The sequence below is a fragment of the Pedobacter borealis DSM 19626 genome, from assembly GCF_000708285.2.
GTDB classification, from domain to species: Bacteria; Bacteroidota; Bacteroidia; order Sphingobacteriales; family Sphingobacteriaceae; genus Pedobacter; species Pedobacter borealis.
Window position 1 is genome coordinate 57,672 of record NZ_JAUG01000006.1, and the last position, 47,643, is coordinate 105,314.

Annotated in this window: 39 protein-coding genes, 1 tRNA gene and 1 pseudogene (1 of these 41 cut by a window edge); 22 read left to right on the forward strand and 19 right to left on the reverse strand. The window is 38.2% G+C overall.

All coding sequences use genetic code 11. The annotated features are described in order from the left end of the window. A protein-coding gene (locus AW17_RS03265; protein WP_083488615.1) for a LacI family DNA-binding transcriptional regulator crosses the window boundary here: on the reverse strand, positions 1–98 show its 5' end (the start). It extends 922 nt beyond the left edge of the window; only the first 98 of its 1,020 coding nucleotides appear in the window; it begins with the start codon at positions 96–98; its stop codon lies beyond the left edge, outside the window. A gap of 348 nt (positions 99–446) precedes the next feature. Here AW17_RS03265 and AW17_RS03270 point away from each other — a divergent pair, with 348 nt between their 5' ends. The 17 genes and pseudogenes from AW17_RS03270 (at position 447) to AW17_RS03345 (ending at position 19,550) form a co-directional block, all read left to right on the forward strand. After that, positions 447–2,276: a glycoside hydrolase family 2 protein gene (locus AW17_RS03270; RefSeq protein WP_029274679.1), complete on the forward strand. Its 1,830-nt coding sequence runs from the start codon at positions 447–449 to the stop codon at positions 2,274–2,276. Between the two features lie 240 nt (positions 2,277–2,516). Beyond that, positions 2,517–4,979 (forward strand): glycoside hydrolase family 2 TIM barrel-domain containing protein, encoded by a 2,463-nt coding sequence (locus AW17_RS03275; protein ID WP_029274680.1) that lies wholly within the window; start codon positions 2,517–2,519, stop codon positions 4,977–4,979. Positions 4,980–5,001: 22 nt separating this feature from the next. Continuing rightward, positions 5,002–6,189: an alginate lyase family protein gene (locus tag AW17_RS03280; RefSeq protein WP_029274681.1), complete on the forward strand. Its 1,188-nt coding sequence runs from the start codon at positions 5,002–5,004 to the stop codon at positions 6,187–6,189. A 1-nt stretch (position 6,190) separates the two neighbouring features. After that, positions 6,191–7,363, forward strand: coding sequence for a glycoside hydrolase family 88 protein (locus AW17_RS03285; protein WP_029274682.1), 1,173 nt, complete (start codon positions 6,191–6,193; stop codon positions 7,361–7,363). A 100-nt stretch (positions 7,364–7,463) separates the two neighbouring features. Further along, positions 7,464–8,288 carry an SDR family oxidoreductase gene (locus AW17_RS03290; protein ID WP_029274683.1) on the forward strand — a complete coding sequence of 275 codons (825 nt, stop codon included), beginning with the start codon at positions 7,464–7,466 and terminating at the stop codon, positions 8,286–8,288. 49 nt (positions 8,289–8,337) lie between these two features. Continuing rightward, positions 8,338–9,507 carry a mannonate dehydratase gene (gene uxuA / locus AW17_RS03295; RefSeq protein ID WP_029274684.1) on the forward strand — a complete coding sequence of 390 codons (1,170 nt, stop codon included), beginning with the start codon at positions 8,338–8,340 and terminating at the stop codon, positions 9,505–9,507. Between the two features lie 240 nt (positions 9,508–9,747). Beyond that, positions 9,748–9,981 carry a hypothetical protein gene (locus AW17_RS03300; RefSeq protein WP_029274685.1) on the forward strand — a complete coding sequence of 78 codons (234 nt, stop codon included), beginning with the start codon at positions 9,748–9,750 and terminating at the stop codon, positions 9,979–9,981. 230 nt (positions 9,982–10,211) lie between these two features. Beyond that, a tRNA-Arg gene (locus AW17_RS03305) sits at positions 10,212–10,285 on the forward strand. Positions 10,286–10,431: 146 nt separating this feature from the next. Further along, a pseudogene (locus AW17_RS03310) lies at positions 10,432–10,795 on the forward strand (ISAon1 family transposase N-terminal region protein). A 28-nt stretch (positions 10,796–10,823) separates the two neighbouring features. Beyond that, complete coding sequence (locus tag AW17_RS03315; protein WP_209444191.1) at positions 10,824–11,759, forward strand: ISAon1 family transposase; 936 nt, start codon at positions 10,824–10,826, stop codon at positions 11,757–11,759. A 224-nt stretch (positions 11,760–11,983) separates the two neighbouring features. Next, the gene (locus tag AW17_RS03320) at positions 11,984–12,295 is read left to right on the forward strand and encodes a hypothetical protein (RefSeq protein ID WP_029274687.1); all 312 of its coding nucleotides are present in this window, start codon (positions 11,984–11,986) and stop codon (positions 12,293–12,295) included. A gap of 24 nt (positions 12,296–12,319) precedes the next feature. Continuing rightward, complete coding sequence (locus AW17_RS03325; protein ID WP_029274688.1) at positions 12,320–12,649, forward strand: hypothetical protein; 330 nt, start codon at positions 12,320–12,322, stop codon at positions 12,647–12,649. Next, positions 12,646–13,044, forward strand: a complete 399-nt coding sequence (locus tag AW17_RS03330; protein WP_029274689.1) for a hypothetical protein — start codon at positions 12,646–12,648, stop codon at positions 13,042–13,044. Before AW17_RS03325 ends, AW17_RS03330 begins: the two co-directional genes overlap by 4 nt. Before the next feature lie 136 nt (positions 13,045–13,180). Then, positions 13,181–13,699 (forward strand): DUF1826 domain-containing protein, encoded by a 519-nt coding sequence (locus AW17_RS03335; protein ID WP_245234997.1) that lies wholly within the window; start codon positions 13,181–13,183, stop codon positions 13,697–13,699. Then, positions 13,699–13,875: a hypothetical protein gene (locus tag AW17_RS24820; RefSeq protein WP_245234998.1), complete on the forward strand. Its 177-nt coding sequence runs from the start codon at positions 13,699–13,701 to the stop codon at positions 13,873–13,875. The genes AW17_RS03335 and AW17_RS24820 overlap by 1 nt, the downstream gene beginning before the upstream one ends. Positions 13,876–14,108: 233 nt before the next feature. Continuing rightward, positions 14,109–16,925 (forward strand): TIM-barrel domain-containing protein, encoded by a 2,817-nt coding sequence (locus AW17_RS03340; RefSeq protein ID WP_083488616.1) that lies wholly within the window; start codon positions 14,109–14,111, stop codon positions 16,923–16,925. A 426-nt stretch (positions 16,926–17,351) separates the two neighbouring features. Further along, complete coding sequence (locus AW17_RS03345; protein WP_029274692.1) at positions 17,352–19,550, forward strand: beta-glucosidase family protein; 2,199 nt, start codon at positions 17,352–17,354, stop codon at positions 19,548–19,550. Positions 19,551–19,988: 438 nt separating this feature from the next. Here the strand turns inward: AW17_RS03345 and AW17_RS03350 are convergent, their stop codons facing one another. From AW17_RS03350 to AW17_RS03365, 4 genes are all read right to left on the reverse strand, one after another. Continuing rightward, positions 19,989–20,597 carry a hypothetical protein gene (locus AW17_RS03350; protein ID WP_029274693.1) on the reverse strand — a complete coding sequence of 203 codons (609 nt, stop codon included), beginning with the start codon at positions 20,595–20,597 and terminating at the stop codon, positions 19,989–19,991. 140 nt (positions 20,598–20,737) lie between these two features. Beyond that, the gene (locus tag AW17_RS03355) at positions 20,738–21,643 is read right to left on the reverse strand and encodes a phytanoyl-CoA dioxygenase family protein (protein ID WP_029274694.1); all 906 of its coding nucleotides are present in this window, start codon (positions 21,641–21,643) and stop codon (positions 20,738–20,740) included. 290 nt (positions 21,644–21,933) lie between these two features. Beyond that, positions 21,934–22,296 carry a nuclear transport factor 2 family protein gene (locus AW17_RS03360; RefSeq protein ID WP_029274696.1) on the reverse strand — a complete coding sequence of 121 codons (363 nt, stop codon included), beginning with the start codon at positions 22,294–22,296 and terminating at the stop codon, positions 21,934–21,936. A 275-nt stretch (positions 22,297–22,571) separates the two neighbouring features. Further along, positions 22,572–23,261: a phosphonatase-like hydrolase gene (locus AW17_RS03365; protein WP_029274698.1), complete on the reverse strand. Its 690-nt coding sequence runs from the start codon at positions 23,259–23,261 to the stop codon at positions 22,572–22,574. A 1,410-nt stretch (positions 23,262–24,671) separates the two neighbouring features. Between AW17_RS03365 and AW17_RS03370 the strand changes: the two genes are divergently transcribed. Next, complete coding sequence (locus tag AW17_RS03370) at positions 24,672–24,977, forward strand: hypothetical protein (protein ID WP_029274700.1); 306 nt, start codon at positions 24,672–24,674, stop codon at positions 24,975–24,977. A gap of 2 nt (positions 24,978–24,979) precedes the next feature. Here the strand turns inward: AW17_RS03370 and AW17_RS03375 are convergent, their stop codons facing one another. Next, positions 24,980–25,438 carry a MaoC family dehydratase gene (locus tag AW17_RS03375; RefSeq protein ID WP_029274701.1) on the reverse strand — a complete coding sequence of 153 codons (459 nt, stop codon included), beginning with the start codon at positions 25,436–25,438 and terminating at the stop codon, positions 24,980–24,982. A gap of 692 nt (positions 25,439–26,130) precedes the next feature. On the opposite strand from AW17_RS03375, the gene AW17_RS03380 reads away from it, so the two are divergent. The 3 genes from AW17_RS03380 to AW17_RS03390 all read left to right on the forward strand — a co-directional run bounded on the left by AW17_RS03380 (position 26,131) and on the right by AW17_RS03390 (position 29,622). Then, a complete protein-coding gene (locus tag AW17_RS03380; RefSeq protein ID WP_245234999.1) occupies positions 26,131–28,521 on the forward strand; it encodes a TonB-dependent receptor in 2,391 nt (796 codons plus the stop codon). A 224-nt stretch (positions 28,522–28,745) separates the two neighbouring features. Continuing rightward, positions 28,746–29,279 (forward strand): PaaI family thioesterase, encoded by a 534-nt coding sequence (locus tag AW17_RS03385; protein WP_245235000.1) that lies wholly within the window; start codon positions 28,746–28,748, stop codon positions 29,277–29,279. A 100-nt stretch (positions 29,280–29,379) separates the two neighbouring features. Further along, positions 29,380–29,622, forward strand: coding sequence for a hypothetical protein (locus AW17_RS03390; protein WP_029274704.1), 243 nt, complete (start codon positions 29,380–29,382; stop codon positions 29,620–29,622). Between the two features lie 102 nt (positions 29,623–29,724). Here the strand turns inward: AW17_RS03390 and AW17_RS03395 are convergent, their stop codons facing one another. The 13 genes from AW17_RS03395 to trpS form a co-directional block, all read right to left on the reverse strand. After that, positions 29,725–30,996: a nucleoside recognition domain-containing protein gene (locus AW17_RS03395; protein ID WP_029274705.1), complete on the reverse strand. Its 1,272-nt coding sequence runs from the start codon at positions 30,994–30,996 to the stop codon at positions 29,725–29,727. Positions 30,997–31,272: 276 nt separating this feature from the next. Continuing rightward, positions 31,273–34,131, reverse strand: a complete 2,859-nt coding sequence (locus AW17_RS03400; protein WP_029274706.1) for a S9 family peptidase — start codon at positions 34,129–34,131, stop codon at positions 31,273–31,275. 248 nt (positions 34,132–34,379) lie between these two features. Continuing rightward, on the reverse strand, positions 34,380–36,173 hold the full coding sequence (gene yidC, locus AW17_RS03405) for a membrane protein insertase YidC (RefSeq protein WP_029274707.1): 1,794 nt from the start codon (positions 36,171–36,173) through the stop codon (positions 34,380–34,382). Between the two features lie 20 nt (positions 36,174–36,193). Beyond that, positions 36,194–37,810 (reverse strand): CTP synthase, encoded by a 1,617-nt coding sequence (locus AW17_RS03410; RefSeq protein WP_029274708.1) that lies wholly within the window; start codon positions 37,808–37,810, stop codon positions 36,194–36,196. Positions 37,811–37,971: 161 nt separating this feature from the next. Beyond that, a complete protein-coding gene (locus AW17_RS03415) occupies positions 37,972–38,733 on the reverse strand; it encodes a GLPGLI family protein (protein WP_029274709.1) in 762 nt (253 codons plus the stop codon). 6 nt (positions 38,734–38,739) lie between these two features. Further along, a complete protein-coding gene (locus AW17_RS03420; protein ID WP_029274710.1) occupies positions 38,740–41,517 on the reverse strand; it encodes an outer membrane beta-barrel protein in 2,778 nt (925 codons plus the stop codon). 198 nt (positions 41,518–41,715) lie between these two features. Further along, a complete protein-coding gene (locus AW17_RS25335) occupies positions 41,716–42,042 on the reverse strand; it encodes an HAD domain-containing protein (protein WP_209444194.1) in 327 nt (108 codons plus the stop codon). A 181-nt stretch (positions 42,043–42,223) separates the two neighbouring features. Then, positions 42,224–42,766 carry a hypothetical protein gene (locus AW17_RS03425; RefSeq protein ID WP_029274711.1) on the reverse strand — a complete coding sequence of 181 codons (543 nt, stop codon included), beginning with the start codon at positions 42,764–42,766 and terminating at the stop codon, positions 42,224–42,226. 60 nt (positions 42,767–42,826) lie between these two features. Further along, positions 42,827–43,396 (reverse strand): hypothetical protein, encoded by a 570-nt coding sequence (locus tag AW17_RS03430; protein WP_029274712.1) that lies wholly within the window; start codon positions 43,394–43,396, stop codon positions 42,827–42,829. A gap of 78 nt (positions 43,397–43,474) precedes the next feature. After that, on the reverse strand, positions 43,475–44,263 hold the full coding sequence (gene kdsB, locus AW17_RS03435) for a 3-deoxy-manno-octulosonate cytidylyltransferase (RefSeq protein WP_051691611.1): 789 nt from the start codon (positions 44,261–44,263) through the stop codon (positions 43,475–43,477). Continuing rightward, on the reverse strand, positions 44,260–44,463 hold the full coding sequence (locus AW17_RS03440; protein WP_029274714.1) for a DUF5808 domain-containing protein: 204 nt from the start codon (positions 44,461–44,463) through the stop codon (positions 44,260–44,262). Before AW17_RS03440 ends, kdsB begins: the two co-directional genes overlap by 4 nt. Positions 44,464–44,526: 63 nt before the next feature. After that, positions 44,527–45,141: a deoxynucleoside kinase gene (locus AW17_RS03445; RefSeq protein WP_029274715.1), complete on the reverse strand. Its 615-nt coding sequence runs from the start codon at positions 45,139–45,141 to the stop codon at positions 44,527–44,529. Between the two features lie 78 nt (positions 45,142–45,219). After that, a complete protein-coding gene (trpS, locus tag AW17_RS03450; protein WP_029274716.1) occupies positions 45,220–46,218 on the reverse strand; it encodes a tryptophan--tRNA ligase in 999 nt (332 codons plus the stop codon). Between the two features lie 333 nt (positions 46,219–46,551). Between trpS and AW17_RS03455 the strand changes: the two genes are divergently transcribed. After that, complete coding sequence (locus AW17_RS03455; protein ID WP_051691612.1) at positions 46,552–47,574, forward strand: IS110 family RNA-guided transposase; 1,023 nt, start codon at positions 46,552–46,554, stop codon at positions 47,572–47,574. The last annotated feature ends 69 nt before the right edge of the window (positions 47,575–47,643 follow it).

Consider the following 47,643-nt stretch of genomic DNA (forward strand, 5'->3'; position numbering starts at 1 on the left):
ATGGTTGGGTAGTTATTAAGGGCTTTTGATACTGTTGATACTGACATCTTTAACTTCTCAGCCAAGAATTTTAGTGTAACAGGGGTATTATTCATCATCTTTTCCAATCTGAGTGCATAGTTAAGAAAAAAAACGCAATTATTTCAAACGTTTGAAATGTAGTTTCATTGGATTTTATTGCGTTTTGGCCTATTTTAAAACGTTTTAATCTTTCGAGCTTTTCTAAATTCGTGATCACTAGCACAAACTACCCAAATAAACACGATGAAATCATTACCTGCTCCCGGCAAATGCTGTCAAAAATCTAACTTATGCTTTTGGGGCAAATCCCTCGTTATTAATGAAAAACTAAATTTTGCTCAAATTTAGGAAGGCAGTGGAAACACCGTCTGTTAATTAATTGTTAGTTTTGAAACGATCAATTAATTAATATTAAAACTTAAGTTATGCTAAAAACAACCTATAGCGTATTTTTAATCTGCTTTTCGCTCCTTTCATCAATCAGTTACGGTCAGGTTACCGCTATACAGAACATTCAGGCCCGGAAAATCCAGAGCCTTAATGGTAAATGGAATTATATTGTTGATCCTTACGAAAACGGTTATTATGATTATCGTCACGATCCATTCGATCAGTCGAAAACCGGAACCGGAGGTTATTTCGATGATAAAATTCAGAAAGACAAGTCAGAACTGATCGAGTATGATTTCGATCATTCGCCACAAATGAATGTTCCTGGCGATTGGAACTCGCAATCGGAAAAATTAGAGCTTTACGAAGGCAATGTGTGGCTGCGCAAAAAGTTTGATGCAAAACCAGAAAAAGGGAAAAAATACTTCGTTTATTTTGGTGCAGTAAATTACGAGGCCCATGTTTACCTCAACGGTAAAAAACTGGGTGTACACAAAGGTGGTTTTACGCCTTTCCAGTTCGATGTAACCAACAACTTAAAAGTTGGCGAAAACTCCATTGTGCTTAAAGTTGATAATATCCGTAAACAGGATGAAATTCCAACCGTAAATACCGATTGGTGGAACTATGGCGGCATTACACGCGATGTTTACTTAGCTGAATTTCCTGAACATTTTATCAGCGATTATAAACTTCAGCTTGTTAAAGGAAGCAATAACCTGTTAAATTTTTCGGTAAAATTGGCTGACGCAACAGCAGGGCAGGAAATTACCCTTTCTATTCCAGAACTTAAGCTCGAAAAGAAATACAAAACAGATGGCGAAGGTAAAATTGTAGATGAGTTTATCTGGAATAATTTAAGCTTATGGTCGCCTGAAACGCCGAAATTATATGCGGTAAATATTAAAACCGATAAAGAAAATATTAACGATAAAATTGGTTTCAGAACCATTCAGGTTGATGGCGATAGTATCCTGTTAAACGGTAAATCTGTTTTCTTAAGAGGAATATCACTTCATGATGAAAATCCACTTTTAGCTGGCCGTTTACGCTCAGAAGGCGATATGCGCATGATGTTGCAATGGGCAAAAGATATGAACTGTAATTACGTTCGCCTGGCGCATTACCCGCATAACGAAGAAATGATCCGCCTGGCTGATGAAATGGGCTTATTGGTTTGGGCTGAAGTTCCCGTTTATTGGACCATCAGCTGGACCAACCCGGCAACCTATGCCAATGCAAAAAAACAATTGACTGATTTAATCGTACGCGATAAAAACAGGGCTAGTGTAATCGTTTGGTCTATCGGTAACGAAACCCCGTTAAGCGATGCCCGTTTGAGTTTTATGAGCAATTTGGCAGAAACTGCCCGCTCTTTGGATGATACCCGTTTAGTAGCTGCTGCTTTAGAAGTACACCGCGAAGGAGATAATATCATTTTAAACGATCCCTTGGGCGAAAAAATCGATCTAGTTAGCTTTAATGAATACGCCGGCTGGTACTGGGGAGGTAATCCATCAGAAATTACCAAATACAATTTCGATATTAAATATAAAAAACCTGTGGTGATTACCGAGTTTGGTGGCGATGCATTGGGTGGCTTCCACGCTGATGAAAATACACGTTGGAGCGAAGAATACCAGGAGGCGTTATATAAAAACCAGATCGCTATGTTGAGCAAAATTGGTGCTTTACGTGGAATGACACCATGGATATTAACCGATTTCAGATCACCAAGAAGACAACATCCTATTTATCAGAATTTCTGGAACCGTAAAGGTTTGATCAGCGAAACAGGCAAGAAAAAGAAAGCCTTCTTCGTGCTGAAAGATTTTTACGACCAGATGCAGGTCAAATACAAATAAATATGAACAGATTACTGAAAATTAGTTTCGCTTCTAAAATCATGCTTTCGATGTCGCTGTTAACCCTCTCTTGTGCGAAATACAAGAGCATCAGCATTAATCCTGGGACCTTAATACAGCCACAAAAAACAGATGCAGTTACGTCATCAGGTTGTTTTTGATGGCATTTTTAGTGATCGGTATCGTATATACTTTTTAGAAAAGAAAAAATTGCGTTTAAAAGTTTAATTTTCAAAATTTATGTTGAAGTTATTTAGATATATAATCTTATTTATCATATTGTTTAACAGCCAGTTATTGCTTGCGCAACAATCGATTCGCTTAAATAATAATTGGGAGTTTTTAAAGCAAGATTTAGGAGGGGCTTGGGAGGCCGTTCGCCCGGTTGGCGTGGGTAATCCAGAGGCAGTACCGCTATGGCAGAAGGTGAGTTTACCACATTGCGTTAACGCTGAAGATGCGGTTGATCCTGATGTAAATTATTATCAGGGGCCAGCCTGGTACCGCACGCAGCTTAAAATCGAAAATCCTTATCAAAACGGCAGAACGATCTTGCATTTCGAAGGGGCAGGACAAAAAACGGAAGTTTATGTCTACACCACCAAGGTTGCAACACATGTGGGAGGTTATGACGAGTGGACGGTTGATATTACCGATGCAGTTGCTACTTTCCAAAAAACAGATGTTTACCAAAAACAGTTTAAGGGTAAAGTTCCGGTTTCAGTAAGGACAGATAATTCAAGAGATCTCGAAATGATCCCTTCCGATTTATCAGATTTTAATGTATATGGTGGTATCTATCGTTACTTGAATCTGGTTTATACGCCACAACTTTCAGTTGATAAGATGTTTGCCAAAGCTGAGGTTGATGCGCAAGGCAAATTGGGTAAATTGTCTGTCAAGGCACGATTATATAACCCTAAGGGAATTACTGAAGCTACGGTTCAGTTAAAATTGGTTGATCCTGCAGGAAAAATCGTTGGTAAAACAGAGGGAAAGCTTAATAATTTATCTGCTGATATTGATTTATGGTCGCTGGAGATTAAAAAACCTCAGTTATGGTCTACAGATAAACCGTTGCAATATCGTTTGCAGTACGAAGTAATATCTTCATCAGGCAATTATAAAGGAGAAGAAAAAATTGGCTTCCGTAATATCGAATTTGTAGAGAAAGGACCTTTTAATTTGAACGGAAAACGCTTATTGCTGCGCGGGACGCACCGCCACGAAGACCATGCAGGCGTAGCAGCTGCAATGACCGAAGGGATGATTAGGGAGGAAATGCAGATGATGAAAGATATGGGGGTTAACTTTATCCGCTTAGGCCATTATCAGCAATCGCGTATTGTTTTAAATCTCTGCGATAGTTTGGGGATTATGGTTTGGGAGGAAATTCCATGGTGCCGTGGAGGTTTAGGCGGTGAGGTATACAAACAACAGGCTCGTAGAATGCTCACCAACATGGTTGAACAGCATTTTAACCATCCGGCCATTATCATTTGGGGAATGGGAAACGAAAACGATTGGCCAGGTGATTTTCCTGAATTTGATAAGGAAAAGATCAGGACTTTCATGAAAGAGCTGAACGATCTCTCGCATAAACTGGATAAATCGCGTTATACAGCGATCCGCCGATGCGATTTTTGCAGTGATATTGTAGATGTGTATTCTCCTTCTATTTGGGCCGGCTGGTACCGTGGTGCTTACACTGATTATAAAAAGGCATCCGAAGATGAATTTGCGAAGGTAAAACGCTTTTTGCACGTAGAATGGGGAGGAGATAGTCATGCGCTACGTCATTCAGAAAATCCGGATAAAGCCTTGAGTAAGATTAAAAGCGGAGGCAGTGCCGATGAAAGGGCTGGCGATGCTTCATTATACGGTGGTGCAGCTAGAATTTCTAAAGATGGCGACTGGAGCGAATCGTACATCACCAACTTAATCGATTGGCATTTAAAAGAGCAGGAAACCATGCCTTGGTTAAGTGGTACGGCTTACTGGCCATTCAAAGATTTTTCAACCCCCGTTCGTCCCGATAATCCAGTGCCTTATATGAACCAGAAAGGGGTAGTAGAAAGAGATTTTACCAAAAAAGAAGCTTATTACGTTTTTCAATCTTACTGGACAGAAAAACCGATGGCACATATTTATGGACATACCTGGCCAATCCGTTGGGGTGACGAAGGTGAAGAAAAAATGGTCAAAGTTTATTCGAACTGTGGAGAAGCTGAAATTTTCTTAAATGGTAAAAGTTTTGGTAGTAAAAAGCGCAATAGTCAGGATTATCCTGCAGCGGGTTTGCGTTGGAATCTTCCTTTTGTAAAGGGCGAAAACACGGTTAAGGTAATTGCCAAAAAGGGGAAAGAGATCATAACCGATGAAATTAAATTTAATTATCAGACTGAAAAATGGACAAAGCCCGCTAAAATGCAGCTGAAAAAAATCAGTCAACAAGATGATGTGGCCACCATGGAAGTAAGGCTTTTTGATGATAAAGGCGTAGCATGTTTAGACGCTATTAATTTGATAAGTTTTGGTTTAACTGGAGATGGCAAATTAATTGATAATCAAGGCACTTCATCGGGTTCTCGTAAAGTACAGGCTTACAACGGCAGGGCCATTATTAAAGTGAAATTAAACAAAGGGCAAAGTGCAGTATCAGTGAGTGCTGAAGGTCTGAAAACGGTTTTTACAACTTTATAATAGCTAACCAAATATATAACCAATGAAAAAAATTATCCCCTGTGCATTATTAGTGCTGCTCTGTTTTACCTGGACAGCATTTGCTTCCCTGAAACCTGATCCGAAAGATGTGGGTTTAAAAAAACAGGCAGAGGTCTTGTTAAAAAAACAGATTTTGGCCGAGGCGGCCTGGGCCATGCAGCAAAAACCGATTACGGTTACGACTTCATCTTCTCCAAGAAGTGCAGGTGGAAAGCATGATTTCTTCTCGGAAGCTGATTATTTCTGGCCAGATCCACAAAACCCGGATGGACCATATATCAATAGAGATGGATTGACTAATCCCGACAACTTCCTCGATCACCGTAAATACATGGTGCGTTTTAGTAAAATCATTGGTGCGTTGGCCTCAGCTTATAAAATTACGGGTGACGAAAAGTATGTTAAACAAGCTGTTAAACATTTTCAAGCCTGGTTTATCAATGCCGAAACCTTGATGAATCCTAATCTTAATTTTGCTCAAGCAGTTAAAGGTAGGTTTACCGGACGTAGCTATGGTATTATCGATACCATTCATTTAATGGAGGTCGCTCAAGGTGTACTGGTGATGGAAAAAGCTAAAGCGTTTGATAAAGAAACGATTAAAGGCATTAAACAGTGGTTTAGTGATTACATCATATGGTTAAACACGAGTAAGCCAGGTGTTGAAGAAAAAATGGCAAAGAACAATCATGCCACTTGTTGGGCCATGCAGGTGGCTTCCTTTGCTAAACTTTGTGGTGATGAAAATATGCTCGATTCGTTGCGAACGATTTATAAAACTATTCTGTTGCCAAAGCAGATGGGAGTAGATGGTAGTTTTCCCTTAGAAATGGCCAGAACAAAACCTTATGGCTATTCGATCTTTAATCTTGATGCGATGACCACGCTCTGCCAAATCTTATCTACTCCAAAAAATAACCTCTGGAATTTTGAAACTGCTGATGGTAAATCTATTAAAAAAGGATTAGGTTATTTATATCCTTTTATTGCCGATAAAAGCAAGTGGACCTTAAAGCCCGATGTAATGTACTGGGGAAATTGGCCTGTGGCTCAGCCTTTTTTGCTGTTTGGTGCAGTGCAATACAACCAAACCAATTGGTACCAAACCTGGGCAAAATTAGATCACCAGCCTCAAGTAGAAGAAGTAATTAGAAATTTACCTATCCGTAACCCATTAATCTGGTTGTAATATGAACTTAAAAGTAATAATAACAGTACTAAGTGTATTGTCTGTCAGTATAGTAAAGGCGCAAAAAACAGATGTGAAAAAAGCATTTGCTTCAGCAGCGCAACAAACAGATGTATTGGTTAAAAATGTAGATTCAGCCAGAAAAGTAAAACCTAATTTGGTTTCACCACGAACTGTAGAAAACGGCCAGTTTAAAATGGTGATATCGAGAGATTGGACCAGCGGCTTCTTTCCGGCCGAACTTTGGTATTTCTATCAATACACCAACGATAAGAAATGGCTGACACTTGCTCAGAAGTATACTGAGGATATTAAAAAAGAGCAATTTAACAAAGGGACCCACGATTTGGGTTTTATGATTTACTGTCCCTTTGGAAACGGATACAGTTTAACAAACGATCCGGCCTACAAAGCCGTAATTATTCAGGCGGCAAAATCATTGTCTACAAGGTTCAATGTTAAAGCAGGCGTTTTAAAATCTTGGGATCATAGTAGCGATAAGTGGAAATATCCGGTAATTATTGATAACATGATGAACCTTGAGCTGTTATTCGAAACGACCAAACTAACAGGCGATTCATCTTTCTATAAAATTGCGGTAACGCATGCCAATACCACGATGAAAAACCATTTCAGACCCGATTTTAGTTCATATCACGTCATCGATTATGATACTTTAACCGGCAATGTGCGTCAAAAAACAACCGCTCAAGGTTACGCGAATGAATCGGCCTGGGCACGTGGACAAGCCTGGGCGTTATACGGTTATACCATGTGTTATCGTGAAACTAAAAATAAAGCATATTTAGCTCAGGCTGATGGTGTTGCAGGTTTTATCTTAAATAATAAAATTACACCTGCTGACGGAATTCCGTATTGGGATTATAATGATCCTAAAATCCCAGAAGCATCTAGAGATGCATCTGCAGCATCAATTACAGCTTCTGCACTTTACGAATTGGCAAAGTACAGTACCAATGGTAAAAAATATAAAACCGCTGCCGATAAAATTTTAAACTCACTCAGTACTAAGTATACCAGTAAAATTGGCGCAAACTATGGCTTTATCTTAGAGCACAGTACAGGGCATCGTCCGAATAATTCCGAAATTGATGTGCCGATCAATTATGCCGATTATTATTATCTGGAGGCTTTGCTAAGAAGTAAAAATTAAAATACAGTTTGTGGATTAAAGGTGAGGCTGCAACAATAACCAGTTTGCCACACTCCATCACGACATTAGTAGTAGAATAAACTTAAAAAGAACTAAACAAATGGTAAAAGAAGTAGAAAGCCCTTTTTCGCTAAAAAACAAGGTTGTAGTAGTTACAGGAGCTACAGGTGTTTTAGGCGAGGCTTTTATTAACGGTTTGTGCGCCGCGGGTGCTACAATCGTTGTAATTGGAAGAAACGAAGAAATAGCTAAACAAAGGGCTGCAGATGTAATTGAGGCTGGTGGTAAAGCAATTTACATTATTGCCGATGTACTGAATGAGCGGAATTTAATCGACGCAAATGCAACTATCATTAAAACATTTGGACGTATTGATGCACTGGTGAATGCAGCAGGTGGTAACGTAGCTGAAGCCGTAATTCAACCTGGTAGTGATGTTTTTGACCTTAATATTCCGGCCTTAAAACAGGCTTTCGATTTAAACCTGTTCGGAACGATTATGCCAACACAGATTTTTGGTAAGGAAATAGCCAGGAACGGCGGTAGCATCGTAAATATATCGTCTGTTTCGGCAACCCAGGCGCTTACCCGGGTGTTAGGTTATTCGCTGGCTAAAGCATCTATTGATAGTTATACCAAATGGATGGCTGTAGAACTGGCCAACCGTTATCAGGATAAAATCAGGATGAATGCCATTGTACCTGGCTTTTTTATTACCAACCAGAACAGGGCATTGTTAACCAAAGAAGATGGTTCTTTAACTGCAAGGGGACAGGCCATCATTTCTAAAACACCATTTAAACGTTTCGGAGCCCCGGAAGAATTGATTGGCGCCTTAGTATATTTGCTAAGTGATGCCTCTAAATTTGTAAATGGAGAGAATGTTAAAGTGGATGGTGGATTTACTGCTTTTTCTGGCGTTTAAATAATATAGGTAATCTGTGTAATCATTAAAATCTGTGCAATCAAATACAATGAAGTATAAAAAATTAGAACAAACCTGGCGTTGGTATGGTCCGAACGATCCAGTTAGCCTACAAGACGTTAAACAGGCAGGCGCTACGGGCGTTGTAACCGCACTGCATCATATTCCACATGGTGAAGTTTGGCCATTACATGATATTCAGGAAAGAAAAGCCATTATCGAGGCAGCAGGTTTAACCTGGTCGGTAGTAGAAAGTGTTCCCGTGCACGAAGCGATTAAAACACGTAGGGCAGATGCCGGGCAGTATATCGAAAACTATAAAGCCTCTTTGCGTAACCTATCGGCCTGCGGGATTAAGATTGTGTGCTATAACTTTATGCCAGTTTTAGATTGGACACGTACACAATTGGACCTGGAAATGACCGATGGATCGAAAGCCCTTTATTTTAACTGGATCGATCTGGCCATTTTTGATCTCTATATTTTAAAGAGAGAGGGTGCAGAAGCAGATTATTCGCAATCTATTTTAGATAGGGCTGCAGCTAAATATGCAACTTTAACAGCGCAGGATTTAGTTGATCTTCGTATCAATGTATTAATGGGTATCCCGAACGAAAAAGAAATCGAGCTGGAGACTTTGCGTAATAGCATTAATGAATATAAAGCCATTGGAACACAAGGCTTAAAAGAAAATTTGAAATTTTTCTTGTCATCTATTGCTGAGGTTTGTACAGAAGAAGGTATTAAAATGACCATCCATCCTGACGATCCTCCTTATGCTATTTTAGGTTTGCCAAGAATTGCGAGTACGCTCGAAGATTTTAATTATATTATTAAAGAAGTAGATCAGGCTTTTAACGGTGTTTGTTTCTGTACAGGCTCTTTAGGTGCCGGAATGGGGAATAATGCTTTAGAGATCTTCAATGCGGTTAAAGAACGTGTTTATTTTGCGCATTTGCGTAACGTTAAAAAAGATGAGGACGGTAGTTTTTACGAAGCAGATCATTTAGGTGGTGATGTGAACATGTACGAAATTATGAAAGCCTTATCAGAAGAAAATGCATTACGCGATAAATCAATTCCTTTCCGCCCAGATCATGGCCACCAAATGTTGGATGATTTGGCCAAAGAAACTAACCCAGGTTATTCTGCTATAGGCAGATTAAAAGGACTTGCTGAATTAAGAGGCTTGGAAATAGGCGTTACAGGGAATTATTAACCCAACGGATCGACATTAAATAAGCGGCCGTCACCCTGAATTCATTTTAGGGTCTTTCCAGAATGCGCACAAATAAAAACTGATTTATTTGTGCGCATTTTTGTATTGGCTGGGCTTGTATCCGCCTTTCGCCAACCGACAAACACTTATCGCCGATCCTTATTATCTATAAATACACACCAACTCCCGAAATTTTAACTCACCTTTGCTTGTGGCTTGAAATTTGAGTCTCTTAAAATTATGGAAAACAGCAATAACCCCAAGAAGAAGATCTTAACGCCTTCTGTTGTACATGATGATTTACCTGAGGTTAAGAAGCCTGAGCATTTACGGAAGGTGCCGCTAAATCACGACAGTGGATTGCCAGAAAATCCTGAAAGAAATTATCACCATGAAGAATTAAAGAGTGTAACCGCGGCTCACGACAAAATTCGGCATGCCGATGATGATATTTGGAACGGAGAAGACGCGTAATTTAGATTTGATCATGTTTTTTGAGTGCTCGCTCTGTACTTTTGGTACAGAATAGGATGAAAAACAAGGTTTTTTATGGGGCAAAGTCAAATTTATTCCGCCCAAATTTAATTTTAATTGCTTCGTTCTTAAATACTTATTTGAAATAGAAAAAGTACCTTCTAAATAGTTTAAAATATATTTTTACATATTAAATAGAACTTCTATATTTGCAGCTCATTAAAAAATGAGCCTCGGTAGCTCAGCTGGATAGAGCGTCGGTTTTCTAAACCGAGGGTCAGGGGTTCGAGTCCCTTCCGGGGTACATTTAAAGGCTTCCAGTTAAAAACTGGGAGCTTTTTTGTTATTATCAATACTATTTTGTTTCGCAGTTGGTGTTAGTGGATCAATACCAAAAGTTGTGGAGGACGGTAAAAACAAATAGCTTTGCATTTTACTATTTCACTTTATATGACTTCCCCTGCAGCCTCTTTACTTAAATTGTTCTTACCAGATTTTATACTAGCAAACTTTACTATTACCGGTGTCATTGAAGATCCAGATACCTTCCATATCCACTTAGAGGAAATTAATAACCTACAGTCAGAACTTGAGTTTATAAAAGTGTATTCAAAAGGCTTCTTTCCAGAGATTACCGTTCAGGATTTTCCAATACGCGGCCAAAGTTTTTTATCATATCAAGCGTCGCCGATGGATCAATACCAAAAGCAATGAGTTGATTTACCGTAATTGGACTTTAATAGAAAAAGGAACGCGAATGACAGGGGAATTCGCGGCTTTTTTAAAAGAAATCAATCAATACCCAGCCGAATGATATTCATACAATTAGTAAGTTCTACGGTGTGGACGGAAGAAAGCTACTCCGACATTACCGTGATTATCTAAGCGAATTTAAGTCCTGGGATCAAAAGAGCCACGCAGATAAATGGCTTCTGTATCCGGAGAACCTCGGTAGGCATCTATCCATTGATGAAACCAGCCTATCCCATGGCGAACTTTACACCATCCTCACCAACAAAGCAGCCAAGGGTAAAAAAGGGTCAATTGTGGCTATTGTTGCGGGCACCAAAGCTGAAGCAGTTATTTCAGTACTTCACAAAATACCAGAAAAAGAGCGCAGAAAAGTTTCTGAAATCACACTGGATATGGCTGGAAACATGGAACTCATTGCTAAAAAATGTTTTCCTAAGGCCATAAGGGTCACCGATCGTTTCCATGTTCAGAAACTAGCTACAGAAGCTGTGCAGGAAATTAGGATCAAGCATCGCTGGGATGCAATTGATAGGGAAAACGATGCAATTGAAATCGCTAGAAAAACCAATAAAGTATTTCGGGCTGAAGTATTTAGTAATGGCGATACCCTGAAACAGCTTCTGGCAAGGAGCAGATATGTACTGTATAAAAAAGCTTTTGACTGGACGACAAGTCAAAAAGAGCGGGCGGATTTGCTATTTGAAAGATATCCGGACCTCAAGGTAGCTTATTCCTTGAGTATGGAGCTCAGCCATATATTTGATAAGACGACCGAAAAAGTATTTGGCCTGGCAAAATTAGCTAAATGGCATGAAAAGGTAAGGCAGTCCGCCTTTAAAGCTTTTAATACCATTGCCAGGTCGATTCAGAATCACTATCCGACTATTCTAAATTATTTTGATAACAGATCGACCAATGCTTCTGCCGAATCATTCAATGCAAAGATTAAAGCGTTTAGATCCCAATTTCGTGGCGTGAAATGCGTAAAGTTTTTCCTATACAGGCTAACTCAATTGTATGCTTAAAAATGACTACTCCACAACTTTTGGTATTGATCCGTGTTAGTTTTATTAATTGTTAATTAATCAAATCTAGATTCTTTGTATTTAGTATCCAAATTGTAAGATCATCCCATCATCAACAAAGCTAGGAAAAGTATTTTTACTTGCATAAAGTTTGCATATGCAATTATTTTATGTGTATATTGCTATTGACAATCAGATGTCTGACTGCTCTCAAATTAATTAATATGAAAAAGATTATTTTAGCGCTTTTCTTAATGTTTAGTGTGACCGTTTCATTTGCTTCAAATCCCAAAGCAAAAAACGAAACAGAAAAAAAACAACCAAATCAACAATCAAAAACTTCTAGTATTCGGCAGGTCAATTTTTATTACATATTATTTGAAGATGGGTGTTTTCACTTAGGATATGAACAGGCCGAGGCTGATGGTACTTGGTGGTATCCTTGTGAAAATGATCCTTCATCACAAACTAATTTTAAAGGGATGACATTTGTTGTTTGCCCTTATACCAGTGAGGATATGGGAGCCATTTGTTAGTTAAAGTTTTATCACTATACTTATATGAAAAATTACCTACTGATATTGTGTTTCTTCTATCTGCCAATATCTGGTTTGTCTGCCCAATCAATACCCGATAAAAGAAAAATGGGCAACGATATAAATCCAGCATTGATCAAATCCTCCGGTCATGTTAATACTGTCCAGCTATCTCAATATAAAGTTAATGATGGTGATTTAGTAATTATTGATGATAAAATATATAAAGGTGGAACTGGCAGAGCCTTGAAGTTAAATAAAGACTCGGTGGTTTTTATCCGCGCAATTGTTGATGAAGAATCTAAATCAGGAATAAATCGAATATTTTTTTACGAAAGCCGGAAGAAACCATGAAGTATGTATTGAGTTTATTACTTTTAGTTGTGTTGTTTAATGCATCTTATTCACAGAAACTTCCTAAAGAATACGTTTCAAGTGCTAGTGAAGCAGAGACACTTTATAGAAAACGAAATTTTAAAGAAGCCATCCCACTTTTTCAAAAGGCATTTACTTTCAATAAGGGAATGGCTACTGTGCTCCATAGATATGAACTAGCATCTTGTTGGGCCGTTTTAAACCAGCCCGATAGTGCTTTCGTACAGCTGAAGAGGATTACCGACAAAGGAAATTTTGCTGGTTATAGCCTTATTTCAAAGGATATAAATTTTATTAACCTGCATAATGATTCCAGATGGCCAGTTTTACTTGAAAAAATTCAAGAGAATGCTGACAGGACGGGTAAATTCTAAGTTGAGATAGATGGATATTTTTTAATTCTAAGCCATGCACCCGCATGGCTTTTGGAAAATAGATTTCATTTTCAATTATCCGCTCAGCTATTCCTTACTTTTGCAGGGAGTAACAGCTAAATAGCTTAATTAATCAATGGATAATAGATTTTCTAACAGCAAGCAGGTTGCGGTGGTTTCTACCTTCTCTCATCTTTTAAATACGAATTTTAAGGGAGATATAAACGCAGTTTGCTGGCAGAGAGACCTGATTGGGGATTTTAAGGAAATTGTATCCAAACTTGAACTTAAAGCTGACCTCACGGAAGTTTCTATGGAAGACCTCCATACGCTTAAGCTATCGGAACAAGGTAGTGTGGCAAGGGAAGTTATCTTAAGCGATTTTCAGTTGTTGGCAGATTCCGGAGCGTCGCCTTCGCTCAATTTAATCAAAAGTTATCAGCGGGATGAGGAACTCGGTTTCATTTCAACAGATGTATATTCATTCCATGTAGACCGTTCGCCTATCGGTACGGATACTTTTTTATGTACCTATTATGGTGCGGCCAGTGAAATCATCGCTAATCATCAGGCTGAACAAAAAATCCTGATCCCTGAAATCCGGCAAAAGCAGAGTTGCATAACGGTCCGGAATCGGAATTTGAAAACTTTTTGATGGAACATTATTTTGACCTGCATTACCAGGCCAAAGCTGATGCAAGGCCCATCAATTTGGGATTGGGTCATTTATGGAGGTTGGCAGTAGATTATCCTGGTAAACAGGTTTTACCATGCGTGCACCGCGCACCCAACGAAAAAGATGGTGAGTATAGATTGCTTCTGATCTGCTAAAATCAAATTTTCTAATCTAATCCCCTTTATTAGCTGTTAATCAGATAGGTTACATCAGTTTAATTATCTGCAGGGCGATCTGTCTGTTTAAAAAATACCCCTCGAAAAGTTTCGTAGTTAACATTTCTGCTTACTAATTTAACATTACTACTCTGTGGTCATGATATGGCGTTGTAGTTTTGCATCATAAAAACATACCACCATATTCTAACCAATTAATTCTTTGTTCCGTTATGAAACGATTCTCTTTCTTTATTATATTGTTATTTGTTGCTGGGAGACTGCTTGCCACTGAAGCTGTTGAGACGCTGCAGAATGGAATGAAGGTACACCCAAAGGGGGGAGTTGCCAAAACGATTGAAATAAATGTGATCAACAGCCGTATTGTTAGGGTTCAGGCTTCACCCGAAAGCACTATTCCCCAGGTTACAAGCCTTTGCGTAATAGCTAGATTGACTCCGACAGTACCTTTCAAAGTAACAGAAAATACAGAATTTGCCCAACTTTCTACCCAGGAACTTACCGTGAAGGTTTCCCTTGTTACTGGTAAGGTTTCATTTACCGATAAATTTGGGAAAGTAGTGCTGCAGGAGGCAAAAAGAAGTTTTAGTCCTATCAATGTCGAAAACGATAAAGGATATACCATGCAACAGGTCTTCTCGGGTACCCCAGGAGAGGCCATCTATGGGTTAGGGCAGCATCAGTCTGACGATTTTAACTATAAACATAAAAGCGAAGACCTCTTCCAGTACAACACGAAAGTAGCTGTGCCATTCATCATGTCTACAAACAATTATGGTGTATTGTGGGATAACTATTCGCAGAGCAAATACGGCGATCCCCGAGATTATAAAGACCTGAACCAGTTTACTCTCTTTGATAAACAAGGTAAAAAAGGTTTTCTTACCGCTACGTATAATCAAAAAAATAACAAGCCAATTATCCGTCAGGAGTTGGCAATCGATTATGAAAACCTCACCACTGTTAAGAAATTTCCTGCAGATTTTAATTTTAATAATGGTTCTGTAGTCTGGGAAGGAGAAATCCTTGCCAACCAAACTGATATTTACAAATTTAGCCTCTATTACGCTGGTTATACCAAAGTATGGCTTGACGGAAAATTGGTAGTACCAGAACGTTGGAGAACGTCCTGGAATCCGAATACTTATCGGTTTCCTTTCTCGCTGACAAAGGGAAAACGCACCAAAATAAGACTGGAGTGGAAACCCGATGGGGGCGTTTCGTATGTTGGTCTTAAAGCACTTTCTTCATCTCCGATAGAAAAAAATGGCAATATATCCTTTTGGTCAGAAATGGGCGATAAGATGGATTATTATTTCGTGGCCGGCAAAGACATGGACGATGTAATCAGTGGTTACCGCACGCTGACTGGCAAGGCGAGCATTATGCCCAAATGGGCAATGGGTTTTTGGCAGAGCCGTGAGCGTTACAAAACCCAGGATGAACTATTAAGTGTAGTAAGTGAGTACCGGAAGCGTAAGATTCCGCTTGATAATATTGTGCTTGATTGGAATTATTGGCCAGAAAATGCCTGGGGAAGCCACCAGTTTGACCTGAAACGGTTTCCAGATGCCAAAGGAATGGTAGACTCCGTGCATAAAGAAAATGCAAATATCATGATATCGGTATGGCCAAAATTCTATGCTACAACAGATCATTTTAAACAATTTAGCGAAAAAGGATGGATGTATATGCAGGCAGTGCAGGATAGTGTGCGCGATTGGATAGGGCCGGGTTATGTGGGATCTTTCTACGATGCCTATAGCCCCGATGCGCAAAAACTTTTTTGGAAACAGATGAAAGAAAACCTTTACGTAAAGGGATTCGATGCCTGGTGGATGGATGCTTCTGAGCCCAACATTCGTGATTGTACCGATATGGACTACCGCAAGAAACTGTGTGGGCCTACTGCGCTGGGTTCTTCTACAAAATATTTCAATGCATATGCGCTGATGAATGCCAACGCTATTTATAACGGGCAGCGTGAGGCGGATAATAACAAGCGGGTATTTCTGTTAACACGGTCTGGTTTTGCGGGTTTACAAAGGTATTCTACCGCTACCTGGAGTGGCGATATCGCATCAAGATGGGAAGACCTAAAAGCACAGATTCCTGCCGGGCTTAATTTTGCGATGTCGGGTATTCCGTTCTGGACAATGGATATTGGTGGCTTCTGTGTAGAGAAACGTTATGGAGATGGCCAGCTTATTTTTGACGAGACAGGCAATGAGAATGCAGACCTGAAAGAATGGCGTGAATTAAATTTGCGATGGTTCCAGTTTGGGGCATTTTGTCCGTTGTTTCGCAGTCATGGCCAGTTTCCTTACCGCGAAATCTATAACCTTGCTCCAGAAGGCCATCCGGTTTACAAAAGTCTGGTTTATTACGATCAACTACGCTACCGCTTAATGCCTTACATCTATTCGTTGGCAGGAATGGCATATCATAAAGATTATACCCTGATGAGATCGCTCGCAATGGATTATACCGCCGATAAACAAACTTACGGCGTGAGTGATCAGTTCCTTTTGGGTTCAGGCTTGATGGTTTGTCCAGTTTATAGTTACAAAGCGCGTAGCCGCGAAGTTTATTTCCCATCAGGAAACCGTTGGTATGATTTCTATACAGGCAAGCAGATTGAAGGCGGCCAAAAGTTGAATATAGAAGCACCACTTGAGCGTATTCCTCTTTTTGTTCCTGCAGGTACTATTTTGCCTGTTGGTGATGTGATGCAATATACTTCAGAAAAGAAAGCTGATGATATAGAGATCAGGGTTTACAAAGGTAAAGATGGAAAGTTCAGTTTATACGAAGATGAAGGAAACAACTATAATTACGAAAAGGGTGCATTTTCAACGATCAATTTTGAGTACAACCATGCCGATGGTACGTTAACAATCGGCAATCGCGAGGGGACTTACGAAGGAATGTTAAGCAAGCGGATTTTTCGTGTGGTTGCCATCGGTAATTCAACAGCACCGGCTAAAGTTGTTCAATACAATGGTGCTAAAACAGTGGTGAAACTCTGAAGACTTGATTAATAAGCAAATGCGTTGCCATAATTTTGTTTTTTTGTTTAAATCCATGTTCAAACCTAGCAGATTAGCAGCATTGGCACCTCATTTTGAGCTAAATTGAGCTAAAATGGGCCGTCATAATCGGGGCAGGCAGTGCAAGTGCTGTGCCGCTTGTGGCGCACTGCTCAAGGGCAGCATAACCGTAAGCGGTGGCGCTATTCTGCGAATACAAGCTCTGGCTTTACCTTTTAGGTAAAGAAAAGGTAACCCCGGGGTAACCCCAGGGTAAGCTTGGGGTTAACCTGGTAGCAACAAAGGGTAAAGAACAGGTAAAGCAGGGGTAATCAAAAACAGCCCTTTTGCTGGCTTTCCAGGTAGGCAGCTAGTAAATCTTTCAGGCAAAAACGATAAAAACTAAACACAAAAGAATATAATTTAATGAAATCAATATTTTTAACTATAGTAGCAACAGGAGCCTGGTTAATGGTTAATGCGCAACAAAAGTTGCCAGTTTACCTTGATATAAATAAACCCATAGAAGAGCGGGTTGAAAATGCGCTTTCAGCAATGACCACCGAAGAAAAAGTGTCGCTTTGTTATGCCCAGTCTAAGTTTAGTTCAAAAGGCGTACCCCGCTTAGGAATTCCTGAAGTTTGGACCGATGACGGCCCTCACGGCATTCGTGAGGAAGTTTTATGGGATGAATGGGGCGGAGCCAACTGGACAAACGATTCTTGTACAGCCTTTCCGGCACTTACCTGTCTGTCAGCTTCCTTTAATCCTAAATTATCGCTGCTTTATGGCAAGTCAATAGGAGAAGAGGCGCGTTACCGCAATAAAACCGTGTTATTAGGCCCTGGAATAAACATTTATCGCACACCATTAAACGGGCGTAATTTTGAATATCTGGGTGAAGATCCCTATCTCAGTTCACGTATGGTGGTGCCTTATATCCAGGGTGTTCAATCCATAGGCGTAGCGGCATGCGTAAAACATTTTGCACTGAATAACCAGGAAGAATGGCGCGGGCATATCAATGTTGATCTGAGTGATCGTTCATTATATGAAATTTATTTACCTGCTTTTAAGGCAGCTGTGCAAGAAGGGAAAGCCTGGTCGATTATGGGTTCTTACAATCAATTTAGAGGCGAGCATTGTTGCCACAATGACCTGCTTTTGAATAAAATCTTAAAAAAAGACTGGAAATTCGATGGTGTGGTGATTAGTGACTGGGGAGGTGTGCATAGTACCGATCAGGCGGTTAACAACGGGCTGGACCTCGAAATGGGTACCTATACCGATGGTTTAACAACTAAGGGAAAGTTTCCTTACTCAGATTACTATCTGGCCAATCCGTTCCTTAAAGGCATTAAAGAGGGGAAATATGATATTGCTTTGCTTAATGATAAAGCCCGCCGGATATTACGTTTGATTTTCCGTACCACCATGAGCGCCAACAGGCCCTTTGGCCGTTTCGTTTCTCCTGAACACAGTGAAGCTGCACGTAAAATAGCTCAGGAAGGCATTGTGCTTTTAAAGAATGATAAACAGTTTTTTCCTGTTACAAACGGTAAATTCAAAAAGATTGCTGTTATCGGTGAAAATGCCGATCGCAGTCTGGTAACCGGCGGTGGATCATCATCGCTGAAGGTGGCTTATGAAAAATCGCCTTTGGACGGGTTGATTGCTAAATATGGGAAAGACCATGTGGTATACAGTCTTGGATATACTTCAGGGCCATCAATGTATGGACGTGAAGAACCATCTAAGCTAAATGCTGATTCTTTGATGGATGCGGTGATCGAAGTTGCTAAACATGCCGACGTTGTATTCTTTATCGGAGGACTGAATAAAAACCACTTTCAGGATTGTGAAGGTGGCGACCGTAAATCATTAAGTCTTCCTTTCGGCCAGGATAAACTGATTGATGCTTTATTGAAAGTAAATAAAAACACAGCTGTAGTGCTGCTTAGCGGCAATGCGGTATCGATGCCTTGGGTAGATAAGGTGCCAGCCATTATTCAGGGATGGTATCTTGGTTCAGAGGCTGGATCTGCATTGGCTGATGTTATTTCGGGTGAGGTAAACCCTTCTGGTAAGCTGCCATTCTCTTTTCCAAAAAAGCTTGAAGATAACGGTGCACATTTTTACGGTAAAATTTCCTATCCTGGAGATAGTATTAACCAATATTACAAGGAAGATATTTTGGTCGGGTACCGTTGGTTTGATACAAAAAAAATAACACCTCGATACGCCTTCGGATACGGCCTTTCTTACACCAGCTTTAATTTAGGCACGCTTTCTGCAGATAAATCGGCTTATAGTAAAGACGATATCATCAAGGTCAGATTTACTGTTAAGAACACAGGAGCACGCTATGGGGCTGAGGTTGCTCAGTTGTATGTGAACGATCCTGTTTGCAGTGTTCCGCGCCCGGTAAAAGAGCTGAAAGCCTTTGAAAAAGTGTTCCTGCAGCCAGGGGAAACGAAAATTGTTGAAATGGATGTAAAAGTGTCAGATCTTGCCTTCTATGATGAAAGTAAAAAGGATTGGAACGTTGAACCTGGAGACTTTATCCTGCAGCTTGGAAATTCATCAGGTAATATTTCCCAGAAACTGAAAATAACTGTTAAATAGCCAATAGAGAAGAAGAACGTAAAATAAAACAGTATTATTTGGAGAGAAATGAGATTGTATCATAAAGGCAACTCCATCTCAGATGCTGTTATGTTGTCCAAAGGACTCCTACGGAGAGCTTGTAGAAATACCTTAACGGGTATTTCTACAGTCCTTCAACAAGCTATCTATGACAGGTTAAAAAGAGAGGTCGTCATTGCTGAGGAACGAAGCAATCTTAATGCGCACACCGGTAGCGATCGTTGTAAGATTGCTTCGTCGGCTGAAAGAGCCTTCTCGCAATGACGATTCTTCACAGCTTACCACTGAAAAAAAAAACGCTCCTGTCATTAATATTGATTTTTATCCAATAAATTATCCTCAGGATGACAAATCTATATTTATGATACAACTTCATTTCTTTTCAGTTTCAATATTTAATATGCTGCTATCGCTACTTTACCTAAATATTTTGTTGACAGCCAGCTGAACCTTAGCTGCGTCATTTTCGATGGTTTTTTTGATAGACTCGTCAAATGAAGGAGGGAAATCTGCTGTAACGGAGATCACCTGTGCATGATTAGTAACAGTAAGTTCAAAGGCATGACTCCCGAACTTAAATTTGCTTTTTATTTTGTCTGCCTGTTTTTCAATTGCCTTAGAAAATTCATAGCTGTTGCTAATTTCGTCAAAATGATCCTTTACTGCATGGAAGATCAGGTGTGTTTCTACATCCAATTCGTTGATGATCACCCTGGGATTCAACAGCTCTTGTGCTGTTTTTCCTTCAGCTCCTTCCTGTAGGTTCTTCAAAGAAGGAAGCAGGTCTTCACTGAAGATGATATCTTTAGGATCGTTAATGAAAATTGTTGAAGGATTACCATTTTCATCCGAGCGTTGTTGGAGGTATATGGTGTCATTGCCGTCCTTAAGTTCTACGCTAGCTGGGGCAATATATTCTGTTTTAATGTCGGTAATGGTGTTTTTGATGAGCTTAACAACATATGCCAACACAGGGTAATCTGTAATATCGTTCATTGGGTCTTTTTTACAAATGTACGGCTTCATTGCAGTGATATAAAGTGTGCAGGGCAAAGGGACTGATAGTTTTGTTATAAAGAGATCACCAAGAGGTAGTTAATTTTTTATTTGCACCGGTTTATTTATATTAAATCACAATCACGTCTGTGTTTAAACCATCGCTCTGATCAACTTAATGACATTGGGCTATCAGGAGAATATATCAGCGGAAAAAACTGCCCTTCCATTTTATGCCCAGCCCGAATCGGTTCCACTCCTTTAAGTAAAGCCTCGTCTGTATTCGATTCGGTACCGTCAGTAAATACATTTAAAACGAAAGCGCTTCTTGAGCGTGGTGATTTATTTTGGAACGAGCCATGAACCATTAAAGGGTGGTGAAACGTAGCATATCCCTTTTTAAGTTCGATCGGAACCGGATTAAATTCTGCTTTTTGCTCTTCGGTTAAATAAGGCATTAAGCCTTCCATGTCCCCGGCTAAATCTGGTTTATCTAACAAGCCCCAGTTATGGCTTTTAGGCACATAATATAAACAACCGTTTTCGGTGGTTGCATCATCTAATCCAACCCAGCAGGTTAAATGTTGCATGGGGCCGGTGCGTGTCCAATAAGAATAGTCCTGGTGCCAGGCTACAACTCCTCCATGTTTTGCTGGTTTACAGAATAATTGATCGTGCCAGAAACGTACGCCTTTATTGCCTAAAATCTGACTGGCTGCCATCGCAAAAGCAGGATTCCATATCACATCATGAAAGCTTTCGGTAATGCGCCAGGCGCCTAAAGCGTGAAATAAAACTGAATTGGGATCTGCAGATTCATTGCTGTGAAACTCGTGAAACAGCCCGTTTAACGGGTGTGCGGGGTCTACAATTTCTGCCAATTCTTTGTTCAACCGCGCAACCTGCCATTCATCCAATAATTTTACATCACTAATGTATCCAAACGTATGAAAAAAATCAAGTTGCTCGTTGCTGAGCTTGTACTGTTCCCATTCAGAAGCTTTGGTAGGCCATTTAAATAGGTCGGAAATGAGTTGGTGTTTTTTTGAAAGGTCTTGCAGATTGGGTATGGTCATCAATTTTATACGTTTTATGGTTAGAAATTGCTCATTTATTTAAAGGTAATAAAACATTTTCTTTCACAGAACAGGCAAGGCAAATTTGATTCTAATTTTTTCCCGATAAGCGGTGTTTTACGATTTAATGAGCAAATGCGGTGTAACCAATTTCAGATAACAAGTGATAAATATTTAACATTGAGTTAATAATCGGTCATTAGTTTTGTGGTATAAATATTTGGTTAGTATTTATAAGTTTAGGTTAGTTGATTATAAAAGCCCAGATGGATATCGGGGCTTTTTATATTTTAACCCATGCGATAGAAAAACTCGTCGGCTACGATTTTTCCATCTTTAACCTCATAAACACAGATTTCACTCATGGCCATTCTTCCATGGGCTTTATAAGTGGCATCAATGTTCATTACAATAGCAAAATGATTGTCTGCTACAATTGGTTCTGAGCATGAAGAGCTATGTATCTCTTCAACACTTTCTTCCCATTGTATGGTTTTCTTTTTAACGGCATCTTTGCCTTCTGTTAATTCCATTGGCGTGCCTTTTGGCTCTTTGCTTACAACGTTATCGGCGTAAAGTTCATCAATGGCTTGTTCGTGTTTGCCTTCACGGCAAAGCTGCACCAGTTTGTCAGCTACTTCCTGAGTATTCATATGCTTATATTTAGTTGTGATCTAAGTTATCTAAAAATAAACGCTTTACCAGGTTAAAAGGTTTTATGTTTAGGTTGAAGTACTAATGAAAACGATTGCAGCATCAAAATTCGTGATAATTAGTCTTGCGTAAATAGAATTGCAATCACAGAAACGGGTAAAAATTCATTACACCAAATATTTTGAGTTTCCCATTTCGGAGTTTAACTCCAATCGTTTGCCTCCCATTTGTATGTTAGCATATACGGTTGTAATTATTTAATCATTTCAATTATTTAGTTCTGCTTGGTTACCATAGCATAGATTTCCATTAAATTGTCTATTACCGCGTCAGGTTTAGCTTTTTCTAATTGTTTCTGTGTATGTGCGCCTGTGGTAATGCCAATGCTTAAGCCACAACCTGCATTTTTACCTTCTTCAATATCAATACTTGAATCTCCAACCTTAACAACCGATTTACCATCGGTAAGACCATGGTGTCTCATTGCCAATAAAATCATATCAGGTTCTGGCCTGTTTTGGCCAACCTCAGAAGCAGTAACGAGTGTGTCGAATTCGGCACCTGCCTTCCAGCCCAGTCTGCTCAGTATAGCCTCTGCGGTAACCCTGTCGTACCCTGTATTAAGCACCAAAATTATTCCTTCTTTCCGAAGTTTTTCAAAAAGTTCAATCGAACCAGGTTGAGGTAAAATTTCCTCAGTTTCATATACCAGTTTCAGTTTGCCAATAAATTTTTCATATATATCGAAAACCCTGGCTTCATCAAAAGAACCTTCGTGAGTTTTAAGTACCGATCTGATTGCTTCTTTCTTTTCCTTTCCTGCTGCAACAGCAAGAACCTGACCAAGGGTATATGAAAAACCAGCGGCATTTATTGCATCCATTAGGGTTTTGTAAACTAGGTTGTTTTCGTTCACTGTAGTGCCAGCCATATCGAATACTACCATTTTAATTTCAGGGTACATCTGCTTTCTATTAAATTGGATAAATTAATTTTTTGAACTTTATCGTCAAATATACTATTGGTATTTTTACTAAACAAATGTTTAGTAATAGTTAACATTTAGATTAACATTTGTTTACTTTAGCTAAACATTAAAAATCTTTTTTGCGTTATTGTTTGGTCATTAACAAAGGATGGACAAGAATAGCTAGATTTCAATTAACAGAAAAAGATAAATATGAAAAATACAATCCTAATTAGTTACGAATTTGCGTTGCTCAAAGAAAGTATTCAGAAAAACCATTTAACTTAAGAGGTTAACGGGGCGTTAATTGTAAAATCGAAAATATCAAAATTACTTGGATCGTCTTGTGCATTCGCCAGTACGATAGACCGTTAGTGGTTCCAAAATGAATGTGCGAAAAAAAGTGAAGGCACGCTTGTATACGTAAGATTTGATTAGCTTGAGAACAGGATATTTTACGTGGATCATTAAAATGATCTCTGGTTTTTTAGATATTGATCATGTGATAATCAGTATGGTTTGTTTTAAATTATAAAGCTTAATATAAAAATGTTGTTCGTTTCTAAAATGATGCACTTCTATTTTTTTTATCCGCCCTGAATATGATTCGTATGTAATATAATCACCCTTCCGGAGCGTTTGAAGCTCAGCACGGCTGGTCCATCTTTGTATTCTCATATTTGTGATAAACTGGCTCCAATAACAGGACCAACATTAAGGATTGCTGAAAGAGAGCGCCCTTTTTAACAGGATTTTCACCCGTTATTTGTCAGTATAGCTTTTATTTACTCACATAAAACATAGGTTACGCTAGTTTTACGCATACATTAAAATGGTTTGTTTGGTGCAGTAAAATAGTCATCTAAAAAACGTTTTTTGTAATTCGGTAACTCGAATAACTTTATAAAAATCGAAAGTCTGCCACATGTTTTAAATGTAGCTAATCATTAAAACAATATAATTGCTGGCAAGAATATACTTTTCTATAGCACAGCTTAAATAAATGTAAAGTAAATTGTTCGTCAATTGTGAAGTGCAATAAACCGTTAATTCCATAATTTGCATTTGATTAATTGTTGGATATGAAAAATAAAATTTCGCCTTTTTTGGGTTTATTTTATTCATTTGTTTTAGCTGTAACTCAACTAAGAATCTGACGGCTTCTCATGCTATCGGTACAACTGCTGAGCAAATAAAGGATGGTAACCAGTTAATTGATTCACTCTTTTAGCCGATCGGTTTAGTTACAACAAAGCGCTGATTGAAGATGGTTTTAATTCAAAAAAACAGCTTCCAAAACCCACAGCAATCATTAACAATACTCCGCTCAGAACCATATCGTTCAATGGCTTAAATTATTTAGTTAAGGACGATAAAGTTGTTGACATTAAAGGGCTTAAGCTATCCGTGTCAGCACTATCTATAGTAACCGAAAAGTTATCAAACTTAGATCAGATTCAGTACAATTGTTGTGAAAAAGCAAACCTGGAATACCAACAGAAAAATCGCGATATGAATGCCATTAAAACACTGGATCGTCAGTATTTTGCAGCACTGAATACCTTAAAAAATATCGTTTCAAGCATAGCCACCGAAGCCAGAAAACGGAATGCATCTGTGTCGATAGAAATGTCGCTAGCCAAAATCAAGATACCCGATATCAAGAATCCCGATATGAAAACTAAGCGTAATTATGTAGCCAAAATTGAATGATATCAGATGAAGTGGTACAAGAATACTACATCACCTACATATGCTGGTTTGGGTTGGTCCTTAATCACAAGCGTAGCTTGAATCGTAACTTTAGTTATTCCCCTCAAATTGCTAATGCAATTTAATTTTGCTTTTAATTGCACTTCGCTATCCACTAAAACTGCCTGACCAAATTTAAAACGTTCAATACCATAATTGATTTCCATTTTAATATTACGTACATCCGCAATCTGTTTCCATAAATAAGGAATTAAGGATAAGGTTAAATATCCATGTGCTATTGTTGCCTTAAATGGTCCTTCATTTTTAGCTTTTTCCGGATCGGTGTGTATCCATTGATGATCTAAGGTTGCATCGGCAAATTTATTAATCTGTTCCTGGTCTATGGTATGCCATTGCGAAACACCTAGTTCTTTACCTAGATGTGATTCATACTCTTCGAAATTATTAATCACCAACATATATTCTGTTTATAAGATTAGTACTGTTTACAACTCCTTTAGGTATAACAATCCTTCAGGTATTAATTCACTCTTTTGTATTCAATTATAATCATAATAACGGTGTATTTGCAGGATATGGTTGAAAATATTCAAAAGATTTTTTTTGTCAACATGATCATAATTTACAGATTATTTATAATCAGGTTTTTAAGTGTGATAATGGCGTATTGAAAAAAGTATTAAATTATTTATTTAAAACATTTAAGTAGCAATGATAGGTTTTCGGGTCGTCATTTCGACCGCAGTGTTCCAAAGGAACTCCTTTGGAGGAGAAATCTTTTAAGTATAGTTCAAAGATCTCTCCATTCCGCTGTGCTCCAGTCGAAATGACGACCGATTTTTGGAATCTGTTATTGGTAAATCAATAGGAGGTATTACACTATAGTTCTCCCATCCCACAGGTCTAAAAAAATACACAAAACGCTATGCATTCTAGGTCACCTGTAGCCATTAAAAAACACTTCTCGCCTTACGCTAAACGCTTATCTACCTTCGTCTTAAATATTACTAAATATTTAATTTGATATATTTAAATTAAAATTTAGATTTGTCTAAAATTATATTTAGACAAATCATTTATGTTCATGAAGCCATTCTTGCTATATTGCTCCTGTTTTTTTATATCGCTAAATGCCATCGCGCAAAAAGTTATGGTTAAAGGTTTGGTCACCTCCCAAAATGAACCTGTAGAAAATATCACCATTAAAATTTTAGGATCTAATGGATCTACCAAATCAAATGTTTACGGTACCTATCAACTAGGGGGTATTCCATCCGGAAATTACGACCTCATTTTTTCGGGCATAGGTTATCAATCCAAAAGAATTAAAGTAACGCTAAAAGGAGATACGGCACTGGTTAACGCTGATCTGTTAAGCTTAGCATCTGATTTAGGCGATGTGGTAATTACCGGGGTTAACCGGGCCACACAGCTGCGTAAAAGCCCTGTACCTATTGCAGTCCTCTCGAAAAAATCAATGGATCAAAATGTGAATACTAACCTGATCGAAGCTATTGTTAAAGGCGTTCCTGGAATTACAGCTGTTACCACAGGGCCAAATGTTTCTAAACCCTTTATTAGAGGTTTGGGGTATAACCGTGTGTTAACTTTGTATGATGGTTTACGGCAGGAGGGACAGCAATGGGGCGATGAACATGGTATTGAGGTAGATGAATATGGTATTACCAGGGCCGAAGTTGTAAAAGGTCCGGCCAGTTTAACCTATGGTTCTGATGCCTTAGCAGGTGTAATTAATATGATTCCTTACAGCCCGAATTTTGAAGATGGTAAATTGAAAGGCGATTTTATAGCAAATTATCAAAGCAATAATGGCATGATCGGTTCGTCGCTTGGACTAGCCTACATTAAAAACGATTGGAAATATACGTTTAGGGCAACTGGGAAAACAGCACATAATTACCAAAACAAAATTGATGGATTGGTTTACGGAACAGCTTTTAGAGAATACAATCTATCTGCCAGTGCCAGGGTAGATAAAGCCTGGGGTTCTTCTAAAACTGCCCTTACCTATTACGATAATTTAATGGAAATTCCTGATGGTAGCAGAGATTCTTTATCACGACGATTTACCAGGCAGGTTTTGGATGACGGAGATGATATTAAAAACAGACCTATTGTACCTGAAAGTGATCTGAATACCTACTCCATTAACCCTTTACATCAGCACATTCAACACTACCGGTTTTATAACACCAGTCAGTTTAAATTTGGAACAAGTGATTTAAATTTATTGATTGGCGGACAGCAAAGTGTAAGGAGAGAATATAATCACCCAACATTGCCAAGTCAGGCCGGGCTTTATGTAGTGTTAAACACTTTTAATTATGATCTTAAATACAACCTTCCAGATTTTGCCGGTATCGAAAGTACCATTGGGGTAAATGGCATGTACCAGGAGAACAGGAGCAAGGCTGCTACCGATTTTCCCATTCCCGATTATGATCTTTTCGATATCGGTGCTTTTTATTTCGCAAAGAAATCAATGGGTAAAATTGATGTTTCCGGAGGAATCAGGATAGACAGAAGAAATATACACTGGAGTAATTTTTATGTAGGTACTGATGCACAAACAGGTTTTGGTAAACAGGTGAGCTCGACTGATGCCACTGGAAAATTGCAATTCCCTTCTTTTAATAAAAACTATTATGGCTTGTCAGGAAGTTTGGGCTTAACCTATAACATTTCTGAAAAACTGCTCATTAAAGCCAATATTGCCAGGGGATACCGTGCACCAAACATTACAGAAATCGGTTCAAATGGATTAGATCCCGGTGCGCACATTGTGTATTTGGGCAACAGGACTTTTAAACCAGAGTTTAACCTTCAGGAAGATATTGGCATTATTGCTTACTTAAAAGATGCTGAAATAAGTATGGAACTGTTTAATAACAATATTCAGAACTACATTTATCAATCGCGCTTAACCGACGCCAATGGGAATCCAGTGGTTATAGTTCCTGGAAACTTAACTTATCAGTATCAGCAGTCGAAAGCAAGATTATATGGTGCAGAAATTTCGGTAAATCTACATCCTTCAGCGATGAAATGGTTAAGTTTCAACAATAGTTTGGCTTACGTGGTTGGGTTGAACCAGAACCAGGAATTATTAAATAAACACGGAAGGGAAGCTAAATACCTACCCTTTATTCCGCCATTGCAGGTGAGAACGGAGATCAAGGCGACCGCTCAAAAGGCTATAGGCGTTTTTGATAAGCCTTATGTTAAAATTGATGCTGCTTTTTTTGCTGATCAGGATAAATTTTATGCTTTAGATAATACTGAAACCTTTACACCGGGTTATACCTTAATCAACGGAGGAATAGGATCAACACTGAAAACTAAAAAAGGAAAGATTTTATGTGATGTTTTTCTTCAGGCAGATAATATTTTCAATGTCGCATACCAATCAAATTTGAATAGATTAAAATATTTCGAATATTATAACCCTTCGCCAAATGGCAGATCAGGAATTTACAATATGGGCAGGAACTTAAGTTTTAAAGTTATTATTCCGATTTAAGTATGGGAAATGTAAGATGAAATGGTTGATCGTTAATAGCTTATGATCAATAAAATATCTGCAGATGGAAATGTGGATAATGGCTATAAACTATTGACCCAAAAACCATTGACTAATCATGTTTTAGTGTTAAATGTTTCGTTTAGGAAATGGGAGGTATTTATATCTTCCATTTTCTTTTGCCATTAAACCTTTTTTCTGTCAACCGTTCCACCTTATGGACTATGGACTATGGACTATGGACTATGGACTATGGACTATGGACTATGGACTATGGACCAATGACCAATAAACTATTTTACCTATTTTTACCCTATATGGAACCCTCTTTAAGCGAACAGCGTTTAACTTTTTTAAGGCAATCAATTGGCAAGGTAATTACCGATTCGCCATCTAACTTTATGAACTGGCTGGCTCCTGTTTTAGTTAAAGCAGAGTACGGCATGTTGGTGTGCCAGTATACCATCCGTAAAGAAATGACCAATCCTTATCAAATTTTGCATGGTGGTGTAACAGCAGGCATTATTGATGATTTAATTGGTGCGACGGTTTTTACAATGGGACTGAACGAACGTTATACCACCGTAAACAACTATATCGATTATTTTGCCTCTGCAAGCGAAGGAGATGAAGTAATCGCCGAAACATCAATAGTGAAAAAAGGGCGCACGATTTTAAATCTGCAATGCGAGATATTTTTACCTTCAAAAAAGCGTTTAATAGCTAAAGGCTACTCGAATATGTTAAACATAGGTTAAGCCTTTCCTTGTAGTTTAAGAATTAATTATTAATTCCTTTAAATTAACGAAACATTCTCGTTTATAATTTGTTGTAAATTAACCAAAAATATAATGAGCCATGTTAGAAAATTATTCCACCCTGCAATTCATTGTTAGAGGCAAAATTTTTAAAGGATTTTGCATGCGTATTCAAGATGATTTTCATGAAACTTATGCCGTTGTTTTAGATGGCTATCATTCTTTTTGCATCTGGCTGGATAATAAAACAGAAAAATGGTGTGCTTCGAAAAACGTAGCGATTGATCCTGATGCTATTGATGAAATCATTAACAGGATATCTATCCCACAACAATCTTGCTAATTTAATTTTCCTCAGATTTAGCAGATAGCTGTAGATTAATATTTTTGCTTTTTGACTACACCCAGTCCTGTGAACTTGTGCCCTTCTGTCTGTAGTTAAAAACTACGCAAAAAATATATAACTAAGCGCTATGGCAGTACAAACCCCAACTAAATCAGCCAATAACATCGAACCGATGGCATAACGCGTATTTTTTATTCCAACAGAACCAAAGTAAACCGCTACTACATAAAAAGTAGTATCAGAAGCACCCTGAAAAACCCCCGATAATTTACTGGCAAATGAATCTGGTCCGTTGGAAATCATAGTGCTTACCATCATTCCTCGGGCAGCACCACCACTTAAAGGCCTGATCAAAGCTGTGGGCAGCGCATCAACAAATTTGGTGTCGGCTCCAAAAAACACAAACATGTTTTTAATCCCGCTCATGATTACATCAAAAGTTCCACTGGTTCTGAGCATGCTTACCGCAACTAAAATTCCAACTAAATAGGGGATAATTTTCAGTGCAGTTTCAAATCCGCATTTGGCGCCATCAATAAACGCATCAAAAACATCAATTTTTTTATATAGTGCACCCAATACAATCAATAAAAAGATCAATAAAATTATTCCACCACTTAATAAGCCTGAAAATGACTTTATGCTTTCTGCATTTAACTTGCTTACGTACCAAACCAGTAAACCAACCACTGCCGAGATACTTAATACCCAGGTAATGATAACGGGTTGAAGTAGGTTTATCTTTTGTTTAAAGGATACGATGAGCATGGCAGCCATGGTACCAACAAAAGTTACAATCAAACACGGAATGAAAATATCGGTTGGGTCTTGCGCATTTTGGGTTGACCTAATGGCAATTACACTAACAGGAATTAAGCATAAGCCTGCGGCATGCAAGCATAAAAACATAATCTGCGAATTACTGGCAATATCCTTATTTGGATTAAGCTCCTGCAAACTTTCCATCGCCTTTATACCAAATGGAGTGGCTGCATTATCTAAGCCTAATAAATTGGCTGAGAAATTCATGATCATGTGCCCCATAGACGGATGTCCTTTCGGAATTTCGGGAAAGAGTTTTGAAAAAAAAGGTCCAATAATTCTGGAAAGTAAACGGATACCGCCTGCTTTTTCGGCGATGCTCATTAGCCCCATAAATAAAGCCAGTGTTCCAATTAATTTAATGCAAAGGTCAACCGCAATCCAGCAGGTTTCGATAATGCCATCTAATTTTAAAGGGTTTAAGGGATCGGAAGATTTACCGATTACCATCCAGTTAAAAATATCGCTATGTCCGAAAAAGAAACATTTAATACTTGCTACTACAATAGCCACGATAATAAATGCTGACCAAATTCTGCTTAATGCCATTGGGGTTGTTTAGTTTTATTTTGAATGGGTTAAAATACCGCTTTTAAGTGAAAGTTCATAGTGGAGAAGTCCGGAGTCAGTAGTCTTTAGTCCAAAGTCAGATTCTGCATGTTAAATAATGGTTTATGGTCAATAGTCAGATGGTTGATAGACTGCTTACTCAGAATATTTGACTAAGAACTATTCGCCATGAAATCATCAACCAAAATAAAAAGTCCATGGCCAGTAATTTATATACTACTAACCATGGACTTCTGACTCTGGACTTCCGACTAACTACGGTTTATCATCTGTTAGTTCAAAACCCCAGGTCTTTCCTTTTTCTGTTGCAGGTACTCCGCTTGTCATCCAGGCTGGCGCTTTCGCACCTTTTAAATAATAATCGAAAAACTGTTGCTCACGGATTTGAATATCCTTACGGTTCTGGCGTTGAACCAGGTTATGCGCTTCGCCATTATAGTTCAGCATCCAAACTGGTTTACCTAAACGGCGCAGACCGGTAAACATTTCGATACCCTGATACCAGGGCACAGCTCCATCTGCATCATTAGCCATTACCACAACAGGGGTATTTACTTTCGGGAACATAAATAGTGGTGAGTTCTCGATGTATAATTCTGGTTTTTCCCAAAGTGTTGCACCGATACGGCTCTGTGTTTTTTCGTATTGAAACTGACGGTTCATACCAGTTTCCCAACGGATACCACCATAAGCAGAAGTCATATTGACTACAGGTGCACCGGCCCAAGCGGCAGCATACATGTTATTCTGTGTAATGAGATAGGCTACTTGATAACCACCCCAGCTTTGACCTTGGATACCGATTTTACTACCATCAACCCAGCTATTTTTCTTCAGATTCTCTACACCAGAGTTGATGAATTCAACTGCAGATTTACCTGGGTGACCAGTTTCATAGCTAATATCTGGCGCAAAAACCAGGTATCCGTTACTCACGAAATAAGAAATATTTAATCGAGATGGAGTAGGTGCCGGCGCTTGATAAGTGTATAAACCATCCGTTAGTTTTTCGTAGAAATACGCAATCATCGGATATTTCTTATTTGGATCGAAATTTTCCGGTTTGTACAGTATACCTTCGGCTTTATAGCCTTTCGGCGTGGTCCACTTAACCAGCTCAGCCGTGCCCCAATTGTAGTTTTTTTGTTGAGGGTTGGTATTGCTTAATTTGGTTTCAGTTTTGAAATCGGTAGTGATATAAACATTTGGCGATTCTACATAATTGGCTTTATCGTAAATGTAAACATCAACATCTTTAGCTTTTAGTAGGTTTGAATATTTAAACTTAGCCATTACTACCAATTCTGGCGCTTTAGCTGAACCTATGTTGGTACGGTAAAACCCGTTTTCTTTAGTTAAATTATTAAAACCATCTAACCAAACCGTTTCGTTCACTTTTACAAATTTGCTATCTGCATTGCGTTCAAACCTGTTATCCTGTTGTACTCTTTCGTAACGGAAGGTAATGTTGTTTGCTCTTCCAAAACCGGCAGTAATATTTTTTGGTGCCGATTTTCCATCTGGTGAGAACGACCAGATATCGTATTTATCGTAAATTAAAACAGCTTTATCACCTTCGGTCCATGTTGCTAAACCGTAAGGGGAAGGTAAATCCGGTACATCGTTTTCCTCATCAACAAATTTTTCGCTTAATCCAGCTGTTAATACGGTTACTTTTCCGGTGGTTACACTATAAGTATTCCAGCTACCTGCTTTTCTATCAAAATATAAAACATAGTTTCCGCCAGGAGAAGCCATTGCATAACCGCTTAAATTATCAATGATTTTCTTTTTCTGGCCATTTTTAGTATCAACTAGATAATAATCTTTTGACGTAGAACCGCTCCATTGTGATTCGATCCTGCGGCCGTAGTCTGTAGATGCTAAAACCAGATTCGCATCACCTTCAGCAATCAGATTGGCATCAGGCAATTTTAAATCCGCTAGAGGAATCACTTTAGGATCACTGCTATAAACATCAATTACCGATAAATAACTTTTTTTTGCGTCTCTATCTGCATTTTTAAGCTGCATAGGCTGCAAGTAATCGTCTTTGTAATTCCAAACATCAACTTTGGCCACCTCGAAATCTACAATAGTGGTGTCTTTTGGTTTTTTGATAGGGGAGATGCCGAAAAATAATTTCTTGCCATCTTTACTAAAGGTTATTTTACCATCGCCATTAACCGACCATTTTGCAGGTAGTCCTGGCATATCAAAATCAACCAATATCTGGGCCGTATCGAGTGTTAAAGAGTTGTAATAAATATTGTTATCTTTTATTTCCTGTTTCTCCGGACTTTGCTCGCCCACAAAAGCCAAATGCTCGCTTTCCTCATCAAAAGTGAAATTTTTAAAACTTCCTTTACCTTTAATTAAAGTTTTTAATGTGCCTTTTTCTGTATTTAACAAGAATACACCTTGTGGGGCCGTTTTATCCTTTTTAGACCCGCTGCAGGCAAAAACCAACTGTTTGCTATCTTTACTGAAATAATAATCGGTAACGAATTTATAAGTTTTATCAGTGCCCGTTAAAAGATTTTTTACCACTAAATCGGTTCCTTCTTCAGTTTTACCTTTTCCGGCAGGTTCATCATCCGCAAAATCAGTTTCGCTATCCTTTTTCTCAGCTGGTTTTACCGTTTTCTTTGCTGTATCTGGCTTTTCAGTTAAATAAGCCATTACACCAGCACCTTCTTCAGGGAATTTGAAAGATTTTACCCTTGCCACTTTTGTAACAGCACTGGTGCTGAGGTTGGCTATGCCCAACGAATCTTTTGGTAATTCTTCAGGCTTTTTCTTTTTAATTTTAGCCTGACGTAAATCCTTATTTAAGGGCCGGATATTAAAAGCAGCAAACTTAGAATCATTACTAAACTGTGCGTTCATCCCCCTTGGTATATTAATCTTCGCATTCGTTTTAATATTGGTAAGGTACAATTGTGCATCACCTTCTTGCTGTAAGATGCTGTACATGGCCCATAGTCCATTATTTGATAATTGCTTTGTTCCTACTGATTCCCAGGTATCATACACCGAATGATCTAAAGGTTTCTTTTGTGCGTAGGCAAAGCTGACAACGAAAAACAGAATAATAGTTAGTCTCTTTTGCATTTTTAAAAGTTAATTAATTTGTTGGTTGAGATTTAATCTTCTAAAATTGGAATTTTTTAGCTTATTAGGAAACTTGTATGCCAAATATTACAATTAAAAGCATTTAGTTGGAAAGTCAGAGGTCAGAGGACAGAAGCTTAAGCTGTGTAGGCTAAACGCCTAACGCCATGCGCTTATCGCTCAGCCCAAAACAAAAATCCCCGATCACTTTGAAGTAATCGGGGATTCCGTATAATTTAAAAGTAAGATTACTTTTTAGCTTGTTGTTGCTGACGCATATAATCATCTAAACGTTGTTGGAATTTAGATTTTTTCTTTTTCTCATCAGCCGGTCTGGCTTTATTTTGCTGAATTAAAGCGTGGATTTTATCATCATCAACCATTTTACGGATTAAGAACTGCTGTCCGAAAGTCATTAAGTTGGCCAAGAAATAATAATAGTTTAATCCGGCAGGGTAGCTGTTCAATACACCTAAGAAAATAACCGGCATAATGTAACCGATGTATTTCATTTGGCCTGTAGCACCAGAAACCTGATTGTTAAAGTAAGTCATAATCAATGTAGAGATCGTCATCAATACACACATTAAACTTAAGTGATCGCCAATGAAAGGGATTTTTACGCCAAATTTGATGAACTCATCATAAGTAGATAAATCTTTCATCCAAAGGAAACTCTCACCGCGTAACTCAAACAAGTTAGGGAAGAAGAAGAAGAAGGCCATTACCAAAGGCAACTGTAATACCATTGGCAGGCATCCACCCAGAGGATTTACACCAGCTTTCTTATATAGTTTTAAATATTCCTGTTGAACCAATGTTGGATTATCTTCACCTACTTTAGCTTTTATCTCATCCATTTCTGGTTTCAAAACCCTCATTTTAGCCATTGATAGGTATGACTTGTAAGTAAGTGGTGATAACGCAACTTTTAGTAAAATGGTTAATACCAAGATAATTAATCCGTAGTTCCAGCCAAAACTGTTTAAGAAGTTAAATACAGGTAATACAATGAAACGGTTAATGTATTTTAAAGGCCAATAACCCATATCAACCTGTTGCTCTAAATCGTATCCCTGAGCTTTTAGGGCAGAGAATTTATTGGTTCCGAAATAGAATTCCATTTCATAAACCTGGTTGGCTGTATGTGCATAAGGCAATTGCATATTGGCATCATAAAACTTCACCAAGCCAGGGGCTGTCGGGATTTTAACTTCTAAACTTCCTTTTTCGAAAGCCTGTTTCGAAATCAATGAAGCTGAGAAAAAGTGCTGTTTGAAGGAGAACCATTGGATTTTACCTTTCGATAACTCTTCTTTCTCATCTTTCGAAACACTTAGGTGATTTACATCACCATCTAAATATTTGTAATAAGGAGCAGAATAACGGTGCTCACTTTCGATCGATTTTTCTTGCTGTTTTAAAGTAGTTTGCCAGTTTAACCCAATGTTATTGCCTGCAATTACTTGTTGTAAGCCAACTAAATTGATGTTGAAAGCAACTTTATTGCTCAACGCTTTTAAATCGTATACATATTCTACATATGCGTTTGCATCATAATTGGCACGCATGGTAACTGTACTTCCGGTTTTTGTTGCTGTAAAGTATAAATCGTTGGTATTAATTACTTTACCAGCAGCATTCAGGTTTAAACCAAATTTGTTCTGGTTACCGTCAAATAAAATCAGCGGTTTACCAGTGAAGGTTTTCTGATTTTTAACTTCAACTGAGGTGATTTTACCGCCTTTATTGCTCAAAGTGATTAATAAATTCTCGTTTTCTAGAACAGTATTGGCTTCAGTGCCAGTAATTGCGGTACCAAAAGGGCCTTTTAGAGCTAAAGAATCTACAGCTGGGTTAGCAATGGCAGCAGTTTTAGTCGTGTCTTTTTGTACTGGTGTAACGCCAGCTTTTTTCAAAGAATCTAAGTGCTCTGTTTCTTTGGCTTTTTTTATTTCAGCCTCGTTCGGCTTCAAAAAGTAGAATGATCCTGCCAAAATGATCATAATCAGGAACAGTCCTGTAAAGGTATTTCTATCCATTATTTATGTATGTACTGCTTTTAATTCGTTTTCTTTTTCGCAAACTCCATCGCAGCGGCGACAAATTTAACAAAAAGTGGGTGAGGATTAGCAACTGTTGATTTTAATTCTGGGTGAAACTGCCCGCCAACGAAAAATGGATGATTTTTAAGCTCCACAATTTCAACTAAATTGGTTTGCGGATTCATACCTGATGCAATCATTCCTGCATCTTCATATTGCTTTAAATAAGCATTGTTAAACTCGTAACGGTGACGGTGGCGCTCATTGATGTGCGATTTACCGTAAATAGAAAAAGCTTTTGTCCCTTTTTTAATATCACAAGGATAAGAGCCTAAACGCATTGTTCCACCTTTATTTGTTATTTTTTTCTGCTCTTCCATCATGTTAATTACCGGATTGGCAGCATTTTCTTCAATTTCTGTAGTATGTGCATCTTTCAAACCTAAAACGTTACGTCCAAATTCGATAACAGCACATTGCATACCCAGGCAGATTCCGAAGAAAGGAATATTGTTCTCGCGAACATATTTTATGGCATCAATTTTACCTTCAATACCCCGGCTACCAAAACCTGGTGCAACTAAAACACCTTGTAAGTGACCTAATTTATCTTTTACATTATCAGGGAAAATGCCTTCAGAGTGTATATATTCTACTTTAACCTTACATTCATTTTTCGAACCTGCGTGTACAAAAGATTCGATAATTGATTTATAAGCATCAGGTAATTCTACATACTTACCGATTAAACCAATTTTAACCTCTGCCGTAGGATTTTTTAAACGGCCCAGGAAATCTTTCCAGCTTTCCATATCAGGGTCGCTTTTGGTCGGTAATTTTAATTTCGATAAAACAGTTTTATCCAATTGTTCTTTTAACATCAACAATGGCACATCATAAATTGTAGATGCATCCATCGATTCGACTACCGCATTGATGTTAACGTTACAAAATAAAGCAATTTTTTTTCTGATCTCAGGGCTAATGTGGTGCTCGGTTCTGCAAACCAATATATCCGGCTGTATTCCATACTCCAACAACGCTTTAACCGAGTGTTGGGTCGGCTTGGTTTTTAACTCACCGGCAGCAGCTAAATAAGGTACCAGGGTTAAATGGATAACAATAGCATTGGTACTGCCTTCTTCCCATTTAAACTGACGAACAGCCTCAATAAATGGTAACGATTCGATATCACCAACAGTTCCACCAAGTTCTGTAATTATAATATCATATTCACCGCTATCACCTAAAATACGCATGTTGCGTTTAATCTCGTCGGTAATGTGGGGTACAACCTGAACTGTTTTGCCCAGATACTCACCTTTACGCTCTTTATTAATTACGTTCTGGTAAATACGGCCGGTAGTAATGTTGTTTGCCTGTGATGTTGGAACGTTAAGGAAACGCTCATAATGACCAAGATCCAGATCGGTTTCAGCACCATCTTCGGTTACAAAGCATTCGCCATGTTCGTATGGATTTAAAGTTCCCGGATCGATATTAATGTACGGATCGAATTTTTGAATGGTTACACGGTAGCCACGTGCCTGTAAAAGTTTAGCTAAAGATGCGGAAATGATGCCCTTACCTAAAGAGGAAGTAACACCGCCCGTAACAAAAATATACTTTGTCATGATTGATAATTTGTGGAATTAACCAGGTGTTTTGAGCCTGTTTAATTGTTTTTGTACGGGATACAAAGGTACAAAAAAATATCGCTCGATTAGATACTTGCCAGAATATTTTTTCTCCATATTATATCTCTGATAGTGACGGTTTTAGGTAAGGTGATCACCTAAAGTATCAGCGTATAGAGTTCTTTTTTAATATCTTCTATCTTTCTGGGGTTCTTTTTATCCTCATAACGGGTATAGAGGTCGACCATTTTTTTGAAATCTTTTTCGGTATCCGTTCTTTTTCCTTTTGCAGGAGGGGCAATGTTTAAGATGGGAACATTTTTCGCTTCAACCTTGGTGGCGAACCAGGTGGTATTGTAGCGGGGTATGGCCAAACCCAATATCATCCCAGGTAAACCCGTAAATCCCTCTGGGCCGCCTTTTAATAAAATCTCTTCACTATAGAAAGCCACTACAGTAACCGAATCGTTTATTACTGCTATTGCTTTACGGCATTCGTAACCTGCAATCTGGCGTACATCGTGCATGATTTTCCAATTGAGATGGGGGATAGTGTCTTTTAAAATAAAATCTTCGCCCCTTATTGGTTTTCTTATTACTCTTGCTTTTTTGCTAAAGTCGGTATACAGTTCATTCGTATTCTCACCAGCAATAAAAAAGAAATTATTGTCGTTTAAGGTTTCCTTCGGTTTAATCTTATAAATGGAGCTACTGTCGTTAAAGCTATAATCCCAGCTGGAAATTCTGTATTTGCTCATTTTATCCCTGGCGTCGTCTGATATCCAGGTGTTTGATGCCAATTGCTGTTTTTGATTGATCTTTTTCTCGAAAGTTATTTTAGCGCTTTTGATGAAAACAGTTTGTGCGCGTACTACTGTAACTGCAAAAAACAAGATTATGCTTAGTCCTAAATTTTTCATCTTCAATTATTTTTTGTCTTGTTTAACAAAGTTTCCGGTTAAATTATAGGTGATGCCAATTAGGACATACCTGGGAATAAAACTGTTAGTGTATTCACTGATATTATTGCCTCCAACGTAACGGTTATAGCCGATTTTTTCAGCTAAAATATCAGAAATAGATACTTTTAATTCCAGTTCTTGCGCTTTAAGCATTTTCTTTGATAAATAAGCGTTCCATATGGCAACATTTACAGGCGTGCTAAATGAAGAGTTGGCAGGTTGATAAGATAAAGAAATGGTGGTGTTAAATTCGGTATGATATGGCAGCTCAATGTTGCCTGAAATATCATGATTGTGGCTGAAGTTTTTACCATTATTGATAGATCCGATTGATGAACTGCTGTTAGAAAATGTAAAAGAAGGGCTGTACTGCACCTGAACCTTATCGCCATAATAGCTAAAACGAGGACGTAAACTAATGCTATTGTTTACATTTTCATTCAACTTGTTGTTTAAGATGGAAACCGAATTTGAATGGTTAAAACTGGCATTTAAACCGGTATTAAAATGAATTTTACTAAAGCTTTTATTAAAGCTCGCGCCTCCGTAAAAATTATTATTACCATTTAAATTGATATATGTGCTAGTGGTTTTGTTCACATCATCTACCGTTCTCGAACTCACAACAGCATTTTTGGTGAAGCTATAGCCTCCATAAATAAATGCAGACATCTGCGATTTTTGCTGGTAGCTGTTAAAATTAAAGCCGAAATTATTGTTGAAAGATGGTTTTAAGTCTGGATTACCTTTAATTTCATAAAGCGGGTTGTTTATTTGTCTGATGGGCTGTAGTTGGTCTAGGCTGGGCTGTCTGGTATTGCCATTGTAACTTAACGATACACTTGTACTTTTACCAAGTTTATAGTTAAGGTTAGTCTGTGGGGCCCAGTTTAAATAGTTTCGGTTAAATTTATTGTCTCGGTCTAAATCATTCAGCTCGAATGTTGTTTCTGTAGCTTCTGCACCACCAGATAAGGTGAATTTTTTCGATCTGTACTGTAATACCATTTTACCAATGTTAGAAAAATTATTGAAATCGAAATTGTTGCTCAGCGAATCGATACGTTTATTATTTAATGATTTATCGAATACCAGTTTATGGCTATTTGATGTTACCGTTTTAAAACTGTAGGCTGTTTGTAATGAAAATTGTTTGCCCAAAGGTTCGGTATACGATATTCTTGTACCAAGAGAGCTTTCACTGCCCGAGTTGTCGTTCAGGAAATTCTGGGTTATTGGTGGTTTTGATACACCATTGTCGTCATAATAGGTGGTAACACTTAAACTATTACCTAAATTCGTGCTGTTTTTGGTTTCTGGTTGTAAATCAATGGAAAGTGTTCTCCCTTTTTTTACAAACTTTTTGGAGTAGTTTATATTGCCGTTAAACAGGTCATTGTCGCCATTGCTATCATTAAACTGATCACTATTGTTTACAAATATACCAGCGTCGTTTTTGGTTTCGTTAGCACTTATATACTGACTGCTGTTTTTGCGTTTACTGCCGGCAAATGATATTTTTAAGGTAGAAAGTGAATCTAATTTGATATCGACACTGCCTTTTAAACTCTGTCCGGTGCTTCGGGTTTCACTGTTTGAGCTGCCTTCGCTAAAGAAATTCGTTCCGTTGGGCAGTAACGACTGGTTTTTCGAAGTTGTTCTGTCCAATATGTTTCTGTCACTGCCTTTGTAATTGAGTTTTAAACCAACTTTATTTTCGTTCCATTTGTTAGAAAAATGTGCACCATATCCCGTTACATCAGGTAGTCCGCTTGATGGTGAAAAATCATCTTCATCACGGCTGCCGCCATAGCTGATCATTACTGTACTGCCGTCATCGCCAACTTCAATAACATCATAATCATTGCCTTTTAGCTTACTCATGGCAGCACTGGCTTTCGAATCTTGATTGGTATTGGAGTTAGAGCCAAAAACCGCGGCCTTTAATTTATTTTTATAAATGCCCGCCATGCCACCTATATTTTTATAATGCTTAAGGTCGCTATTGGCATCCAGGGTGCTGAGATATCCATTTTTGGCGTTTTCCTTGAGTTTGATGTTCATTACCTTCTCTTTGGCATCACCTTCTTTTATACCAGATAACTCTTCCTCTTTGGTTTTTTTGTCATAAACCTGCACTTCACTAACTGCGTTGGCTTTCAGGTATTTTTGGGCCAGAAGTGGATCGTCTCCAAAAAATTCTTCGCCATCAACCAAAAGTGTATTTACATCTTTTCCACCAGCTTTTATAGCGCCATCTTTGTCAACCTCAATTCCAGGTAAACGTCTTAATAAATCCTGTAGATTGGCATGTGGTTTTACCGCAAAACTATCTGCCTGGTAAGTTATGGTATCGCCCTTCATACTAATGGCCTGCTTTTGGGCTTTAATTACCACTTCGTTTAAAAGCGTGGCTTTGCTATCCATCGCGATATTACCCAAATTAAATTTTGATGAATCAGACAATTGGATGTCTCTTATATAATCGGCCATCCTCGGAAAAGTGACCACCAGGGTATAATTTCCTTTTTTTAAATTCGAAAACTCGAATTCACCGTTAACCTTGGTCCGAGCATCTTTAACTAAAATGGAATCTTTACTTCTTATTAGCAGGATAGAGCTGTTCTGTAATTTTGTTTTTTCAACGGTATCAACCACAACGCCTTTTATACTTGCATTTTGCGCCAGAGCAGGAAGACATAACAATAAAAAAATAAGAACCGAGAAGAGTTGTTTGAGCATGTATGTTGTTGAAGAAGCGTTAATAAAATAGTGCGTTTGGTTAAGTGCCTCAAAATACAACTATTTATTTAGTTATTTTAAATAAAAATTAAATATTTTTTTTAAAAGAATATAAGCACTTGATTTACTGAGAATAATAGCCTTAAAGAAGAGGCTGAGAAGAAGGAGGTGCAAGTTATGCGTTTAATGAAAGTATTTTTAAACAATTCGGCTATTCACTTTTTTTAAGCGCTCTAGGATCTCATTTGCCAGTTCGTCCGTTAATCCAATAGAAGCAATTTTTTGGATCAATCTCGATTTTAAAAAATCAGGTAAATCATTTAGCGATTTGTCATCATCAATAATAATGAAGTCATCGCTGCTGGTTTTTGATTTAAACCAATTTACAATCTCATTTTTTCTGTCAACATGATTTATATTTTCAGGAAGACGGTCTATTTTGCTTAAAGCTATATTTCTAGCTTTAAAAATATTAAGCCACTGGCTTAAACTATATTTAAATTTATGCGAAGTGGTTAAAACAATGTCAAATGCGTTTCGTTGAGGATCATATTTAACGCTTTAACTGCCTTAGGATTAAACTCAACAAAGTTATCTGCTAAAATATTGGGACTTCTCCATGAGTTATCGGACACCATTACACCATCTATGTCTAATGATAAAACCATGGTTTTATCATGTTATTTAGCGGGTACAGGCGCATGACTTAGCAGCAATTATAATAAATCTTCACTTTCTGTTCTTTTTCGCTCCAGGCAATGTAAATGTTGTTTTCTTTTCCTAAGCGATACTTAAAGCCATTTAATCCCGATTTCTTTAATTCTTCGTAAAGGGCTTTGTCAGGGGTGTAATTATCGGCCTTATCCTCAGGCATTACTGCAGGTTCGAGAAAATTATCATCACTAAAAAAATCGTCAGCAATGGTTTTTAAAAAAATAATCTGGTCTTTTTCTTTCGAAAGATCAACATTTGGATCGGTGCTGCCCAATAACTCTGTTCCTTTGATTTTGGTGTTGTAAATTTCTTTTCCGTCGGCATTTTTGATTGTGAAATTCAATACCATTTCTTCTGGTTTTCTACCGGTAAGTTCGATCTTAAAAGTGTCCAAACGTTTTAAATCAGAAAAAGATTTAGCGAGGCGCTGGTTAACATTTTTGAACTCAATGGCATTGGTTTCCTTTTTGCTGTTTGAATTACAGGCAACGAGCGCTAACAGACAGATAGCAATAAAGAGCGGTATATTTCTCATATTCAAAACTACAAATTTTATGTTTTAGTTCATGTCTATATTTTATGATATCACCTAAATTTAAAAGGAATAGCCAATAGATAACCACAATTGAAAGTCGAAATAACCACCTGGGAGCTTATTCTTTAAATTATTTTGAACATGATAATAATCTCCATAACCTAAGCCTGTTAAGCCTTCTAAAAGAAAATGTTTTCCCGGAATAAAGGATACGCCAAATGTTCCGCCATAACGCAAAGAACCCGCGCTAAAGTCCCTGTCGCGGCCCCAGCTAAAAATACCGGTTTCATCAACAGAGCGATGCGAGATAACAGTTTTATCTAGATTTCCGAAATAAACGCCATAAAAGGCATTGGCTTCCCTTTTTTTGATCAGGCGGATGTATTTCTTTGCGCGAAGCAAGAAGCCTTCGTAATGGAGATAATCGCGGTAGCCCAGATTTTTAATTTCGCCAGAGGTGTAAGCGAGCTCCAAGCCATAGCGGTTTGAAAAAGTCTTTTCTATGGCTATTGTAGGTCTTTTGGCTACTAAATTCAAAATGTTTGTCTTGATCATTAAGCCGGGCTCATCTTGTGCAAAGCTGGCATGTGCACATAAAATGATTATAAATAGGAGCGTTTTCTTTTTCATAATGAGGGCGAAAATACTAGTTTAGAGGACTAGGAGTTAACCTCTAAACCCTAAACTTATAACCAATGTTTAATGAACTTAGTCTAGTTTCAAAGCCTTAAGCAATTTATTCAGTTTTAATAAGTCTTCTGGTGTATCTATTGCAACTGTCTCTAAGTCAGTTACTTTTGTTTGGATATAAAATCCATTTTCGAGCCAGCGAAGTTGTTCTAAGCTTTCGGCAATTTCTAAAGAAGATGGTGGTAATTTGGTAATGGCTTTTAACGATTCTGTGCGGTAACCGTAAATTCCGATGTGCTTGTAAAACTGATGCTTTTCTGCCCATACACCTGGTTCTCCATTTCTGATAAAAGGAATTGGGCTACGGCTAAAATACATGGCGCGACCGTTTACATCGATCACCACTTTAGGACTATTGGGATTGTATACACTTTCCTGACTCTGGATAGATTTGATTAATGTTGCCAGTTGTACTTTTTCTTCAGTAAAACAGCTTGCCAATAATTCAATCTGTGCAGGTTCGATAAAAGGTTCATCGCCCTGGATGTTGATCACAATATCGTACTCAGGTAAAGTTTCAATCACTTCAGCGCATCTATCAGTTCCGCTTTGGTGATTAGTTGAGGTAAAGATAAATTCCCCACCAAACCGTTTTACTTCATCAGCAATCCGTACATCATCGGTGGCAATTACTACTTTCGATAAGCTTTCGGCTTTCGATGCTTGCTCGTAAACCCTTTGGATCATGGTTTTTCCGGCAATATCAACTAAAGGTTTGCCCGGAAAGCGGGTAGAGGCATATCGTGCAGGAATAATTCCGATAATTTTTGGATTTCCTAATGTGGAGCTTAAATTTTTATCACTCATATATTATTTTGATAGAATTGATAAAAAACAAATATGAAGATCAATGCGATGATAATATAAGATATCGGATGTGCAAAATTGAATGTCCAACCGAGCAATTTTACGCGCTTCGGAACAATTAATCTCGAATCTTTTTTATTAAAATAAAAAGTACCCCATTTCCAGTTCTCTGGATTATCGTGTTCGAAATCTTTTTCCATATTTATCACATTAAATATTTAAACCATTTATTACGAATTCAACGTCCCTTTAGGGACTGGGGATTAAAATAAACCGTTAATCTCAGCCTCAATAGATTGGATTACAGTGCCTAAATCTTCTGGGTTATTGGTGAAATCTAATTTATCTTTATCCAAAATCAATAGTTTACCCAGGCTATAACCTTTAATCCAGGCTTCATATTTTTCGTTCAGTTTAGAAAGGTAATCGATACGGATGCCTGCTTCATACTCACGGCCACGACGCTGGATATTATTAACCAATGTAGGTACCGATGCACGCAGGTAAACCAATAAATCGGGTGGTTTAATAAAAGAGGTAATATTATCAAAAATAGCCCTGTAATTATCATGATCGCGGGTGGTCATTAAAGCCATATCATGCAGGTTTTCTGCAAAAATATGTGCGTCCTCGTAAATCGTTCTATCCTGGATTACGTTACGTTTATTTACTTCAATGTCGGTAATTTGTTGAAAACGACTATTTAGGAAATAAATCTGGAGGTTAAAGCTCCAACGTTTCATGTCGCTGTAAAAATCTTCCAGATAAGGGTTATTGTCCACAGCCTCGTATAAAGCTTCCCATCCATAATTCTTGGCTAATAAACCTGTTAAGGTAGTTTTACCGGCACCTATATTTCCTACAATTGCTATGTGCATATTTTCTTGCGTTTTGCGGTGAGCGTTTTGCGTAAGGCGATTATAGCGCCAACCGCCATCCGCTTACCACAATATTAATTAAAAACTTTTAAACCCGATTAAACTGCGAACCTCTCTGATGGTTTTTTGCGCGCTTTCGCGGGCCTTTAATGCACCATGTTTAGCCACTTGCCTTAAATATGAATTATTTTTGGCAATATCCAAAATACGCTCACGCATAGGTGCAGTCGTAATAATCATATCTTCTGCCAGTTGTTTTTTGAAATCGCCATAACGGATCTGCATTTTGTTATACAAATCTTCAAAATGTGCAAGTGTATCGGCACTCGAAACCACTTTCATTAAATCGAAAAGATTCTGAATAGGCTCGGGTTTTGGTTGGTTTTCTTCTGTCGGACCACCATCACTAACCGCTCTCATTACTTTTTTACGAATGGTTTCAGGGTCATCAGATAGGTAAACTGCATTGGCTTCGCCCTCTGATTTACCCATTTTACCTTTACCATCTAAACCAGGTACTTTAACCAGTTTGTCAGAGTAGCTAAAAGCATAAGGTTCAGGGAAATATGCTGTATTGAATAACCTGTTGAAACGGTTTCCGAAAGTACGCGCCATTTCCAAATGTTGCTCCTGATCTTTTCCAACAGGTACTTTAGTAGCTTTGTGGATTAAAATATCGGCAGCCATTAATACCGGATAGGTTAATAAACCTGCATTTACGTTATCTGGGTTGGCACGCACTTTATCTTTAAAAGATGTGCTGCGCTCTAATTCACCCATATAAGCGTTCATATTTAAGTATAGATAAAGCTCCGCAATTTCCGGAACATCACTTTGTATATAAATGGTACTATTTTCTGGATCAATTCCACTAGCCAGATATTCAACCAAAACATGTTTAATATTTCCGTGTAAATCGGCAGGAGTTGGATGTGTAGTTAAAGAGTGTAAATCGGCGATAAAAAAGTAGCAATTGTAATCGTTCTGCATTTGAACGAAGTTTTTAACTGCACCATAATAATTACCCAAATGTAATTTTCCTGTTGAGCGGATACCGCTCACCACTGTTTCTTTCATAATGGCACGAAATTAAAAATAAAATACAAGCAAATCATAAATCGCTTCAATTTTAATGGTAAGATTTTTTTAGTGTCGTCGTCCTTTAGATTTGTTTTGATATTTTATTTAAGGATCACAAGTATTTACTTTGCTTAAATTATAAATCAGATTACCTAAAGCGGTAGCGGCACATTAAAAGTTCGTCAAGGTTTTTATGCCTATGAGATGATGCAATCCGCTACCGTTTTTTCCCTTAGTGACCAGATAACAATTAGGGTATTCCCCATTATTAAGGACTAGGATCGATGGGGTAAAAATTAGGTAACTATTACAAACATAAAAAATAACAGGATGATTGCCACTACAAAATTTTTTATCGGAATAGATGTTTCAAAACCTTACTTTGATGTTGCATTAATGGCAGTTGTAAACCATGTAAAGCAAGAGATAGAAACCTCACGTTTTGACAACACAGCACCAGGGATGAAGCTATTTGAGAAGTGGTTGAAATCGTACAAGACCGCATTCAATACGGACTCTTTAGTTGTCATGGAAAATACCGGGATCTATCACCGTCTGCTCTGGTCTTTCTGCAGTAACAGAGGTTTGCCCATCCACATCGGTAATGCGGCCCGTATTAAATGGAGCTTTGGGATAGTGCGGGGTAAAAATGACAAAATAGACAGTATACGTTTGTGCAGCTATGCATTTAAGGAAGCGGATGATCTAAAGGCGACAGCTGCCCTAGATCCCGAACTGATGCTCCTGAAAGATCTGATATCAGCAAGGACAAAGCTGCTCAAACAAAGGTCCGGCATTAGCGTTTCGGTAAAAGAACTTGGCAATGTCAATGGTAAAGAACATCAGAAACTGATTGAAAAAGCACTTAAAAATGCAATTGATGGGATAGCCAGCTCAATCAGGAACGTCGAAGATCAGATCAAAAAAATTATCACGGGAAACCAGGATTTCAAGCGGAACTACAAACTGTTGCTCGGTATCCCTGGGATAGGGCATGTTACCGCAGTATACCTGATTGGCTGCACAGGAAATTTTGCAGGACAGCCCAGCGGAAAAGAACTGGCCTGTTATGCAGGAGTTGCACCATTTGAACACAGTAGCGGTATAAGTATCAAAGGTAAAACCAGAGTACACAGGATGGCCAATAAAGAGCTTAAAAAACTGCTGCACATGTGCGCATTATCTTTAATACAGCACAATCAGGAATTCAAAACATATTACAATAGAAAAAAGGATGAAGGGAAGCACAGCATGAGTATAATTAATGCCGTCAGAAACAAAATAGCATTGAGAGTTGCAGCAGTTATAAAAAATCAGGCCAGCTACAAAAATAACTATAATATAGCTGCTTAAAATTTGTTTTTATCATAACAATCATCTCGACCGAAGCACCACGTAGTGTTCCAAAGGAACTCCTTTGGA

Excerpts from the sequence above, each read along its gene's own strand:
- uxuA (WP_029274684.1), top strand. The coding sequence starts at position 8,338 with ATGAAGTATAAAAAATTAGAACAAACCTGGCGTTGGTATGGTCCGAAC.
- AW17_RS03335 (WP_245234997.1), top strand. The coding sequence starts at position 13,181 with ATGGATAATAGATTTTCTAACAGCAAGCAGGTTGCGGTGGTTTCTACC.
- AW17_RS03415 (WP_029274709.1), bottom strand. The coding sequence starts at position 38,733 with ATGAAAAATTTAGGACTAAGCATAATCTTGTTTTTTGCAGTTACAGTA.
- AW17_RS03300 (WP_029274685.1), top strand. The coding sequence starts at position 9,748 with ATGGAAAACAGCAATAACCCCAAGAAGAAGATCTTAACGCCTTCTGTT.
- kdsB (WP_051691611.1), bottom strand. The coding sequence starts at position 44,263 with ATGAGTGATAAAAATTTAAGCTCCACATTAGGAAATCCAAAAATTATC.
- AW17_RS03420 (WP_029274710.1), bottom strand. The coding sequence starts at position 41,517 with ATGCTCAAACAACTCTTCTCGGTTCTTATTTTTTTATTGTTATGTCTT.
- AW17_RS03325 (WP_029274688.1), top strand. The coding sequence starts at position 12,320 with ATGAAAAATTACCTACTGATATTGTGTTTCTTCTATCTGCCAATATCT.
- AW17_RS03330 (WP_029274689.1), top strand. The coding sequence starts at position 12,646 with ATGAAGTATGTATTGAGTTTATTACTTTTAGTTGTGTTGTTTAATGCA.
- AW17_RS03350 (WP_029274693.1), bottom strand. The coding sequence starts at position 20,597 with ATGAAGCCGTACATTTGTAAAAAAGACCCAATGAACGATATTACAGAT.
- AW17_RS03340 (WP_083488616.1), top strand. The coding sequence starts at position 14,109 with ATGAAACGATTCTCTTTCTTTATTATATTGTTATTTGTTGCTGGGAGA.
- trpS (WP_029274716.1), bottom strand. The coding sequence starts at position 46,218 with ATGAAAGAAACAGTGGTGAGCGGTATCCGCTCAACAGGAAAATTACAT.
- AW17_RS03455 (WP_051691612.1), top strand. The coding sequence starts at position 46,552 with ATGATTGCCACTACAAAATTTTTTATCGGAATAGATGTTTCAAAACCT.
- AW17_RS03320 (WP_029274687.1), top strand. The coding sequence starts at position 11,984 with ATGAAAAAGATTATTTTAGCGCTTTTCTTAATGTTTAGTGTGACCGTT.
- AW17_RS03365 (WP_029274698.1), bottom strand. The coding sequence starts at position 23,261 with ATGTACCCTGAAATTAAAATGGTAGTATTCGATATGGCTGGCACTACA.
- AW17_RS24820 (WP_245234998.1), top strand. The coding sequence starts at position 13,699 with ATGGAACATTATTTTGACCTGCATTACCAGGCCAAAGCTGATGCAAGG.
- AW17_RS03400 (WP_029274706.1), bottom strand. The coding sequence starts at position 34,131 with ATGCAAAAGAGACTAACTATTATTCTGTTTTTCGTTGTCAGCTTTGCC.
- AW17_RS03380 (WP_245234999.1), top strand. The coding sequence starts at position 26,131 with ATGGTTAAAGGTTTGGTCACCTCCCAAAATGAACCTGTAGAAAATATC.
- AW17_RS03425 (WP_029274711.1), bottom strand. The coding sequence starts at position 42,766 with ATGAGAAATATACCGCTCTTTATTGCTATCTGTCTGTTAGCGCTCGTT.
- AW17_RS03270 (WP_029274679.1), top strand. The coding sequence starts at position 447 with ATGCTAAAAACAACCTATAGCGTATTTTTAATCTGCTTTTCGCTCCTT.
- AW17_RS03390 (WP_029274704.1), top strand. The coding sequence starts at position 29,380 with ATGTTAGAAAATTATTCCACCCTGCAATTCATTGTTAGAGGCAAAATT.
- AW17_RS03290 (WP_029274683.1), top strand. The coding sequence starts at position 7,464 with ATGGTAAAAGAAGTAGAAAGCCCTTTTTCGCTAAAAAACAAGGTTGTA.
- AW17_RS03440 (WP_029274714.1), bottom strand. The coding sequence starts at position 44,463 with ATGGAAAAAGATTTCGAACACGATAATCCAGAGAACTGGAAATGGGGT.
- AW17_RS03355 (WP_029274694.1), bottom strand. The coding sequence starts at position 21,643 with ATGACCATACCCAATCTGCAAGACCTTTCAAAAAAACACCAACTCATT.
- AW17_RS03385 (WP_245235000.1), top strand. The coding sequence starts at position 28,746 with ATGGACTATGGACTATGGACTATGGACTATGGACTATGGACTATGGAC.
- AW17_RS03395 (WP_029274705.1), bottom strand. The coding sequence starts at position 30,996 with ATGGCATTAAGCAGAATTTGGTCAGCATTTATTATCGTGGCTATTGTA.
- AW17_RS03410 (WP_029274708.1), bottom strand. The coding sequence starts at position 37,810 with ATGACAAAGTATATTTTTGTTACGGGCGGTGTTACTTCCTCTTTAGGT.
- AW17_RS03345 (WP_029274692.1), top strand. The coding sequence starts at position 17,352 with ATGAAATCAATATTTTTAACTATAGTAGCAACAGGAGCCTGGTTAATG.
- AW17_RS03275 (WP_029274680.1), top strand. The coding sequence starts at position 2,517 with ATGTTGAAGTTATTTAGATATATAATCTTATTTATCATATTGTTTAAC.
- yidC (WP_029274707.1), bottom strand. The coding sequence starts at position 36,173 with ATGGATAGAAATACCTTTACAGGACTGTTCCTGATTATGATCATTTTG.
- AW17_RS03285 (WP_029274682.1), top strand. The coding sequence starts at position 6,191 with ATGAACTTAAAAGTAATAATAACAGTACTAAGTGTATTGTCTGTCAGT.
- AW17_RS03360 (WP_029274696.1), bottom strand. The coding sequence starts at position 22,296 with ATGAATACTCAGGAAGTAGCTGACAAACTGGTGCAGCTTTGCCGTGAA.
- AW17_RS03445 (WP_029274715.1), bottom strand. The coding sequence starts at position 45,141 with ATGCACATAGCAATTGTAGGAAATATAGGTGCCGGTAAAACTACCTTA.
- AW17_RS03375 (WP_029274701.1), bottom strand. The coding sequence starts at position 25,438 with ATGTTGGTGATTAATAATTTCGAAGAGTATGAATCACATCTAGGTAAA.
- AW17_RS03430 (WP_029274712.1), bottom strand. The coding sequence starts at position 43,396 with ATGAAAAAGAAAACGCTCCTATTTATAATCATTTTATGTGCACATGCC.
- AW17_RS03280 (WP_029274681.1), top strand. The coding sequence starts at position 5,002 with ATGAAAAAAATTATCCCCTGTGCATTATTAGTGCTGCTCTGTTTTACC.